Origin of the sequence: Bifidobacterium sp. MSK.17.10, from assembly GCF_019129655.1 — a bacterium.
In the GTDB taxonomy this organism is placed as follows: Bacteria; Actinomycetota; Actinomycetes; order Actinomycetales; family Bifidobacteriaceae; genus Bifidobacterium; species Bifidobacterium adolescentis.
This window is the reverse complement of the sequence record NZ_JAHOJD010000007.1, coordinates 57,672-115,342: the sequence shown is the minus strand read 5'-3', so window position 1 is coordinate 115,342 and position 57,671 is coordinate 57,672. Positions and strand designations below refer to the sequence as shown.

The following is a 57,671-nucleotide window of genomic DNA, read 5'->3' as shown; positions in this document are numbered from 1 at the left end:
GAACGGGCGAGCGCATCGTCGAAGCGGTACAGGTTGCTTGTCGCGAATGCGAGGCTCTTGTCGTCGAAACGCAGCTTCGTGTAGGTCAGGTCGTCGTCGTTCACCAGAATCAGCGACGGACGTGCCTTGCCGGCGGCAGCGTCGACGACCGTCAGTTCGCCGTCGACGTCCAGTTCGAAACGGTCGGTGCGCACGATCTTGCCGGTTTCCGGATCCTCGTTGTAGAAGCCGACGGCGAGACGGTGGGCGCGCAGCACGGGATGCTCGGCCGGAGCGGTCTGGCGCAGGGCGAGACGCTTGATGGTGCCGTCCTCGTTCTCTTCGACTTCGGTGGCGATGGTGTTGATGCCGGATTCCTCAAGCCACTGGGCGCTCCACGCCTTCAGGTCGCGGCCGGAAGTGAGTTCCAGTTCGGCGAGCAGGTCGGCGAGGGTGGCGTTGGAGTAGGCGTGCTTGTTGAGGTAGTTGTTGATGCCCTTGAAGAACTTCTCACGGCCCACGTAGTACACGAGCTGCTTCAGCACGGAGGCGCCCTTGGCGTAGGTGATGCCGTCGAAGTTGACGTAGGTGTCGTTGAGGTCGTTGATCGGGGCGACGATCGGGTGGGTGGTGCTCAGCTGGTCCTGACGCAGCGCCCAGCTCTTTTCGCCGGAGCTGAAGGTTGCCCAGGCGTCCTTCCATTCGGTGGCTTCGGCGGTGGCGAGGGTGGACGTGAACTCGGCGAAGGATTCGTTGAGCCACAGGTCGTTCCACCACTTCATGGTCACGTAGTCGCCGAACCACATGTGGGCGAGCTCGTGCAGCACGGTGACCACACGGCGTTCCGCGTAGGCGTCGGTGACCTTGGATTCGAACACGTACTGGTCGCGGATGGTGACCATGCCGATGTTCTCCATGGCGCCGGCGTTGTACTCCGGCACGTAGATCTGGTCGAACTTGGCGTACGGGTACGGCACGCCCCAGGTCTTGGCGTAGAAGGCGAAGCCTTTCTTGGTGATGTCGAACAGGTAGTCGACGTCCTTTTCGAAGGCTTTGGCGAGCGCCTGGCGGCAGTACATAGCCATCGGCACGGTGCGGCCGTCCTCATTGGCGTATTCGGTGTGCCATTCGGCGTACGGTCCGGCGCAGATGGCGGTGAGGTAGGAGCTCATGGTTGGGGTCGGCTCGAACACCCACAGCTTGGTGGTTTCGGCGGCGTGATCGCCGAGCGTGCCTTCCTCGGTGACGGTTTCGTTGTCGGTCACGGAGGAGGTGGGCATGTTGGACGTGACGATCCAGGATTTGGCGGCGAGCACGGAGAAGTCGAACACGGCCTTCAGATCGGGCTGGTCGAACACGGCGTAGACGCGACGGGCGTCCGGCACCTCGAACTGGGTGTACAGGTAGACGTTGCCGTCGGACGGGTCGACGCTGCGGTGCAGGCCTTCGCCGGTGTTGGAGTACTGGCACATCGCCTTGACGGTGACCTCGTTGTGCTCCTTGAGGTTCTTCAGTTCGATGCGGCTGTCGACGTACGCTTCAGCCGGGTCGAGGGTTTCGCCGTTGAGGGTGATTTCGCTGACTTCGTTGGCGATGAGGTCAAGGAAGCTTGACTCCCCCGGCTTCGCGTCGAAGGTGATGGTGGTTTCGGAGCCGAAATCCTTGGCTCCGCGGGTCAGGTCAAGCTTGACCGTGTAATGGATTGGCGCGGCGATGATGCTTTTGCGTTCTTCCGCTTCGATTCGGGTGAGGTTTGCTCCTGGCATGTCACTCCTTCTTTCTGGTAACAGAAGGCGGCGCGATCAGTTGTGCCGATCACGTCGCCTTGATTCAATTTATGGTAAATTTACGGCTTATTTCGCGGCGTTCAGTCCCATCGCGTCGTCCACGTCCTGCGCGATGTCGGCGACGACGGGGACGATCATCGGCTTGCGGTGCAGCTGTCGTGCCACCCAGCCGCCGAGCGTGCGTCGCATGATCTGCTGCAGCTTGTAGGTGTCGCGCGTGCCCTGCATCATCGCGTCCTGCAGCTGCTCGACAATCTGGTGACGGACCTTGTCGAACTCGCTTTCGTCTTCCGCGACCGCGTTGAGGTAGATCTTCGGGCCGGTGATGACATCCGCGGTTTCGGTGTCGACGACCACGAAGCTGGACACGAAGCCTTCGGTGCCGAGGATGCGGCGCTTCTCGAGTTCTTCGTCGGTCAGTTCGCCGACGGAATCGCCATCGACGTAGACGTAGCCGCACGGCACGGAGCCGACGACCGCGGCCTGGCCGTGGTACAGGTCGACGACGTCGCCGTCTTCGGCCAGCACGACGTTCTGCGGATCGACGCCGGTCTTGACGGCGATCATGCCGTTGGCCACCAAGTGGCGGTTTTCGCCGTGGATAGGCATGGCGCACTTCGGCTTGACGATGTTGTACATGTACAGCAGTTCGCCTTCGTTGCAGTGGCCGGAGACGTGCACGGCGGCGTTGTCTCGGTTGACCACGCGGGCTCCGAGCTGCACGAGCTTGTTGATGACCTTGTAGACGCCATGCTCGTTGCCTGGGATCAGGGAGCTGGCGAGGATCACCGTGTCGAACTCGTTGATGGTGATGTCGCGGTGGTTGCCGTCGGCGATGCGGCCGAGCGCGGCCATCGGCTCGCCCTGGGAGCCGGTGCACATGTAGACGAGCTTGTCGTCCTGCACGTCATGGGCCTGCTTCAGGTCGATGACGGTGTCCTCGGGCAGACGCAGGTAGCCCAGATCTGCTGCGATGGACATGTTGCGGACCATGGAACGTCCGACGAACACGACCTTGCGGCCGTACTTGTGGGCCGCGTCGACGACCTGCTGCACGCGGTGCACGTGGCTGGAGAAGCTGGCCACGATGATCTTGCGCGTGGCCTGTGCGAACGCCTGGTCGAGCGCCGGACCGATGGAGGTTTCCGGCTTGACGAAGCCCGGGACCTCGGCGTTGGTGGAGTCCATCATCAGGAGGTCCACGCCCTTTTCGCCAAGCTTGCCGAATTCCACCAGATCGGTGATGCGGTGGTCGAGCGGCAGCTGGTCGAGCTTGATGTCGCCGGTGTCGATAAGCGAGCCGGCGGGGGTCTGCACGAACACGGCGAGCGCGTCCGGAATGGAGTGCGTGACGTTCACGAATTCCAGGTTGAACGGGCCGACCTTGAGCTTGTCGCGTCCCTTGACCTCGACGAGCGTCGGGTTGATGCGGTGTTCCTTGCACTTGGCCTCAACGAAGGCGAGGGTGAGCTTGGAGCCGATCAGCGGAATGTCCGGGCGGAGCTTGAGCAGGTACGGCACGCCACCGATGTGGTCTTCGTGGCCGTGGGTGAGCACGAGCGCCTCGACCTTGTCGAGACGGTCCTTGATGTAGTGGAAGTCAGGCAGGATGAGGTCCACGCCCGGCTGTTCCTCTTCCGGGAAGAGCACGCCGCAGTCGATGAGCAGGATATGCCCGTTGTATTCGACCACGTTCATGTTGCGGCCGATCTCGCCCAGACCGCCGAGCGGCACGATGCGCATGGAGCCCTTGCGGTACTTCGGCGGGGCGATCAGCACTTCGTCCTGCTGCGGCGCGGTGGATTGCGGCGCGGAATGCGACGGGCGACGGTTCGAACCGTTGCCGCCACGGGATCCACGGGAGCCTCCGTTGCGCGAGCCACCGTTGCCACGGCTGCGGGTGGAGGACTTGGCCTTCTTGATGGCGGTCTTCTCGGACTTCGCGGCCTTGGTGGTCTTGGATGCCTTGACTGCGGTTTCAGTGCGCTTGGCAGCCTTGCTGCCGCGCTTGTGTGTTGTTGTCTTTGTGGTTTCTTCTGTAGCCATTTCCTAGTTGGATTTCTATTACTAATTGTCTCCGCCTATGCGGAAACGAGGAATTTGGGTGCCTGCCGGCGTTCATGCGCGACAGGCCAGTCGCATCATGCGATTCGGTTCACAGCAGTCCCGCGGCGCGCATGCCCTTTTCCGCGCGCACGAGTTCCGCTTCGCCCGGACCGACGTTCGGCAGGCGCATTTCGGTGGAGTCGAGGATTCCACGCACCTTCAGCGAGGCCTTGGCCATCACGGCCTGGAAGCCATTGCCGTTCATCGCTTCGACGAGCGGCGCCAGCTGCACGGAGATGCGCTGCGCTTCGTGGATATCGCCACGATCGAACGCGTTGGCGAGGTCACGCATCGGGCCGGCGGCGGCGTGCGCGATCACGGAGATGATGCCGACTGCGCCGACGGACAGGAACGGCAGGAACAGGCCGTCATCGCCCGAATACCAGGTCAGGCCGGTTTCCATACGCTTGCGTACCGCGCCGGCGATGTCTCCGGTGGCGTCCTTGACGGCCTTGACGTGGTCGAGCTCGGCCAGACGGCGGTAGGTCTCCAGCTGGATGTGCAGTCCGGTACGGCCCGGCACATCGTAGATGATGATCGGCTTGTCCGCGGAATCGTTGACCGCCTTGTAGTGGCGGAACACGCCTTCCTGCGACGGACGGGAGTAATACGGGGCGACCACGAGCACCGCGTCGGCGCCCGCCTCCTGGGTCTGCTCCACCATGCGCACGGTGTGCGCGGTGTCGTTGGAACCGGCGCCGGAAATGACCGGCACGTCCACGACTTCCTTGACGGCCTGAACCAGCTCGACCTTCTCCTCCATGTGGGTGGTCGGAGATTCGCCGGTGGTGCCGTTGACCACAAGACCGTCGGCACCATCCGCCACGAGCTGCCTCGCCAGCTGTTGCGCGGCTTCGAAATCTACGGCTCCGTCGGCCTTCATGGGGGTGACCATGGCCGGAAGGATACGTCCGAAGGGAGCAGGATCGAGCAGATGCATTGTACCGTCGTCAGTCTTAGGGCTTGTCATACGGCTAACGGTACTTCCCTCTGCGGACGCTTTCGATTTCGCGAGATGCGAAAAGTCACATTTTGGAAGGCCTGCCGACGATGACCGCGACGACGCACTGCAGGAAAGCGACGAACGTGAACACCATCAGCGGCACATGGTGGCCGCCGGTGGCCTGGACCAGCACGCCGAACATAAGCGGGCCGAGCGACGCGATCAGATAGCCGAACGACTGCGCGACGCCCGACAGCACCACGGTTTCGGCGCTGTCACGGCCGCGCAACGCGATCAATGCGAGCGCCACCACCAGGGACGCGCCTTGCGCGCAGCCGCCGACGAACGCCCATACCGGCATGAGATGCGGCAGCAGCAGCATGCCGAGGCCGGCGATGAACATGGGGGCGCTTGCGGTAAGCGCCGCGCAGACCTGGTTGCCGCGCACGTTCATGAGTTTCGGAATGAGCAGGCCGGAGAAAATGCCGATGCCTTGGAAGATGAACAGATGCACGCCGGCGGTGGAGGCGTCGTAGCCGATGGACGCCGAGATGGACGGCATCCAGTTGGACATGGTGTAGAAGGCGGACGATTGCAGTCCCATGAAGGCCGTCACGTACCACGTCATCGGACGGCGCAGAACACGGGCGAACACGCCACGCGACGATTGGGAACGTGCGGATTGGGCGGAAGGCGAGTTCCGTACGGCGGCCGACGCGACGACGATCTTGCGATTGTGCAGGATACGCAACGCCCACAGCACGGCGACGACCAGCGGCGGCACACTCCAGAAGGCGAGTGACGCGCGCCAACCGCCCCACATCTGCGCAAGCGGCGCGGACAGCAAACCTGCGGTGGCGCTGCCGGCGGTGATGCAACCGGAATAGACGCCGGTCGCCATCGCGACATGGCCGGCATAGTCACGTTTCGCGATCACCGGCACAAGAACGTTGCCGACGGCGATGGCGGAAGCGAACACCACCGTGCCCAGCCAGATGCCAACGCCGCCGCCGAACGAGCGGATGGCGTCGCCCGCCGCGATGCACAGCAGGGCCAGCAGAATCGACATGTCGATGCCGATGCGGCGTGCAAGGAACGTGACCAGCGGGCTGACCACGGCGAAGGCGATCAGCGGAATCGCCGTCAATACGCCCTGCACGCCCTCACCCCACGCAAGGTCGGTTCCCATTTGGGCGAGGACCGGCCCGACGGCGGCGATGGCGGGCCGCAGATTCAGCGATACGAGGAAAATCAAAGCCACCCACAATCCGGTGGAGGACCGGTCGTACGCCAGCATGTTTCGTTTTGAATTCATTCCGTTCCCATTCCCGCTTCCACTTCCGTTTACCGCCGTTCCAACGGGACGTGCCGCGCCTAGATTTTCCCTATCAATCTTCAAGCTCATTGAGCGCATCGAAGCAATCGTTGATGCCTTCGATACGCGCGTGCACCTCGTCTTCGGTATCGACGAGGCATTTTCCGACTTCGTCCACCATCAGGGCGATCAGGGCGAACGCCGCGGTGAAGCTCGTCAGCACGTGGGAGTTCAGCACCACTTTGAAGAAGGCGACGTTACGGCCGATGACGGCGTTGCGCGCCGAAATGTCGCCAATCACCACCACGGTCAGGCCGCGCTCAAGCATCACGTCGATGAGCCGTGAGAAGAAGGGAAGACGCCGGCCCACGCCGATGATGACGATTACGTCGCCTGCCGCATAATCAACCAGATCTTCGGCTATGGACTGGCCTGGATTCGGCAGAATATCAACGTTTCCGCGTAGCCGCATCAGCTGTTCGCGCATGTGCAGCGCCACGGGATAGCTGCTGCGGTACCCGACCACCGCCACATGCGGGGCCGTGGCCATGGCTTGGCATGCGGATGACAGTTGCGCGCGGTCGATGCCTTCAAACGTGCGTTTCAGGCTTTCCTCGTCACGGCGCAGATGGTCGGCGACCAAATCGTCGCACTGGGTGTGCCGTGAAAGCTCCGGAGAGCCAGGACGATGGACGCGACGCACGTCACGTCTGAATTCGCCCGCGTTCGCATAGCCGAGCTTGCGGTACAGGCGGCTGAGCGTCGGCTGCGAGATGCCGCTCAACTGCGACAATTCCACGGAATTGCAGACCAGCACGTCGGTCAGATGACCCAGAATGAACTGCGCAGCCTCACGTTCCGTCGCAGTCAGCGAATCGAAGGATTCCCGGATGCGCGCCACCAAGCCGAGGTCCGCGGCAGCATTGCCTTCCTCGTCCATGGCGTCCTTCGAAGCCCCCATATTGTCTGAAAGCATAATTCCAGAAGTCACGCTCATCGCCCTTCCCTGCAGTACATTCTCACGCGGCGCATCCGCTCTCCTGACGATGCTACCCCTTGCTTTCCGGGTTTCACCAGGTTTGGCCACCGACAACTGTTACGACGAATGAAGAATTTCAGATGCCGTAAGCACTGAAATGCATCCATCACAGGCAATGGCGGCGCCTCTTGGCAACGCGACCCACCATCAGGAGATGACCGACCATGGCAAAAACAGCTTACCCCACACAATCAACATCGCATATCGGGCGGATTCGGCATAGAAGAAACGGTGCCAAACCAGCGAAATGGGCGACTAACGCGGCAACAAAATCCCCGACTGCTGCGAACACTGTTGAACGCGTCATCGCGCCCGGCCGAATGCGAGGCGAACGCGGTGCGCAAGATCGTACGGCTGGTGGCACGCACCGGCTGCCGCACGCATATTCTGCACGTGTCCAGCGGTCTGAGCGTGGACGTGCTGCGGCGGGCGAAGGCCGAAGGACTGCCGGTCAGCGCGGAGACCTGTCCGCATTACCTCACGTTGGATTGCGACCATATTCCCGACAACGCCACCGCGGTCAAATGCTGTCCGCCGATTCGTGATCTGCATGAGCAGGACGCGCTATGGGCGGGGCTTGCCGACGGCACGTTGGATGGTGTCGTCACCGATCATTCCCCGGCCAGCGCGGATATGAAAGCCGGCACGCTCGCCACCGCGTGGGGTGGCGTTTCCAGTCTGCAGGTCGGATTCCGCGCGGTGTTGACGGGTGCGATGCGGCGCGGCTTGAGTTTGGCCGACGTCGTGCGGTGGATGTCGTGCAACACCGCACGGCTTGTGGGACTTGACGATCGTGGCGATATAACGCCGGTATTGCGGGCCGATTTGGCGATTATTCGCCCGTACGAACGGTTTGTTGTGGATGCTACCGCTTTGGAAAGCCGCAATCCGATCTGCGCCTGCGATGGCATGACGCTTAACGGCGTCGTCACGCGCACGTTTGTAGCGGGGCGGGACGCGCTCTCCGGAGTGCGGGAGGGGAATCTTATCGTTCGTCCGTGAATCGGAATCCGTAAATCAACCATTCAACAAAAATCCCCAACCCGCCGACGGCCGGATGTCATTCGATGTCGGCAGATTGGGGACGGACGAGAATCAGGTCTCAGCCCAGGTAGGCGGCCGGGTTCTGGGCGAACTTGTCGGCGCAACCGGGGTTGCAGAAGTAGTAGGTGACGCCGCCGTATTCGCGGGTCGCGGCCGCGGTGGCCGGATCGACGCTCATGCCGCAAACCGGGTCCTTCGCAACGTTCGCCGCGGAATCGCCCATATTCGAAGCCATGCCGTGGCCGTCATGACCGCCGCAGCAGTGTCCGGCGCCCATCGCGCCCATGTTCTCGGCTTCCTTCTTGGCCTTGTGATCGCTGAACAGTCCCATGATCGTTCCTTTCCGACTGTGCTGGTTGCCATTATTTTTGCTCGGATCGGGCTTGCGTACCCGATACGTCTTGTTTTTCGCCGCCTCCGCGTCCGGATCGAACAGGCGCAGCCGGCTTGCGTTCGTCACCACGCACAACGACGAGAACGCCATCGCGGCGCCGGCGATCATCGGATTCAGCAGCGTTCCGGTGAACGGATACAGCACGCCGGCCGCGATCGCGATGCCGATGCTGTTGTAGCCGAGTGCGAAGCCGAGGTTTTGCGCGATGTTGCGCATGGCGGCGTGCGTCAGGTCGAGCGCATGCACGAGCCCCATGAGCGAGCCGCGCATCAGTGTCACATCCGCGGATTGGATGGCCACGTCGGTGCCGGTGCCGATGGCGAAACCGACGTCGGCTCGGGCGAGGGCGGGCGCGTCGTTGATGCCGTCGCCGACCATCGCCACCGTATAGCCTTGCGATTGGAGTTTTGCGATTTCGTCGGCCTTGCGTTCCGGCCGCACGCCGGCGATCACATGACGTTCGTCGATACCGACCTGGCTTGCGATGGCGCGTGCGGTGGTCGGATTGTCTCCCGTGAGCATGACGGCTTCGACGCCACGTTTGCGGAGCAGTTCGATGGCTTGGCGCGAGTCGGCTTTCGGCACGTCGGCGACGGCGACGATGCCGGCGAGATGGCCGTCGATGGCCGCTAGGATCGGCGTTTTGCCTTGCTGTGACAGGAGTTCCATGTCGGCGATGATGGCGTCGAGGTTCGTATCGTGGATGGTCTCGGAGGCAATTTCGGAGGTATCGGACGTAATGTCGGGCATGTCGACGTCAAGGTCGTCGATCAGGTCGGTGTTGCCGACGGCGACGGTGTGCGGCAGACCGCGGAAGGTGACACGCGCGGTGACGCCACAGCCGGCAATCGCCTGAAAATCGGTGGTTTGCGCGAGTTCCGCAACGTCCGCGACGTCGGCTTTTTCCGCAGCTGCGGCAACGATCGCAGCAGCGAGCGGGTGTTCGGAATCGCGTTCGGCGGCGGCGACAATCGTCAGCAAATCATCGGGACGCCGATGCCACACGCCCAACGGCAGCACATCGGTAAGGGTGGGTTTGCCGGCGGTGATCGTGCCGGTCTTATCCAATACGACGGCATTGACTTTGCCGCATGTTTCCAACGCTTCGGCGGAACGGACCAGCACCCCCATGCGAGCCGCGCGGCCAGTCGAGACCGTCACCGACAACGGAGTCGCCAGACCGAGCGCGCACGGGCAGGCGACCAGCAGCACCGACACCGCGGCGACCAGCGCGTGCGTGACACGCGGGTCAGGGCCGAACGCGAACCACAATGCGCACGACCATACGGCGACGAGCACCACGATCGGCACGAATATGTCGGAAATGCGGTCCGCCAATCGCTGTACGGGAGCCTTCGAGCTTTGCGCGGCACGCACCATGCCGATGATCTGCGCGAGCACGGTGTCCTTGCCGACTTTCGTGGCGCGGTAGCGCAGCGAGCCGCCGCCGTTGATGGTGACGCCCGTCACTTCGCTGCCCTCGGTTTTGGCGACCGGCATGGCTTCGCCGGTGATCATCGACTCATCCACGGTGGAGGTGCCGGATATGACGATGCCGTCGACCGGCAGCTGCTCGCCGGGGCGGATGGCGATGATGTCGCCGACGCGCACGTCATCGATGGCGATGCTGGTTTCCTTGCCGTCTCGCACCACGCGGGCGGTTTTCGGTTGCAGACCCGCCAATGCGCGCATGGCTTCACCGGTGCCTTTGCGGGCGCGCGCTTCGAGCAGCTGGCCGACAAGCATAAGCGTGACGACCACACCGACCGCTTCGAAATACGGTTCGCGCGCGTTCTCGGGCAGGACGTTCGGTGCGAAGGTGACCACGCAGGAGTAGGCGAATGCGGCCAGCGCGCCGAGGCTGACGAGCGCGTTCATCTCCGGCGAACGGTGGGCGATCGCGGCGAAACCGCTGCGGAAAATCGGCAATGCCGCATAGCCGACGATTGGCAGCATCAGCAGGAACTGCAGCCAGTTCGGCATCGGATACAGCATGAGCATGGTGGAGCCGAATACCGGAATCGTGCAGACGGCCGCCACGATAAGACGGGTGATGAGGGCGCGAATTTCCGATTCCAATCCGCGCGATTTGCCCGAATCACCCGAACCGGACGTTTGGACGGCGCCTTTTTGCGCGCATTGCACGCCTGTTTCCGCGGAACCGGATGCGTGGGCACCGTCAGCAGTCGCGCGAATGTCCGAATTGCCGGAATCGGACATACTGGCGCCGACGGAACCAACCGCGGAACCGGCGGCGGCACCGACACTTGCATGCTTTCCCGGCAGTATGCGCAACGTGCCGTGCAGCATGTTCATACCGCATGCGAAGGGATACTCGCCCGGCTGGTCGGGATGAAGCGTCAGCGTGGTCGTGCGGAAGGCGGGCAACGCAAGATCGACCCCGAAATCGGAGAACACGACATGCGACGAGCATTCGCCGTCTTCCTTGCGATCGAAGATCAGCCGCAACGGCACGCCGGCTTCGGCTTCGATGACGGCCGGGCTGTACCCGCCTTTGACTTCGACGACCGCTTCCTGCACGCCGTCGCGCAACGGCGCACGATACGCTTTGCGCGGTGCGAAGAAGAACCACAGCACGCCCGCCGTGACGAGCAGCGCCATAATAAGCGCGATTGCGATGTGCATATTCCAGCCGCCTTCCGTCCGTGATTGGCCTTCGATTTCGGCAAACACCATCACAATATACCCCTATAGGGTATATTGGCAAGAGGGACGAGCAACCTTCAGCCGTAGATAAAATTTTCAGCGCAGCGAGGAGGACGATATGAACGTCACACAACACGGGTACGCAAGCGACCAGAAGAGGATCATCGCACGATTGAATCGCATCGAAGGGCAGGTGCGAGGCATTCGGCAGATGACGGAAAACGGCGAATACTGCATCGACATTCTGACGCAGATTTCCGCAGCGGACAGCGCGCTGAAGTCGGTGGCGCTACTGCTGCTCGACGACCATCTGCACCATTGCGTCGCCAAAGCCGCGGCGGAGGGCGGTACCGTTGCCGACGAAAAGCTGGCGGAAGTCAGCGCCGCCATCGCACGCCTTGCCAAGTAATCGGAACAGATCCGCCATAAAAAACTGCCGACGGAAGACACATGCACCCGTCGGCAGTTTGAAAAAAGAATTACGGTTACAGGTCGAGGAAGTGGTCGAGGCCGACAGTCAGACCCGGGTAGGTTCCGGTGGAGACCTTGCGCACGGCCAGCAGCACGCCCGGCATGAAGGAGATGCGGTCGAAGCTGTCGGCGCGGATGGTCAGCTGTTCGCCGGAGTTGCCGAACAGCACCTCCTCGTGGGCGTTGAGGCCGCGAAGACGCACGGCGTGCACGTGGATGCCGTCCACCACCTGGCCGCGGGAGCCGCCGTCGGTTTCGGTGGCGTCCGGAACCGGGCCGAGACCGGCCGCCTTGCGCGCTTCGGCGATGCCCTGCGCAGTGTGGAAAGCGGTGCCGGACGGAGCGTCCACCTTGGTCGGGTGGTGCAGTTCGATGACTTCCGCGGATTCGAAATACGGCGCCGCGACCTTTGCGAAATGGTCGGCGAGCACCGCGGAAATGGCGAAGTTCGGCGCGATGAACACGCTCTGGCCCTCACGCGGGGCCGCGGCGAGCGCGGCGCGCACCTGGTCGAGCTTCTCTTCGGTCCAGCCGGTGGTGCCGACCACCACGTCGACGCCCTGCTTGACGAGGGCGAGCACATTGCCCAGCGACACGCTCGGCACGGTGAACTCCACCACGACGTCGGTGTTTTCGGGGGTGATGGCGGTCAGGTCGTCACCTGCGTCGAGCGCGAGCGCGAGTTCGGTGTCGGCGGCGGCATTGACGGCGTCGACCACGTGCGAGCCCATACGGCCTTTGGCGCCGACTACGGAAACCTTGATCATTGCAGCTCCTTGATGTTTTCGCGGGCGCGCGCATGCCGTGCGCGCTTGCCGCGCGCATAATCGCATGCGTTTTCACACATGTTTTTGAATCACGCGCCCACGTCCATAACGTGTTCCACTTACGAATCTAAAGAGACGCTTCGACGCGCCAGCAGCCAGCCAATCAGCGCGAACGGAATCGAACAGCCCACGAACACGGCGGGCAGGCTCAATCCCACGCTTGGATTGAAATGGTCGAGCACGATGCCGGTGATCATGGAGCCGAACGACGCGCCCATTGTGCCGGCGGTGCTCACCCAGGACAGGCCTTCGGTGAGCGATTCCTCGGGCACGGTCTCCTTGACGAGGAGGTTGCCGGAGGCGAATACCGGCGAAATGGTCAGGCCGGTGAGGATCTCCACCAGTCCCATCACGATCAGGTTGCCCTGGCACAGGTGGATCACCACGAAGCCGACGGTCATCAAGGCGAGGAACATGATCATGTGACGCCAGCGGGAGCCTTTGAGCTCGCGCGAGCCGAAGACCAGCGCGCCCATGCAGGAGCCGACGGCCAGCATGGCCAGCTGCACGCCCAGCACGGAGTCGAGGTGCAGCGATTTCATGACGGCGGTCATGGACGTGTCGAACGCGGTGAACGCCATGTTGAACACGATGAACACGGCGAGGAGCGGCAGCACACCCGCATAGGTGAGCACGTTGCGTTTCCTGCGGTCGCGATCGCCCGTCTTGAGCCGATCCAAATCGAAACGGTCCGCGGAAACCGCGGCACCAGCGGCACCGCCGGCCGCCAATCGCACGTCAGCATCGTCCGTACCGGCCGCGACGACCGTGATTTCGCGCAATACCGGCGGTTGAGTGTCACGCAATGCGAAGAACACGGCACCGCCGAATGCGCAGGCGAGGGTCGGCACGAACAGCTGTGATACGGGATGCACGGACGCGGCCAGGAAAGCCGCCAGAATCGGCCCGAAGATGAACACGATCTCGTCGATGGCGGATTCGAGCGCATACGCGGTGTTGAGCAGGTCCTCCTTGTCGGCGCGGTCGAGCACGTACGCCCAACGGGTGCGCACAAGCGCGCCGAACGAGAACTGCGTCATGCCCATGACCACGGCAAGCACGAACAGCAGCGGAATCGGCACGCGCATCAGCGCGGCGAACGCGAAGCCCAGCATGACGATGATCTGCACCGTCAGGATCACCGGACCGACCTTGCGCTGGCCGAACCGGTCGAACAGGCGCGCGTACAGCGGCGTGACCGCGGCGGTGGCGAGCACGTACGCGGCGCTCATCACGCCGGCGATCGTCCAATTGTCGTACATGTGGTTGAGCGCGAGCACGATACCGAGGCCCATCATGGACATCGGCAGTCGCGCGATGGCTCCGGACACGCAGAACGCCTTCGTGCCGGGAATGCGGAAAAGCTGCGCGTATGGCGATTGCGTTTTCTGCGATTCGTGCGGTTCGTGCAATTGCGATTGCGGTTTCGCGCCCGTCACGCCGTCACCTTTCCCCGGTAGATGAACATGTCGTCGAACAGTGGCGGCACTTCGCCGTCGGCGCTGCCGCCGAGCCGGGCGACCGTCTCGCTTGCCGTGCGGTGCGCGATGCAGTCCAACCCCTTGTGGTCGTAGAAGCTCACGTCGCAGTCGGAATCGGTGTGCAGGTAGAATGCGGGCACGTCCCATGCGGCGAAATGCTCCTGCATGCGTCTCCAAAGCTGCCCGCCCACACCGTGGCCGCGCACGTCGGGATTGACGATGAACAGTTCCAGCTCGCCCATGGTGGTTTCGTTGGCGCGCCCTTCGCGTTCCAGATCGAGTTCCACCGAGAAGCCGGATTTCAGCGCCGCCATATGCTTGGCGGCCTCCGGATCGGCGTCGATGCGGCGTTCCAAGGCCTTCATTTCCTCGCCGACTTCGATTTCGTCGAGCTGCGGCGCCTCGCCGGCGACGCGGATGAACGTGACGCCCGCGAGTGTGCCGTCGGCGGCGAACGCGCCGTTGGCGAACGTGGTCGGCAGCAGGTAGTGCAGCACGAAATATCGGGAGATCAGCCGCGACATGTCCGCGCCGACCTTGTCCACATCCTGCGGCCAGGTACGGTCGAACAGGTCGACCACCGCGTCCAGATCGCCCCAGCCGATGGGACGGAAGACGATTGCCGATGCGTTGTTTGTTCCGGCACCCATGCCGGCGTTCGGGATTGCGGTTGCGCTGTTCGCAGCCATATCAAACACTCCTTAACTGTCGTTGCGTCCGGCATGTGCGCCCGCCCACACATGCTGCACGAGGGTAGCGGCGTTCCTCCACAACGCTGCCTGCATAGCGGTTTCTCCCGCAGGCAGGCCGGAAAGCGCCGCTCCCCCGCTTTCTTCGGTCAAGGAGCCATTGCGCACCGGCACTAGTCGTTGTCGGATTGCTGCGGAATTCCGTAGCTCAACTCGGCAAGGATCTCTTCTTCTGTTTTGTCGAGGGCGTCAAGCTCCCGATCGGCCTCGTGAGGCTCACTCACATAGTAGAGACAGGCGTCGATTGCATCCAACGGCACCCCTTCCATCGCCGCGAGCAGCAGGCGGTACAGGTCGAGCTGTGCGAGCTTCTCCTTGATTTCGTCCGGTTTGCGTGGTTTTACGCCGGTTTTCCAATCGACCACGGTGTAGCGTTTCATCTCGTCCGTTTCGTCGAGACCGCCGAAGAACACCGCGTCGAGTTTGCCGTTGACGATGGTGCCGAGCTGGGACATGTCGACGACGAGCTGGCGTTCCGCCCATGCTGGACGTCGTTTTGCCCACGGCGAAGCGACGAGACGACGCTGCCAAGCGGCCAGTTTCCGTTCGTCTCGCAATTGGGCGTCCTGCGATGGTGCGTCCTGCGATTGCACGCCGCCGTTGTCCGCATCGACTTGCGTATCACCTATCAATGCGATCAGTTCCGCACGCGACTGCGCGGCCATACCGGCAGCACCTTCCGTACCACCGATGCCGTCGACGTCCGCATCCGCCATGATGAAACGCTCAGCCCATGCGTGGAACCGCGTGCCGAGCTGTGCCGCCGGCGAGGCGACGTGCGGAATCGGACGGACCAGACCACGCCAGTAGGCGCGGGAGTCACGCTCGCCCATGGAGCCGGCGCGCGCTTGCAGCGAGGTGACGTTTTGGCGGCCGGCAGCAAGGATACGTTCGCCTTTGGCACGCACGGCCTCGTCGAAGGCGTCCTGCGATTCGCCTGCGTCAGCCACGTCCGGTTCCGGCATGAGATGTTCGTCGGCGACGAGCAGTTTGGCGAGACGCAGCAGTGAGTTTCCGGTTTCCGGCGATGGCGTGGCGGATTCATCGGCAACGTCGCCCTGCGTTCCCGTGGATTCAGCGATATTCGGTTCGTCGGATTCGACGGCACGTACCTGTTCGGCCGCGGCACGCAGCCTGTCGGCGACATCGGCGCTCAGATCGCACGGCCAAGGCAAAGTATGGTCGTCCGAGACCGGTTCGAGCGGCGTGTTCCACGCATCGCCCACCACGGCATTCTCGAAATCGCGGGCGTGTTCGCCTACGAAATAGCCGTCGGGCAGGTCAAGTCCCAGCGTGTTCGGGGAGCCGTCCACATCGTCGGACAGGCTGTCCGGTTCGCGTACCGCGGTGACGATTCCGTTCATCGAATCGCGCGTCTCCAGCCAGAAATTCGACGGCGCGGCGCTTTTCTTTCCCTCCGCCAGGCGGGAGTCGCGGCTCGTCTCGTTGCATCCGCTGTATACGAGCAGCGCCTCGTAGCGGGCGCGCGTCAACGCCACGTAGGCGAGACGGCGTTCGTCGGCGTGCAGTCGGCGGCCGTATTCCTCCTGTTGCGTCAGGTACAGGCTTGCCGGATCCATTCCTTCCATATCGTCGACGGCCATGGTTCGCAAGGTGCCGAACACCTCGTCGTCGATCACTTCCGCATCGTCCAATCCGTCGAGCGATTCCACGGGATTGCCCCCGATGGGCGCGTCGTGCGGGAATCGTGGCAGGATATCCGCGTCGGCGCGCACCGGAACCGGCACCGCGGACGGGTCTTCCAGCCAAGTGTGGGCTTTTTCGAAGTATTCCGGCGGCTCCCATACGCCGTCGCGCCGACCGCCCGGATGGTCTTCGTCCGTTTTGACGCTCAGGTGGTCGCCTTGACTGGACGGGAAGGTGCCGTCGCGCATGCCGACCACGGCCACGGCGTCCCATTCCAGGCCTTTCGACTGGTGCACGGTCATGAGCACCACATCGACGGGGGTATCTGGTGCGGTGGCGTTGTCGTCGGACACGTCACGCAGCGAATCCACCCACGAGATGAACGCGCGCAGGCTTGGCGTGCCCTGCGCGGCGATTTCCTGCAAGTAGGTGTCCACCAGAGACAGCATCGCGTCGAGTGACGAAGCGGCATGCGATGTGGCACGATTGCCGGCATCCGGATGCCGCATCCGTTCGGCGAGCAGCAGGTCGATGTCCAGTCCGAGCGCGGTGATGGCCGTGCGTACCACTTCCGGCAACGGATGGCCGGCCGTGCGCTGCACCTGTTGGATGACGCGACCGGCGTGGATGACGCTCGCGGCTCCCGTACGGCTCAATACGCCGTCGACGAGGTGCCGCAGATCGCCGCGCAGCAGCACGTCGATCAGGAAGACGGCGTTGGGCACTTGGTCGCGGTAGGCGCGCACGGTGGCGCGGATGTCGGCGTCGGACGGATTCGCATCCGCCTCCACGATGCCGGCCGACACGAGCGCGCGGTAGCGTTGCGCGGTGTTGAGCCGTTCGGCGATGCCGGCGAGCGCCTGCAGATCGTCGGCGGACAGGCCGAATCGTGGCGTGGCGAGCAGCCGCATGAGCGCGGCGCTGTCGGTGTGGTCGCATACGACGTGCAGCAGGGCGAGGATGTCTTTGATTTCGGGACGTTCCAGGAGTGCGGCCTGGCCGACGACGAGTGTGGTGAGGCCGGCTTGTTCCAGTGCGTCCTCGTAGGCTGGCATCTGCGTTTTGGAGCGGAACAGGAGCGCCACGTGCGGACGGTTGTCTTTGGCTCCGTCGGCGAGCTCGTTTTCGGTTGGCGTGTGCAGTGCGATCGCTTGTTTGGCGAAGCGTACGATGGCGTCGATTTCCTGGCCGAATGTGGCGTAGCCGAGCACGCCGAGCGTACCTTCGGGGGCGTTGTCGATATTGGCGAGCGGGGGCACGTCCACTTCGCGCATAAGCGAACTGCCGCGACGTCTGGCGGGCAGGCGCAATGGTTTCGTCAGATTGTTGGCCGCTTCGAGCACCATGCGCGAGTTACGTCGGGTGACGGTCAGCGTGTAGGGCTTGTCGGTGGCGTCGTGGCCGAAGTCGTGTTGCAGCATGCGGAATGCGCCGGGGCTGGCTCCTCGCCATGCGTAGATCGATTGGAAGGGGTCGCCGACGGCGTTCACCGCGCTGCGATGGGTGGAATCGGCGTGGAACAGTGCGGTCAGGAGGGCCGCCTGCGTGGTGGAGGTGTCTTGGTATTCGTCGAGCAGCACGTGCGTGTAGCGTTTGCGGTAGGTGGCTCCGATGGAGGGGAATCGGGTGACGAGTTGGAATGCGGCGATGGTGAAGTCGCTGAATTCGGCCATGTTGAGGGCGCGTTTTTCGGCGTGGTAGTCGGCCACGAGGTCGAGTAGCAGGTCGCGTTTGCGGGCCGTGCCGGCCAATTGCGCGGTCTTGCAGACGCAGAGTTGGTGGCATTGGGCGCGGTATTCGCGCATGCGGGTTTCGAAGGCGGTGTCGGATTCCTTTTTCTTCTGTTTCGGAGCCTTGCCCACTTTCGGCTCGTCATCGGGAACGTCCTCGTCTTCAAGCGCTTTGGCCACTTGCGCCACGAACGCCTTATCCCATGCGCGCACGCGTTCCACGGCTTCGTCGAAGCTGGTGCAGTCGCTGCCGATCATGGCTCCTGCGATGGCGTTGGATAGGGTGAACACGTTGCCGGCGATGGTGGAGAATTTGCCGAGTTCGTCGCCGCCTTGGTCGAAGGCCATGAGCTGGTCCATGTGCTTGTCGAGCACGGTGTGGATGAGCTGCAGCGCTCCGGCTTCGCTCAATGGCTGCGTGTTTTGGTCGAAGCCGACGAGCAGGCCGTATTGGCGCACGATGGTTTGGAAGAACGCGTCATAGGTGGAGACTTCCGGTTTGAGGAAGGCGACGCGTGTACCGCGTCCGGCTTGGTTGCGTGTCACGGCAGCGGAGACGCGCGAAAGCAGTTCGGAGGCGGCTTTGCGTGTGAAGGTCAGGCCCAGAATCTTCTCGGGACTGATGCCCTGGTCGATGAGGGTGATGATGCGGCGGGTCATGGTGTAGGTTTTGCCGGAGCCGGCGCCCGCCACCACGACCACGTCCTCGTATGAGGGGGCTTGGATGACGGCGGCCTGTTCCGGACTGTCGGTGAATTTCGGCGTGGCGGCCGGCACAGTGCCCATCGCATCGCCCTTTGCTGTGGCCCCGTTCGTTGACATGCTTCCGTTCATACCGTTACTCCCGTTCATGCCACGGTCCTTTCGAATACGGTGTTCTGCTCGCCTTGGCAGGCCGGGCAGACCCCACTGCCGTACGTTCTGCAGTATCCGACATGTTCCGCGGTCGGACGCGCGGTGATGCGGGTGGCCCGGCTCGCCGCGGCCGCATAGAAGACGCGGGCGATCATGGTCAGCGACCATACCGTCATCTTCGACCGCGATTCCAGAAGTTGCTTCCAATGTTCTTCGCTGACCTGCGCCGGCCGTTCGACGTCGTCGAGGCCGCTGGTGAAGACGCTGGCCATTTTGGGCACGTATTTGCGGGGTATGAAATCGCCCGCGTTGATGCTTCCGCCGGCGAACAGCGCCTGCTGGTGGTACGCTTCGTCGCCTTGCCCTTTGCGTGGCGCGGGGGCCGCGTATTCCATGACGTGGAACAGGGCGCTTTGGGTGATGTCCGGCATGGTTGCGATCGCCTGCGCGCCGCGTTTTCCGCCGTGTTCCGGGAAGGCGAGGCCCAGCTGGTAGCAGACGAGCTGCAGGTCGCTGAACAGGGAGCGTCCGTTCGGCACTTTGCCGGTTTTGTAGTCGATCAGCCGTACCTGTTCGCGGCCGTCGGCGGTACGGCGGTGTTCAAGACGGTCGATTCTGCCCGACAGGCGTACGGTGAGCCGGTCGCTCATGCCGGTTTCCGGCCAGCCGCCGACGAGCGCGCCCATGATGGCGATGAGTTCGTCGCGGGAGATCGGAGCGTTGCCGTCGATGGCGTTGTAGGCGTCGAGGATGTCATCGAAGTCGAATCGCGCGGCGAACTGCCGTTCCGCTTCGGCATGGTCCAACGTTCCCACGGTGATGGTTTCGGTGTTGTTCGACGGGTATCCCGTACGGTTCGACTTGACGAAATATGTGGCGATGTTGCGCAATGCGACCGACGCCTTCGCGTCCTTGCCGAGCGCCTTGTACCGTTCCTCGGGGTCGTCGATGGCGTTGAGGTCGCCACGTAGGGTCTTGTATCGGCCGATCATCCATTGGGTGATTTCGTCGATGTTGTCCCCGTCGCTTACCGCGGTGTGGTTTTGGGGCAGGTCGAGGCCGGCTTCGGTGGCCTGTTGCGCGACGGCGTGGATGAGCGAGCCGAAGCTGGTGGCCGCGCTGCCCATGCGTGGGCCGGCGAAACGGTTCTCCAGCATCCAGCACACCGGGCACGCCCACAAACTGTCCACGGCGGATGGAGAAAGGGTGACCACGTCGGATTGGCCGTCCGTTTTTTCGATGGATTCCGGTTGTTCGATAAGCTTCGCCTTGTCGGCATGCTCCGTTTTCCCGTCAGATTCCATCTTGCCGTCGATTTCCGTCATATCGTCGGCTCCCGCATGTTCCGTAAGGAACGCCCAATTGTCGGGATTCGCGGCGGCGATGCCATGCGATGCCAACAACGCCAAGGCTTGCGCGGCATCGCGCGCTTGGGGGGAATCGGCCGGCGCATGGGCCAGCACGCTTCGCGCGGCGGCGACCAGGCCACGCGGGTCGGCCTCCAGTCCCGCGTATTCGCCGGCCTCGCCGACCGCCGTGTACACGCGTGTTTCCGCATCGGCATCCCGGTCGCGGTCGAACCATTCCGGCAGGTAGCCGTAGAGGAAGTCGGACGGCACATGGTCTTCGTTGAGGACCGCGCTTACCGTCACGCGCTCATCGGCGCGGGTGAGCGCCACAAGGAGGCTTTTCTGTTCGGAGGCGAGCACCGCGGCGAGCTGCGCGTTTTCGCGGCCTGCGGAAGTGACGATGTCGTCGGACAGTCGTCCATGCAGCATGATGTCGGCGAGCTCCTCCCCGCCAAACAGGGTGTTGCGCGGCGCGAGGTTCGGCCATTGGCCTTGTTGAAGCGCAGGCATGAACACGAGTTTCCAATGCTTTCCAGCCGCTCCGGCGGGCGTGGTGAGCGTCACGGCCTGATCGATCGGCGCGGTGTGTGCCAGGGAGTCGGCTTCGATGGCGAGCGCGCGGACCTGTTCGATGAACGCGTCGATGGTGTGCGCTGCCGTCACGCCGTTCGATTCGCCGCCGGACGCGTAGCTGAACAGGCGCATCGCGGTGTCGAGCCGGTCGTTGGCCGCGCGGCCTTCGGCGTTGTTGCGCAACGCCGTTTTCTGCCAGATTTCGGCTTTGCCGAACGCCTGCCATGCACAGTCGAGCACGTATTGCGGTTCGTGGGATGTCAGGCGTGCCTCCGACCGCAGGGTATCGTCGAGCGTTTTCCACAGGTGCGCGAAGGCTTGCGCTTGGGGGTCTTTGCGGCCCAGTACGGAGGCGATCGCGTCGAGCACGCGGTCGGTGTCGCCTTCCAATAGCAGGATGTACAGCGCGTTCATGCCGAAGGATGGTTCGTCCGCGTCCTCAGCGGCACGCTCTCCCGTCATCAGCCGGTCGTCGGTGTCGATTGCCGGCAGGCCCATGTCGGCAGCGTTTTCCGCGTCCGACGCCGATGCCGCCGCGCGTGCGGTGCGGAAGGTTTCGACGTAATCGTTCCAATCGTCGATCAGCTGTGACAGCAGCGCGCGTCCGGACGTGTCGGACGTGGTCGGATCGGCTGTATCGTCATGCAAAGCCGTGGCCAGCGAGCCGAGCGCGTTCATCGCCGATTCGACCACGCACAGCCGAGCCGGACGTTCGCCGGGGGTGGTGATCAACGGCGAGTTCATGATTGATGCGACGCGTGAGCGCACGTATGCGCCGGCCGTGTCGAGGTTCATGGACGAGGTGGCGATGCCTTGCCGTTTCAGTTCGGCCAGTTCGATCATGGAGAACAGGCCCTGCACGAACGGCTCGTCCTTGAGGGGGCGGGTCACGCTCGAATAGCGTACGGGCACGCCGTCGGCGCGTAGCCGTTCGCCGAACGTGCGCACGGTGGCGTTGTCGTGGGCGATCACGGCCATGTCGTTCCAGTCGCGGCCGTGTTCGAGATGTTCGGTTTTGATTTTCCACACCACGTCGTCGAGTTCTTCGACGGTGGAACGGTACATCGCGGCTTCAAGACTGCCGTCGTGCGTCTCCGGTATGGCGATGGCCGGCATTTTGCCGGGGCGGTTCGCCAGCGCGTCGTCGGTCGATTCCGTGCTGGCGATGGTCAGGCTCACGCGGCTCGCCACCGCGGCCAGGTCCGTGCCTTCGGCCATATGGGACGGTTCCAGCCGTACCAGTCGCGCGCCCAATCGCGATTGCGCCATGTTGAACAGATATTCAGGGTACGATCCGCGGAACGTCTGCACCGCCTCGTCGGGGTTGCCGACGAGCAGCAGACGCACGCCACGGTTGCGCAATGCGGTGAGAAAGTCGAAGCCGGCGAGTGTGGCGTCCTGGAAATCGTCGACGATGACGAGTTTCGGCAGGTCGGACGTTTCGGCTTCGCTCACGGCGGCCGCGGCGTCGATCATGAGCTGCGAGGCGTCGAGACGGTATTGGTCCAGATATGCCTCGTTGATGGCCTGGTTGTATTCGGCACGCAGCGCGAAGGCGAGCCGCCATTGCACGCGCAGTCGTTCGCGTCGTTCGTCGAGCGTGCCGTGCTCGTCGGCAGCGCGGGCGATCAGCATGTCTTCGAGTTCCGGTTTCGCGCCGATCTCGTTCATGCGGGCAAGCATGTCGCGCAGCTGGTTGGCGAAGGCGTCGGTGGCGTCGTCCACCACCATGCCCGACCAGTCGGCGACCACGAAGTAGGTGCGCAATAGCGCGCAGGTGGAGCATTCGTCGCCGTGCTCGGCATGTTCGGCATGCCTGGCGAGCACACGGCGGATGACCACGTCCTGTTCGGCCCCGTTGAGCAGTTTCGGCAGGGGTTGTCCGGCATGCGATCGCACGGCGGTCATGATGCGGAACGCGACGGCTGGCAGGGTGGTGACGGGGCGTGCCTGCGAGATCGCGGACAGTTCGCGGATCACGGTGTCGCCGAGCCGGTCGGCCACCTGTCTGCCGGAGACCGTCATCACGGCGTACGCGTCGCCATGCCGCTTCATCGCAGCGACCAGCATGTCCAGCGCGAACCGGGTCTTGCCGCTGCGGGGTGCCCCCGCAACCAATGTCGCGCCATCGAGATCGTCCACATCCATCATGTCTCCCCAGCTTAGCCGAACGGTCCGGCCACGAATCGCATATCATCGTCCGAAGCCGTCCTGAAAACGTCATCGTGGACACCGCCATCTTTATATATGGACATCGATACCCTCTACAAAGTTTTTCGGACACCGCCACCAATAAGATTGACTAGCGGCGCAGCCCGGGAAGGTTCAACAGCGAACAGACGGCCTGCCCATGACGACGAGTACGGTCGAAGCATAGACGCAACGCACGGAACCGGGCAGGAACTACAGGAAAGAGGAAGCATGGAAGCCTCAAGGAGCATTCCCCCTCAGATTCCCGGCTACACACTGATCAAACGGCTGGGCTCCGGTTCCGAAGCCGACGTGTACCTGTACCAGCAGCTTTCCCCGGCCCGTCAGGTGGCCATCAAAATCAGCAAGAACACGCTCGACCCACGTGCCGCGGTCCGCTTCCGTTCCGAAGCGAATTTCATGGGGCAGATCTCCACACACCCCTACATTCTTTCCGTCTATGAGAACGGCGTGACCGTCAACGGGCGCGGCTACACCGTGTTCGAATACGCTCCGGGCGGCAATTACAAGACGTTCCTCGAGCATGGCCGTCTCACCGCCGACCAGATGCTCACCGTCGGTATCGATCTGGCGAGCGCGCTGTTCACCGCGCATCGCAAAGGCATCATCCATCGAGACATCAAGCCCAGCAATATTCTCATCAACGCGCACAATATGCCCATGCTCGCCGATTTCGGCATCGCCGGGTCCGTCTATGGGCGTCCGGGTGTCGGCTTCACCATCGCGTGGGCCGCGCCGGAGGTGCTTGCCCAAGGCGGTGGCGGCAATGAATCGTCCGATATCTATTCGCTTGGCGCCACGCTGTTCGCCATGCTGATCGGCCAATCGCCGTACGAGTATTTCTACGCCGATGTGCTGGGCGATTCCCAACGGCAGGTGCGGGCCGAACGGCTCAAGTCCGTCATTCTCAACAATCCGCTGCCCAAGCTCAACCGTCCCGACGTGCCGGCCGAAGTGGAACGGGTGTTGCGTAAGGCCTTGAGCCGTACGCCCGAGGATCGTTACTATTCCGCGTTGGAGTTCGCGCGCGACATGCAGCGCGTGCAACAGGCCTTGTATGGCCGTGCCGTGCAGACCACCGTCGAGGGTGTGCCGGATTATCCGCAGAACATGTACGCGCAGACTTCCGCATTCGACCAGTCCGCCCCGGTTGCGAAACAGCATGCCCGGTGGGCGAAGCCGTTGGCCGTCACGGTTGCTGCGGCGGCCGCCGTGGTCGTGATGGCGTTGGCGTTCGTCACCGTCGTCATGCCGAATATGGATGCGTCCTCCGACAACAGCAAGGTGCAGGTGCAGAACCATGGCGCCCAGAACCATGCCGAGGACGATCCCGATTCGGCGATCACGTCGGGCAGTGTGCCGAGCGTGCAGGATCTTACGGGCGAATACACCGCCGACGGCAAAGTGCGGTTCACATGGGTCAATCCTTCGCCGAAGGATGGCGATTCGTACGCGTGGTCGCTGGTCGGCGATTCGGGAACCGACCCGAACGCGCAGGGCACCACCACGGAGTCGACGAGTATCGAAATCGATCCGGCCGACGGCGCGCAGACGTGCGTGCAGGTGAGTCTGGTTCGCGCGGACCGGCAGATGTCCGAGAATCCCATGATCGCGTGCGCGGCCAAGCCGTGAGTTTGCGGCCGGATGCGGGTGACATGAACCGATACGAACCAATACAGCCCGGCATGCATGCGGGCAAACAGGTAGGCGCATGCGGTCGGATGCGCGGTCAAGCAAAGTTTGGGCACAATCAGGGAAGAGCCAGTCGATGAGCAAGCATAGGAACGCCGAGAACCAGTCGGCGCAATCGTACGAACGGCAGTTGCGATTCGGGTCGATGCTGCGCAAGCTGCTGCCTTCCGGCAGTCGCCGGTGGATCACGCCGATCGTCATGCTGCTGCTGTTGCTGGGCATCGTCGCCGGAGCCGTCATCGTCAGTTCGGTGACGCAACGTCACGTGCAGCTCGACGATGGCACCGTGTGGGTCACTTCGCTCAAAGACCGCAAGGCCGCCCGTTTCAACGTGCGCAACCGGGACGCCGACGCGGGCGTCGCCTCCACTGCGGCCCGGTTCGACGTGGCCCAGCATGATGGCTCCACCGTGATCTCCGAAGGTACGAAGGCCAGCAACATCGAGGCCTCCACCGTCAGCGAAAGCGGCAACACCACCATCAAATCGGATATGCGGACCGTCGTCGGAGGCAACACCGCGGCGTTCATCAACGTCAAGACGGGCAATGTGTGGGTCGGGTCCGCCGATGATGTGAAATCCATGAATCCGACCACCGATTCGCCGAAGATGAAGCTGGGGTCGGGTGGCCGTATCGCGGTGACGCATGACGGTGTCGTCTACGGCTACCGCACGTCCGACGGCGCGGTGCTCAGTGTCGACGGACCTCAGGGAACGCCCGGCAAGGATGCGACGATCAAGGGCGCCACGAATGTCGAATCGTTCACCGTGGTCGGCAAGACGCCGGTCGTAGCCGGTGCCGGCAAGGCGTTCTGGCCGAAGGGCAGCGCGGATATCGGCCTGCAGGGTCAGGCGACGTTGCAGGCGCCATCCACGGATGGCAGGCAGACTGGCTGGGTGGCGGTTTCCACGCCGCGGGGCATCGCCATGGTCGATTTGGGTAGTAAAAAGGTCACGCAGCTGCCGAATGCCGGCAAGGGCGATGCCGCGCAGCCGGTGTCCACCAATGGCTGCGTGTTCGCCGCGTGGTCGCAGAAGGCCAACAATTACATCAGGGTGTGCGCGGCGAACGACAAGGACGCACAGTTTTCCTCGTTGGAAGATGTCAATCCCACCTCGCAGCTCGTGTTCCGCACCAACCATCGTCTGGTGGTGCTCAACGACGTGGTCAACGGCAATGTGTGGAATCCGCAGGAGTCCACCAAGGTCATCAAAATCCAGTGGAACAAGGTGGAGACCAAGCAGTCGAAGCAACAGCAGCAGAACAACGACAGCGCCAACAACCAGCATAATTTCAGCAAGAACTGTTCGGCGCAGTCGGGGCAGATCAAGGCCGTGGACGATTCGTTCGGCGCGCGCGTGGGATCGCAGCAGATTCTCGACGTGTTGCGCAACGACGAGCAGACCGACTGTTCTGTGCTGCGCATCACGTCGGTGAGCGCTCCGGATGGCGCGAACATCACCGTCTCCCCCGTGTATGACGGCCGGTATCTGCAGCTCGACGCCTCCGGTGCCGCCGCGGGCAACGTGTCCTTCAGCTATGAGATTTCCGACGGGCGCGGGCAGACGTCCAGCGCCACCGTGTCGCTCACGCTGGCCGGCGGCGACGACCATGCGCCGCTGCAGAGCGACACTCCGCCGGAAATCGACGTGGAGCAGGGTGCTTCGTACACCGCGAACGCGTTGGGCAGCTTCTCCGACCCCGACGGCGATCCGCTGACCTTGGTGTCGGCATCGCCGCAGAACACCGATCAGGTGACGGTGTCCACGCGAGCCGACGGACAATTGGTCTTCAACGCCGGTTCGATGTCGTCCGGCAGGGCGGGCATCGAGGTCACGGTGTCCGACGGCCAGCAGACCGGCACCGGCATGATCTACTTCTCCGTGAAACCGGCGAACACGCTGGGCGCGGTCATCGACCCCGTGGTCAAACAGACCACGCCCGACACCCGCACTACCATCGCGCTCAAACCGTACGTGCACGGCACGTCCGTCGAACCGGCCGAATTGACCGCGGTGGAGACGCCGTCCGGCGCGGCCACCACCATGAACGCCACCGACATGTCGATCACGTTCACCGCCTCCAATCCCGGCACCTACTATGTGCCGTACACCATCACGCAGGGTTCCATTCCGTCGACCGGTCTGGCTCGTGTAGAGGTGCAGGCGGTGGCCGGAGACGCCGCCAAGCCGATCGCGGCGAACGATGTGGCGCTGCTCGGCGCGGACAATACCGCGATCGTGGAGCCGCTTGCCAACGACGTCGACCCGATGGGCGGCGTGCTGTCGGTGACCAGCGTCACCGCGGACGCGCAAAGCGGCATCAAAACCGGTGTGGTGAGCAACAAGCGCGTCTATATCACCGCGCGTCAGGTGCCTACCGAGCCGGTGCGGATCTCCTACACCGTGGCCAACGCGGCCGGATCGTCGACCGGCGTCATCGTCCTGCAGCCGCCGGCGCTGACCACGTCGAATTCCGTGCCGAAGGCCGAGAACATCACCACACAGGTGCGCACCGAAGGCATCGTGTCCGTGGACGTGCTCGACCATGTCACGTATTCCGACGGCACCACGGTGAGCCTGCAGAACGACTTGCAGTATGACAAGAACACGTTCAAGGGTCTGGTGTTCGTGTCCGGCGACACCGTGCGCTATCAGGCCACCAGACAAACCGGCTCCTTCCCCGTCACCTACACGGTGAAGGACAATCTCGGCAACGCGGCCTCGGCCACCATCACCATCAACGTGCATCAGAAGGACGCGTCCAACAAGGCGGCTCCGACACCGTCCGACGTCGAGGCGCAGGTGGCGGCCGGTCAGAAGGTGCAGATTCCGATCACGCTCACCGGCATCGACGCTGACGGCGATGACGTGCAGCTGCTCGGCTTGGGCAACAAAGCGCCGAAACTGGGCCGTATCAGCGAGGTGGGCGCCACGTATCTGGTGTATGAGGCGTATGCCGATTCGTCCGGAACGGACACCTTCTCCTACGCCGTGGAGGATTGGACCGGTCAGAGGGCCACCGCGCAGGTGCGTGTGGGCGTGTTCAAATCCGGAGCCGATTCGGGTGTGTACGCGCGCGACGACGAGATCACGCTGCGTCCGAACACCGCGGCCACCGTGCCGGTGGCGCAGAACGACATTTCCGGGGACAATACTGATCTGACCGTGTCCAAGGACGTGGAATCGCAAGGCATCGGCGGCATTCAGGTCGTTGACAACATGCTGTCGTTCACCACGCCGAAGCAGGCGGGCACGTATTACGTGGTCTACACCGTCAAGGACAAGGCTGGCCTGTCCGATTCGGCGACGTTGACGGTGAATGTCGACGAGAACGCCGCCATCGACCCGCCGACCGCGTACGATTACCGTGTTCCGGCCGCCGCCACGATCGACAAGAAATCCGTGGACGTGGACGTTTCGCAGTGGATTGCCAATCCGTCCGGCACCGCCGACGAGCTTCAGGTGGGCGTGGATCCTTCCGCGACCGACCATGCGCATGTCAAGGGCGGCAAGGATTCCACCATCATCACCGTTGATCTGACCGATGAGGCGCGCGCGGTGCCGTACACCGTCACGAACACGACGTACGGCATCACGTCCACCGCGTTCATCCAAGTGCCCGCATATGGCGTGTTTCCGCCGGTTCTGCGTCCGAAGGCGCCGGCGTTGAAGGTCAATGCGCGTGAGACCATCACCATCAACATCGCCGACTACGTGCGTGTGGGCGCGGGCAAGACCGCGTATGTGGACGGCGCCGATTCGGTGAGCGCCACGAAGGCCGCGGACGGCGACCTGTACGTCAACGACCAGACGTTGAGGTTCACCGCGCCGAAGGATTACGCGGGTCCCGCGTCCATCACCTTCACCGCGGTGGACGGCAAGCGAGACAAGAACGACAAGGTGAAGATCGTCAATTCGGCGGTGCTCACGCTTCCGATCACGGTGATCGGACGTGAGGTTCCGCCGCCGACGTTCTCATCCTCCACCGTCGATGTGGTGGCCGGCGAGAAGGCCACTACCATCGATCTGACGGCGCTGACCCATTCGGCGTCGGGCCTGTACGAGGATGAGAAGCAGTACTCGTATTCCGGCGGCGTGAATTCCGGCAGTGTGGATGCCAGAGTGTCTCCCTCCGGCACGTTGACCGTGTCCGCGGACAAGACGGCCACGCCGGGCACCACAGTGAGCGTGCCCGTCTCGATCAAATATGCGAAGGGTACGGTGAGCGCCGGTATGACCGTGCGCGTCACCGCGTCCAACAGGCCACTCGCCCGTGTCACCGAGAAGACCGTGAAAATCAAGGCCGGTTCCAGCGAGCAGGTGAATCTGCTGTCCGACGCGTACAATCCGTTCCCCGACACTCCGCTGACGGTGACCGGATGCACGTCCGATGGCGCGTCGAAGCTGACGGTGGATTGCCCGTCCAACGGCGTGGTGTCCATCAGGGCGGCTTCCGACATCGGCGCGAACACCAACAAGGTGGTCGTCACCGTGCGCGACGCCACCAAAACAAAAGAACGTGAGGTGACCGGCACCATCAGCGTTTCGGTGATGGACAAACCTGATGCGCCGCTGCTTTCCGCGGTGTCCGGCGACCCGCAGGATGGCGCCGTGAATCTGAGCTGGACGGCCGGTTCGGCCAACGGCAGCCCGATCACCGAATACAAGGTGATGTGGGGCGGAGACGCGTCCGGCGAGCGCTCGTGCGGGCAGAAGACCTCCTGTCTCATCGACGGGTTGAAGAACGGCAAGACCTACTCGTTCAAGGTGCAGGCCAGGAACGAGGTCGGCTGGTCCAAGGATTCCAACGCCGTCGAGGGCACGCCGGACAAGCTGCCTGACGCGCCGACGGATGTGACGGCCAGTGTGAAGGGCAACACGGTGAGCGTCACGTGGAAGGCTCCGGACGGCAATTTCTCGTCGGCGGACAATTACGAGGTGACTTTGTCCGGCAGGAACGCGCCGTCCAAGCAGACGACAAATTCCACCGGAATCGATTTTGTTTTCGATAACAACGCGATTTCCGACGGCGACTCGTACACGGCTACGGTACGCGCCCACAACAAGGTGAATTGGAGCCAACCGTCCAAGGCGTCCGACGCGGTCAAGCCGTGGGGCAAGCCCGATGCGCCGAAGATCTCCGTGACGAACGACGACACCACGGGAACCGTCACCGTCGAATCCGTGGGCAACACCCGCAACGCGGGATGCAAGGCCGTCGAGATTTCCGGAGATGTCAGCGCAAGCATCGACGGATGTTCCGGATCCTACGATTTCAAGATTCCGGACCATGATCTCAACACCAGGGAATACACCATCAAGGCGGCGGTGGTCGGCAAGGAGAAAACGACCAGCGACGATTCGACCGTGCGTTTCACACCGAAATACGCGGTGAAGGCGCCCGAATCGGTCAGCGTCAAGGGGCATGACGACGTGTGCGTAGTCAGTTGGAAGGAGAACGGCCACGCCGACGGGTTCACGGTGAGCGCGGACGGACTCGGCTCCTACCATGCCGGCGCTTCCGAACGATCGCACGATTTCCCGCTCAAGGAATGGCAGTCCTGTTCCTCGGGTTCCGTCACGCAGCATTTCAATGGCGCGGCAAGCACCTCCAAGTCCGGCAGGGCCGATCCGGCATACGTCCGCAAGGTGAAGGCCGCCGTCAAGGCGCCGATGCTGACGTGGGACGCCAATGATCCGAACATCATCAAGGTCAGCGGCGGATCGGTGAACATGTACGGCCAGCCCGGCAAAACCGTGATCACCTTCACCGCGGACGGCAAATCCTATGACGTCGCCTGGGCATTGGGCTCCGACAAACTGAACGTCAAGGATGTGCTGCCGACCGGAGCCGATTACACGTGGAAGGCGAAGGTGGTGGGCACCGACACCGCGCTCAACAACGAGGACAATGGCGGCACACTGCTGGACCATGACAGGTACAAGGCTCCCACGCCGAAACCCGAACCGTCGGAACCTTCAGAACCATCAAAACCGTCGGAGCCATCGGATTCTGACGCGTCCACGGAAGGCGAAGCGGCCACGCGGAATGACCGGCCTGTGGCATCCTCCGTCGCCCTGTCCACCGTCGACGGCGCATCCAAGCCTTGGATCCGCGGCCTGGCCTACTACGCCAGATGGTGAAACGGACAATCACAGCAATCGCAAACACAACGAACCATCCACACGAGCAACACAACAAGCAAGGAGCAACCCATGAGCAACGATTTCGATGACGCCACCCAGCTGGGTTCCATCGGCCATAATCCAAGCGTTCCCAGCCAACCCGGCCAGCAGCAGCCGGCGTTCCACACGCCGAATCTGCCGGAGCAGCCGCAAGCCGATGAGGATCCGGAGGGCACGCTGCTGAGCGCGCACGGCACCACCCAACCGGCGTTGCCGCAACAGTCCGCCCCGGCAACGCCGAACCAGCCGCGGTTCCGTCAGCCGATGCCGCAGAACCTTCGCCAACCGGCCGCCAATCCGGCAGTCGCAATGCCCGCGCAGCAGCCCGTCCAGCCAACCCAACCCGTCCAACCCAGCCAGCCTGTACAGCCCGTCAAACAATCCCAGCCGGTCGTCGACACGTCCATGATGACCGCACCCAGCAAAGACATCACCGAATTCCATGAGAAGTTCGCCAAGCTCGTAGACAACGTCTCCCAGGTCGTGGTCGGCAAGGAAGCACCCATCCGCCAATGCGCCACAGCCATGGTGGTCGGCGGGCACATCCTGCTCGAAGACAACCCGGGCACCGGCAAAACCCAGCTGGCGCGAGGCCTTGCCAACTCCATCGACATGTCGTTCAAACGTATCCAGTTCACCCCGGACCTGCTGCCGTCCGACGTGGTCGGCGTCACCTACTACGACCAGAAGCGCGGCGAATTCGAATACCGCGAAGGCCCGATCTTCGCGTCCATCGTGCTCGCCGACGAAATCAACCGCGCCTCGCCGAAAACACAGTCCGCACTGCTCGAAGTCATGGAAGAGCAGAAGGTCACCGTCGACGGCGTCACCCACCCGGTGCTGCAGCCGTTCATGGTCATCGCCACCCAGAACCCGATCGAACAGCTCGGCACCTACAAGCTGCCGGAAGCGCAGATGGACCGTTTCCTCATCAAAACCACCATCGGCTATCCAAGCCACGACGTGAGCGTCAACATCCTGAAGCAGGTCAACGTCACCGACCGCGCCGCCACCGTGCATCCGGTGCTCACCGGCGAAGACGTGCTGCGCATGCGCAACATCAGCGAAACCGTGCATCTCGACGACGCGATCCTCGAATACATCGTGCGACTGGTGGAAGCCACCCGCCACAACGAACGCATCCAAGTCGGCTCCTCCATGCGAGGCGCGCTCGCCTTGACCCGCTGCGCGCGCGTATGGGCCGCCTCCGACAACCGCGGCTACGTAGTGCCCGACGACGTCAAAAACCTCGCCGTACCCGTGCTCGCGCACCGCATCACCCTCACCGCCGAAGCCACCTTCGCCGGAAACACCCCCGAACAGATGATCGGCCAGATCCTCGAAGACGTGCCGGCCCCGACCCTGGGCGCCAACGCCTGAAACACAATCCGCCCCCGGCATACACACCACACAATCCGAAAGGTCAAGGAATGCGGCATTCGCACACAGTGCAACGCAGACGGACCATCCAACGATCCCTACGCCGCCTCAAACATCGCATCAAGCGACTGGCCACCTCATACGTGTCGCCGCTTGGCTGGGCGGTGACGGCGCTCGCCGTCGCCTCGCTGGTGGCGTTCGTCCTGCTGGGGTGGCATGAGCTGCTGGCCATGGCGGTAGTGTTCGCGGTCATGCTGGCCGCGGCGGTCATGCTTTCCCTTGGCAACACCTCGTTCCAAGCCACCATCGACGTGTCCAGCAGACGCGTCACGGTGTCAGACACGGTGAAAGTCGACGTCTGCGTGGACAATCCAGGCCGCACCCCCACCACGTCGGCGCGCGGCGACCTGCCCATCGGAGACAACCACGAACGGTTCGCCATTCCCATGCTCGCCGCAGGACAGTCACGCCAGACGACTGTGGAATTCACCGCCGTCAGCCGCGCGGTGCTGCCCATCGGCCCGCTATCCATCCGCAAAGGCGACCCGTTCGGTCTGATCCGCCACGAAAAGAAACTCGTGGACCAGATCAACGTGTTCATCCACCCGCAGACCGTGCTGCTCAACGCCCTGAACGCCGGCATTCCACGCGATCTGGAAGGCCAGCCAAGCGGCGAAATCGTCGACGACGACCTCGACTTCTACGGCCTGCGCGAATACGAGCCCGGCGATGACGTGCGCAACGTGCATTGGCTCAGCTCCGCGAAAACCGGATCGCTTATGATCCGCCAATACGAAGCCACCCGCCGTACCGACACCGCTCTGACCATCAGCGTGAACCCGGATGATTACATCGATTCCCAGGAATTCGAACTGGCCGTATCCGTCCACGCCTCCATCGGCGTGCAATGCCTGCAGCAGAACCGGCCAGTCACCGCGCATGCCGGTTCCACGCACGCCATTCCGCGCAACGCCACGGAATTTCTCGATAGCTGCAGCGGCATCGACCCTGACATCGACGACAATCCCAACCTCGCGCAAACCACTCTCGAACATGCCCCCGACGCATCCTTCTACTTCTTCACCGTCGGCAGGCTCAAAACCATCGACGACATCAAACACATGGTCCTCGCACTCCCCCGCTCCGCAACCTGCGTGGTGCTTCAAGCCGCAACCGGCCAACCGCGCGCCATCAAACGCTACTCCGACTTCACCTTGGCAACCGTGGGAGACCTCAACGACCTCCCCATGATCATGGGGGTGCTGGCATGAGCACCACATTCACCAACACCGGCAATTTCACCGGCAACCTCACCGGCACAGGCACCAACTCCGCCAACACCAACACTGGCATGGCAACCGGCACAGGCACCGGCTCATGGGCGAACTCCACCCACTCCGTCATCTGGATGTCCCGCAGCGGCAAGTCCCCAGCCATGCCCAACACCAACCAGCCACACGCCGCGCAATACGCAAGCCTCACGGTCGCCGCCCTGCTGACCATCGCCGCAGCCAGCAACCTCATCGACGTATACGGCTCCGCCCTGTCTTGGACGAGCGCCGCAATCCCCGCCACCATCATCGGCTCGCTCGTGGCGCTTGCCGGTCTCGTTCCCGCGTTGCGCCTGTGGTGGCAGATGCTGTTCATGGCGTGTGCGCAGCTGGTGGTCGGCCCGGTCATCTTCCTGAATGGCACCACCATCGCCCATGTCATTCCCACATTGCGCACGTTGACGCAGGGGTGGATGCGGATGCTCGGCTCGTTCAAATACCTGCTGGCCATCGACCCGCCGACCGGCACCGGCGACGGCTCGCTGCTCGCCGTGTGGACGATCTGCCTGTGGGCCGCGCTGCTGGCCGGTATCTTCGCGGTTGCGGAGGATGGCCGGCTTACGATGGTCGCGGTCGTTCCCGTCGTGGCGAATCTTGCGATCTGCGCGCTGCTTGGCACGTCGAACGGCTTCTACCGTATGGCGATCGGCACGATTATGGCGGTCGTGCTGGTGGTTTGGGTCAGCGCGCGTTGGAAACTGTTGGAATTGGGCCGTTGGCTCAGTTCCGTAGTCATCGTGCTGCTGGCTTCGGCTGTGGCGATCGGCGGATGCTTGGTGGTCGGGCAAAACCGCACCATTCTGCGCGACCATTATGATCCGCCGCTGAGCCCGTACGATTACACCAGCCCGTTGAGCGGCATGCGTTCGTATATCAAGAACCATAAGGACGATGTGCTGCTGACCGTCGACGATCTGCCGGCCGGTTCCACGGTGCGTTTGGCGGTTATGGACCGTTTCGACGGCAATGTGTGGAACCTGTCCGATTCCACCATGGCTTCGGATTCCTCCAACTACCATCGTGTGGGCGATTCCATCACAAACAACGCCACCGGCAAGCGGTTCACCGCGAAATTCACGGTCGATGACGGTTTGAGCGACTATTGGCTGCCGATGGCCGGCGCGGCTTCCAGCGTGAAGTTCGCCACATCGTCGGACGCCGATTCGTTCTACTACAACACCGACACCATGTCGGCGATCTACCCTTCGCGCACCTCTCCGGGATTGTCCTATACGGAAACCGGCGTCATTCCACGGACGCCGACGGATAAGGAGATCGCCAAGGCGAATGCTTCCTCCATCAGCCAGCCCAAGGCGGAGGATGTGCCCGATTGCGTGGATAAGCTGGCCACCGCGATTGCGGGCGGCCAGTCCAAGGGCGGCGAGGCCGCGCAGTCTCTTGCCGACAAGCTCAGGGAATCCGGCTGGTTCTCCCATGGTTTGAATGGCGATTACCCATCCAGAGCCGGTCACGGCAACTATCGTATCGACCAGCTGCTCGCCGGCAGTGCGATGGTTGGAGACAGCGAGCAATACGCTTCCGCGATGGCGCTTATGGCCCGCAGTCTCGGCTTGCCGAGCCGCGTGGTGCTGGGCTTCCTGCCGAAGAACGACAAGGGCGAGATCAGTGACAGCCGCACCGAGAAGCATGGCAAAACCACCACCACGAAATTCACCGGCAACGATGTGACCGCTTGGGTGGAGATCAAGCTGGACGGTTACGGATGGGTGGCGTTCTACCCGACACCGAAGGAAACGAAGGTTCCCGACGAGAACCAGAATCTCACTCCGCCCAATCCGCAGACCTTGGTGCGTCAGCCTCCGGTGCCGCTTACCGATCCGCTGCGTGACGACAACCAAGCCAAGGGCAAAACGTCGCTTGGCGGCAGCATGGCCGACGAGACGCCGACGAGCCTGTTCTGGCAGCGTTTCGGCAGAATCGTCAGAAAAGTCGCCATCTACGGCAGCCCTCTGTGGACGGTGCTCATCGTCTGCGGCCTGCTGCTCGCCATCAAGGCGATCGCCCTGGCTCGGGCTCGCAGGCATGGCAGCGCATCGCAACGCGTCGCTGCCGGATGGCAGGCGGTCGCGGCGCTTGCCCGGCAAAGCGGCCTTGACGTCCAAGGCACCAGAAACGAGCAGGCGCAGGCCATCGCCGAACAGATGGGCTTCGAAGCCGATACACTGCTCGCGCTGGGCAGGGAGGCTGATTACGCGGCCTTCTCCGGAGGCGATGTCACGCAGGAGCATGCGGAACGCTACTGGCATGACATCGCCGAAGAACGAAAGTTCATGCTCAGCTCGCTGCCGACGTTCCGCAGGTGGCGGGCGAAACTATCGCTTGCGGACGTGTTCCACTTCCGGAAAATCCGTTTGCGGAAAATCGGTGTGAAAGGGCGGGACTCATGAACGTCAAACATATTGAGGTCGGTCTGAACAGCAATATCGGCTTGCGTAGGAAAGACAACCAGGACAGCGCCTGCGCAAGCCACGGCGTGTATGTGGTGTGCGACGGCATGGGTGGCGGCAAGGGCGGCAAGCAGGCCAGTTCCGATGTTGCGGAACGGTTCGCGCGTTTGGCCGAACTGCCGACGCGCGATCTTGACGCGATTGACGAAACGCTGATCCTTGCCCAGCAGGAGGTGCTCCGTCTGGGTGAGCAGCTCGGCGGCGTTGCGGGCACTACCATCAGCGGCGTGCTGCTGCCGACGCGTGTCGGCGATGACGCGATATGTTCCGATGAACGGTGTTACATCGTCAATGTGGGCGATTCCCGCACGTACCATATGCGCGCCGACGGCAATGGCGCGTGGCTGGCGGATTCGCTGACGTGCATCACCCGCGACCATTCGGAACGGCAGAACGCCATCGATTCGGGGCAGATGCTGCCCGATGAGGCGAGCCGTTGCATTCCGCGCAACATCATCACGCAATGTGTCGGCGCGCCTGCCGGCATCCAGCCTGACTGGTACGCCGCGCGTGCGGACGGACGGTTCATCATCTGTTCCGATGGGCTGCATGCGCAGATCGGCCGTGAGCAGCTTGCCGAGATCGCGGCGGCGTACGCTGACCCGCAGATGGCCGCGGACATGCTGGTACGCGCCGCGCTGAACGCCGGTGGCCGCGACAACATCACCGTCATCGTGGTGGATATGCGTTCCGATATGCCGTGCGACGAGGATTGGAACGTCAGCAAGATCGGCGATGACGAGGATATCGACGATGTGCTGGACGGTACGTTGCAAACGTTACGAGTCATTCAATAAGATGGTTACAGACCACGAGACAAGGAGATCATGATGGTCGATTTCGATGCCGCGGTGGCGGCCGTGCAGGATCCGAACGCCGATCCCGTGTTCCTGGCGAAAATCGCGTACGAGAATCCGGAATTCGGTGCGAATGTCGTTGCCAATCCGCGAGCGTACCCGGGTCTGAAGCGTTGGGTCGCCGAATTCGGCGATGAGCGCGCCCGTCAGCAGCTGGTGGCGATGGGCTGGCCGGTTCCGCAAAATGGCGTGCAGCCGCAGCCGATTGCCGAACCGACGGCCCAGCCAATGGCCGAACCGGTTGCCGAACAGGTCCAGCCGGAACAGCAGTATCAGCCGGCAGTGGCGGAACAGTTCCAGCAGGAGCAGCAGTATCAGCCGGAACAGCCGGTGAACCAGCAATACGGTCAGGACGCTGCCTATGCGGCGTCTAACGAGGCTTCGACCGAGTATGTCGACCCATACATGAATCCCGCCGATTTGTCCGAAGTGGCCGATTATTCATCGAGCCAGCCGCAGAACGAACCGGAACAGCAGTATGCCGAACAGCAGTATGCCGCGGCCCAGGAATCGCCGGCAGACGCGGGGTTCACCGCGGAACTGGCCATGACCACCACCGATCAGATGTTGATGGCCCGTATCGCCAGCGAAGCGCCGGAGCTTCGTCCGTGTCTTGCGCGCAATCCGTACATCTATCCGGAATTGCTTGCCTGGCTTGGCCAGTTGAACGATTCGGCCATCAACGCGGCCATTCGTCTGCGCCAGCAGTGAGCTAACGCCGATTATCAGACCATTTGAAACATAAGGGGTTGTCGCGGGAATCTCCGTGACAACCCCTTATCGTCTTACCGCTAACCGTCCGCGCCGACGCTGTCAACACAAATCGTCAACGCAGTCCGTCAGCGTAATCGTGTCTTCACTGACAAACGCCCTCACTGTTTGCGGAATTGGAAGAACTGGTCGCCGATACGCACCGTGCATGGCGCCTCCAGCTGCATCGGCTTGTGTTCCACTTTGGTTTCGACATCGTCTTGGATGATGTACGTGCCGTTGAGCGAACCGTAATCCTCTATCCACAGCGTGCCATCCTGGTCGAAGCTGATCGCCGCATGGTTGCGTGAGATTGTGCGCGTCGGATCCTCCAGCTTGACCGATTTGGCGCCGGCGGGCACTTCGGCCGAAGGCTTGCGGCCAAGGAGCACGCCCATATCCACGATCACCTGCTGTCCGGTCTGCTCGTTGTCCAGCACGTACGTGTGCTTCGGCTGCTTCATGGTGAAGGCTTCGGAAAGCACGGTGCCGTCCCAGTCGATATCGTCCTCGTCCGAAACGGCAGCGTCGCCCTTCGCAACGGAAACATCCTGCATATCGTGGTCGTCCGATTCGTTCTGTGCGGCGAGCCGTTCGCGTGTTTCCAAGGAATCGGCGGCATTGTCGACGGGTTCGGCTGTGGGTTGCGCCATCACCGTGACGTCATCGTCATACCACCCTGGTTCGGGCGGCGGCGGGTAAGGTAGAAAACTCATATTCCCATTGTAGGAAGGTGACGTCCATGCCGTCTGACGATACTCATTCTGCAATACGATGCTCGCATATTCCGTCTCAAAATATTATGCTGTAACTCGTCAAAAGAGACGGACACGTCGATGTTTCCCTCCGTGTTCACGGATTCGACATTCAAAAAAAAGGAAAAAGGATAAGAAGGACTTTTCACATGGCGAACACTCCTCCGTATGGTCAACCGCAGAATGGGCAACCGCAGTATAACCAGCCTCCGCAGCCGCAGGCGCCAAACTACAGTCAGCCACAGCCGGGCGGGCCTCAATACGGACAGCCGCAACCCATGCCATACGGCCAGCCGCAGCAATACGGACAACCGCAACCTTATGGACAGCCTCAGCCGCCGATGCCGCAGTATGGTCAGCCGCGGCCGATGCCGTACGGTCAGCCCGCCATGCCCCAGCCCACCGCGTCTCAACCGGCGGTTCCACAGCCTGCGATGCCACAATATGCCCAATCGCAACAATACGGTCAGCCGCAACCGCCAATGCCCGGCAACTTTCCTTCCCAGCAAGCCGGCGCCGCGGCCAAAAATAAGCCGCCGGTCGCCATTATCATCGGCGCGGTGGCCGCAGTCGTCGTCATCGCGCTGGCAGCGGTGTTCTTCCTTACGAATCGCGTCAGCCGTTCCGATTACGAGGAAGCGCTGGTCCAAACGCAGGCGTTGGAAAGCAGCTATACAGCCATCAATGAGGAATTCAGCTCGGCGGCGAGCGCAACGGACAACGATTCATCCTCCGCTTATGACGAGGGCAAGAAGAAGTTGAAGACCTTCAAGCAGGACAGCGACAAGCTGGCTGCCATGAAGGCCGTGAAGAAAGACAAGGACGTCAAGGAGAAGTACGAGACGTTCGAGCGGGACCGTGTGAAATACGAGAGGTACATGAACGATCTGGCCCAGACCATGCCCGCGCTCATGAAGATGACGCATACCTGCACGAAGCTGCCGAAATTCGACTCCGCCGACATGTCTTCGTACTATCGCGATCTTTCCAAGGCGCTCGAAAGCTGTGCCGCCGACGCCGGCGATCTGGCCAAGGTTCCCGTCAAGTCCTATGCCGAGTATGGCGCGGATATGCAGGAAAGCGTCAGCAAGAAGAAGGACATTGTGGATCAGATGGCCGATCTGAATCTCAACGATATCGAGTATGGGTCCGCCGATTACGAAAAGCTTCAGGATCTTCATTCGAAGATGTCCGACATCGATTCGCCGACCCTGGATCAGTCCGATTTGCAAAAGGCCGCGAAGGAGGCCGATCTCAGCGGTTCGTTGAAGGATCTGGAAACCACGCTTTCGGAGAAGATCAAGTAACGTCAAAAGACGACTGCGAAACCCTCCCCCGCGATTAATCCACAACCTCGCAATCCCACGACATATAGATATAGCGAAAGGCGGAACCGACCGGTATTGGTCGCTTCCGCCTTTTGCTATGTCAGATGATTCGTCTGTCGACTATCGTGAGGGGAATCTCACAGGGTGTCGCCCAGATCGGTCTGGCCGCCGTTGTCGTCCAGGAAGTCATCCGGGTTGAAGTCATCGCCCAGCTTCAGGTCGCCGAAGTCGATGTTGGAGAAGTCCACATCGGACAGGTCGGTGTCGCCGAAGGAGCTGTCGGTGCCTTCGCCGCCCAAACCGAAGTTCGGGTAGATGGTGTCGCGGATGGCCTTGTCGGGCTCCACCGTGGCGTTGCGGTAACGGGCGAGGCCGGTACCTGCCGGGATGAGCTTACCGATGATGACGTTCTCCTTGAGGCCCTTCAGGTCATCGACCTTCTGGTTCAGGGCGGCTTCGGTGAGCACGCGGGTGGTCTCCTGGAAGGAGGCCGCGGACAGCCAGGAATCGGTGGCCAGCGAAGCCTTGGTGATGCCCATCAGCTCCGGACGGCCGGCGGCCGGCTTGCCACCGTTCTTCACGGCTTCCATGTTGGCGGCCTTGAAGCGTGCCTTGTCCACGAGTTCGCCCGGCAGCAGGTCGGTGTCGCCGGAGTCGATCACGGTGATGCGACGCAGCATCTGGTGCACGATGACCTCGATGTGCTTGTCGTGGATATCCACGCCCTGGGAGCGGTACACGGTGTGCACTTCCTCCACGATGTTCACCTGTGCGGCGCGCGGGCCGAGGATGCGCAGGATCTTCTTCGGGTCGACGGAGCCTTCGATGAGCTGGGTGCCGGCTTCGACATGGTCGCCGTCCTTGACCAGCATCGGCGCACGACGGGTCACCGGGTAGACGATCGGCTCGACGGAGTCGTCGTCCGGCTTCAGGGTGACCTGACGGCCGCGCTCGGTGTCTTCCACCTTGACCACGCCGGCGAACTCCGCGATCGGAGCCTCGCCCTTCGGGGTACGGGCTTCGAAAAGCTCGGTGACACGCGGAAGACCCTGGGTGATATCGGAAGCGGAAGCGACGCCGCCGGAGTGGAAGGAACGCAGCGTCAGCTGGGTACCAGGCTCACCGATGGACTGTGCTGCCACGATGCCGACGGCCTCGCCGACGTCCACCAGCTTGTTGGTGGCCAGGGACCAGCCGTAGCACTTGGCGCACACGCCACGCTTGGATTCGCAGGTCAGCACGGAACGGGCCTTGACCTCTTCCACACCGTGGGCAACGAGATCGTTGAGCACGTCCATGGACAGGGCGTCGCCGGCCTTGTACAGCACGGTCTCGCCGTCGGCCGGGTCGATGACGTCGGCCGCGAGCAGACGGGAGTACGGGCCACCGTCGGCGGCCTTGACCAGGTGCAGGTTGCCTTCGGCATCGCGTTCGCCGACCTTCATGGTCAGGCCGCGCTTGGTGCCGCAGTCCTCCTCACGCACGATCACGTCCTGGGAGACGTCCACCAGACGACGGGTCAGGTAGCCAGACTCTGCGGTACGCAGTGCGGTATCGGCCAGACCCTTACGCGCGCCGTGCTGGGAGATGAAGTATTCCAGCACGGACAGGCCCTTACGGTAGTTGGACTTGACCGGTCGAGGAATGATCTCGCCCTTCGGGTTTGCCACCAAGCCTCGCATACCTGCGATCTGGTTGATCTGCATCATGTTTCCTCGTGCACCGGACTGCACGATGATGGCCAGGTTGTTCTTGGAATCGAAGTGTTCCTCAACCGCCTCGGAGACCTCGCTGGTGCACTTGGTCCACAGGTCGACCAGTTCCTGACGACGCTCCTCTTCGGTGAGCATACCGATTTCGTAGTTCTCGTTAACCTTGTCGGCTTCGCCTTCGTACTTTTCGATGTACTCGTCCAGTTCCGGCGGCTGGATAACGTCGGAGAACGCGAAGGACACGCCGGACCACGGTGCGCGGGTGAAGCCCAGATCCTTCAGGGCGTCCAGCGTCACGGCCACCTGAGCGGTGGAGTAACGGGTCGCGATGTCGTCGACGATCTTGCTCAGACGCTTCTTCGGCGCCTGCTCGTTGACGAACGGGTAGTCGACCGGCAAGGTGCCGTTGAACAGGATACGGCCGTAGGAGGTGGCGAACAGGACGGAGCCGTCATGGAAACGCTCCTCCTTGACCACGTCCGGGCTGCCCGGTTCCGGATCGACGACCTTGACCTCGCCCGGCTCCCAGTCCTTCGGCAGCACGAAGTCCCGCGGAAGGCGGATGAGCACCTTGGCCTGCATGTCGATCTCGTGCTTGTCGAGCGCCATTTCGGCCTCTTCCAGCGAGGAGAACACGCGGCCCTGGCCCTTGGCGCCGTCGATGACGGTGGTCAGGTAATACAGACCGAGGATCATGTCCTGGCTCGGCATGGTCACGGTGTGGCCGTCTGCCGGCTTCAGGATGTTGTCGGAAGCCATCATCAGGGAACGGGCCTCAGCCTGGGCTTCGGCGGACAGCGGCAGGTGGACTGCCATCTGATCGCCATCGAAGTCGGCGTTGAATGCGGCGCAGGCAAGCGGCGGCAGGTGGATGGCCTTGCCTTCCACCAGGATCGGCTCGAATGCCTGGATGCCCAGACGGTGCAGCGTAGGTGCACGGTTCAGGAGCACCGGATGCTCGGAGATGACCTCTTCGAGCACGCCCCACACTTCGGAGTCGGCGCGGTCCACGAGGCGCTTGGCGCTCTTCATGTTCTGCGCGAAGCCCTGGTCCACGAGGCGCTTGATGACGAACGGCTTGAACAGCTCGAGGGCCATCGGCTTCGGCAGACCGCACTGGTGCATGCGCAGGGACGGGCCGACCACGATCACGGAACGGCCAGAGTAATCCACACGCTTACCGAGCAGGTTCTGACGGAAACGGCCCTGCTTGCCCTTGAGCATGTCGCTCAGGGACTTGAGCGGACGGTTCGAAGCGCCGGTGACCGGACGGCCACGACGGCCGTTGTCGAACAGGGAGTCGACGGCTTCCTGGAGCATGCGCTTCTCGTTGTTGAGCATGATCTCCGGGGCGCCGAGCTCGATGAGGCGCTTCAGACGGTTGTTACGGTTGATCACACGACGGTAGAGGTCGTTGAGGTCGGAGGTGGCGAAACGGCCACCGTCGAGCTGCACCATCGGGCGCAGGTCCGGCGGGATGACCGGGATCACGTCGAGCACCATGGCCTCCGGCTTGTTGCCGGTGGTCAGGAACGCGTTGACGACCTTCAGACGCTTCAGGGCGCGGGCCTTGCGCTGGCCGGTGCCCGTGTCGATCTCTTCGCGCAGCTGCTTGGAGGCTGCCTCGAGGTCGAAGTCCTGCAGACGCTTCTTGATGGCTTCGGCGCCCATGCAGCCTTCGAAGTAATCGCCGTAGCGGTCTTCCATCTCACGCCACAGGTCGACGTCGCCTTCCATGTCTCCCGGCTTCAGGGTCTTGAAGCGGTCGAACACGGCGCTCAGACGCTGGATCTGCTCGTCGTAGCGGGTACGGATGGCGGCCATTTCACGCTCGGCGCTGTTGCGCAGCTTGGCGCGTGCGGAGCCCTTGGCTTCGCCTTCGGCTTCGAGCTCGGCCAAATCGGCTTCGACCTTCTTGGCGCGCTCCTCGATTTCGGCGTTGCGGCGCTTCTCGAGGTTGGCGATCTCGTTGTCGAACTCCTGCTGCAGGTCCGGCAGGTCCTGATGACGCTGCTCTTCGTCCACCTTGGTGACCATGTAGGCCGCGAAGTAGATGACCTTCTCGAGGTCCTTCGGCGCGATGTCCAGCAGGTAGCCCAGTCGGGACGGCACACCCTTGAAGAACCAGATGTGGGTCACCGGAGCGGCGAGCTCGATGTGGCCCATGCGCTCACGACGCACACGGCTCTTGGTGACTTCCACGCCGCAGCGTTCGCAGACGATGCCCTTGAAGCGCACGCGCTTGTACTTGCCGCAGGCGCATTCCCAGTCGCGGGTAGGTCCGAAGATCTGCTCGCCGAACAGGCCGTCTTTCTCCGGCTTCAGGGTACGGTAGTTGATGGTCTCCGGCTTCTTGACCTCGCCGTAGCTCCAGTTACGGATGTCGTCGGCGGTGGCCAGTCCGATCCTCAGTTTGTCAAATTCGTTGACGTCCAGCACTCTATTGTCCTGTCTATCGATTCTTAATGCTTATCACGTTGTTCGGGGATTGGCCGCGCTGCACGCTGTGCTGCAGCGCGGCCAATCCTTTCAATCACTGGAATTCGGGCTCCTCGGCAACCTGGTCTTCCTTGGCGGCGGCGTCAGGACGCGCACCGATGTTGAAGCCGAGGTCATCGGAGGAAGTGGACGGATCGTCATCCTCGTCCTTCATGTCGATGGCCACGCCTTCGGCGTTGAGCACTTCGACATTCAGGGACAGGGACTGCATTTCCTTAAGCAGCACCTTGAAGGACTCCGGGATGCCTGCCGGCGGCAGGTTCTCGCCCTTCACGATGGCGCCGTAGACGCGCACGCGGCCGTCGACGTCATCGGACTTGGTGGTCATCATTTCGTGCAGCGTGTAGGCGGCACCGTAGGCCTCGAGGGCCCACACTTCCATCTCGCCGAAGCGCTGGCCACCGAACTGAGCCTTGCCGCCCAGCGGCTGCTGGGTGATCATGGAGTACGGGCCGGTGGAGCGGGCGTGGATCTTGTCGTCGACCAGGTGGTGCAGCTTCAGCATGTACATGTAGCCCACGGAGATCGGCTTCGGGAACGGTTCGCCGGTACGGCCGTCGAACAGGGTCGCCTTGCCGTCGGGGCCGACGAGCTTGTTGCCGTCGCGGTCCGGAAGGGTGCAGCTGAGCAGGCCCTTGATGGTTTCCGGACGGACGCCGTCGAACACCGGGGTGGCCACCGGAGTGCCCGGAGCGCCCTTTTCGGCGCCCTGCGGCACGTACTTCTTCCAAGCGGCCTCGGCATCCGGGTCGAGGGAGATGTCCCAGCCGGCGTGCGCGATCCAGCCGAGGTGCAGTTCCAGCACCTGGCCAAGGTTCATTCGAGAAGGCACGCCCAGCGGGTTCAGCATGATGTCGACCGGAGTACCGTCGGCGAGGAACGGCATGTCCTCTTCCGGCAGGATGCGGGAGATGACGCCCTTGTTGCCGTGACGGCCGGAGAGCTTGTCGCCCTGGGTGATCTTACGGTGCTGTGCGATGTAGACGCGAATCATCTGGTTCACGCCGTTCGGCAGTTCGTCGCCGTCTTCCTCGGCGTCTTCGCGGGTGATTTCCTTGACCGCGATGACGGTGCCGGTCTCGCCGTGAGGCACGCGCAGCGAGGTGTCACGCACCTCGCGGCTCTTCTCACCGAAGATGGCGCGCAGCAGACGCTCTTCCGGAGTCAGCTCGGTCTCGCCCTTCGGGGTGACCTTGCCGACCAGAATGTCGCCGGCTTCGACTTCGGCGCCGATGCGGATGATGCCACGCTCGTCGAGGTTGGCCACCGCGTCCTCGCCGACGTTCGGCAGGTCGCGGGTGATCTCTTCGGCACCCAGCTTGGTTTCGCGGGCGTCGATCTCGTACTCCTCGATGTGGATGGAGCTCAGGGTGTCGTCCTGCACGAGGCGCTGGGAGATGATCACAGCATCCTCGTAGTTGTAGCCGTTCCACGGCATGAAGGCGATGAGCAGGTTCTTGCCCAGTGCCATCTCGCCCTTCTGGGTTGCCGGACCATCGGCCAGCACGGTGCCGGCTTCCACGCGTTCGCCGTCGTGGATGAGCGGGACCTGGTTGTAGCAGGTGGTCTGGTTGGAGCGCTGGAACTTGGCCAGCTTGTAAGAGCTGGTGGTGCCATCGTCGTTCATGGTACGGATGATGTCGGCGGACACGTAGGTCACCACGCCCGGCTTCTCGGCCAGGATGACGTCGCCGGAATCGACGGCGGCGCGCCATTCGGCGCCGGTGCCCACGAGCGGACGCTCGGATTCGATCAGCGGCACGGCCTGACGCTGCATGTTGGTGCCCATCAGCGCTCGGTGTCCCTCATCGTGCTCCAGGAACGGAATCAGGGAGGCGCCGACGGAAACCATCTGACGCGGGGAGACGTCCATGTAATCGACGGAGCTGACCGGCACATCGACCGCTTCCTCTTCGCCGACTCGGGCAAGGGCCTGCTTCTTGACGAAGTTGCCGTTCTCGTCGAGCTCCTGGTTGGCCTGGGCGATGACGTGCTCGGCATCGCGGTCTGCGGTCATGTACTCGACTTCGTCGGTGACGTGGCCGTTGACGACCTTGCGGTACGGGGTCTCGATGAAACCGAACGGGTTGATGCGTCCGAAGGTTGCCAAGGAGCCGATCAGACCGATGTTCGGGCCTTCAGGAGACTCGATCGGGCACATACGGCCGAAATGGGACGGGTGCACGTCTCGCACTTCCATGGAGGCGCGGTCGCGGGACAGGCCGCCGGGGCCCAGAGCGGACAGACGACGCTTGTTGGTCACGCCAGCCAGCGGGTTGTTCTGGTCCATGAACTGGGACAGCTGGGAGGTTCCGAAGAACTCCTTGATGGTGGCGTTCACCGGACGGATGTTGATCAGGGACTGCGGGGTGATGGCCTCGGGATCCTGGGTGGTCATACGTTCGCGGACCACACGCTCCATACGGCTCAGACCGGTGCGCAGCTGGTTCTGGATCAGCTCGCCGACCTGGCGGATACGACGGTTGCCGAAGTGGTCGATATCGTCGACGTCCACGCGCAGGTCAACGTCCTGGCCGTCGCGCTTGCCCGGGAACTTGGTCTCGCCCGCATGCAGGGTGACCAAGTACTTGATGGTGGCGATGATGTCCTCGCGGGACAGGCTGCGGTCGTTGACGTCCTTTTCCAGACCAAGCTTGCGGTTGATCTTGTAACGGCCGACGCGGGCCAGATCGTAACGCTTGGTGTTGAAGTAGAAGGAGTCCAGCAGGTTCTTGCCGGCTTCCGGAGTCGGGGTGTCGGCCGGACGGATCTTGCGGTACAGGTCGGTCAGGGCCTCGTCCTGGGTCTGCACGGTCTCCTTGGCGAGAGCGTCCATGACCAGCGGGTAGTCCTTGAAGGCGTCGGCAATTTCATCCTTGGTCATGCCGATGGCCATGAGGAACACGATGGCGGACTGCTTGCGCTTACGGTCCACGCGCACGCCGAGGACGTCGCGCTTGTCGATCTCGAACTCGAGCCATGCGCCACGGCTCGGGATGATCTTCGCGCCGAAGACTTCCTTATCGGAGGTACGGTCCTGGGAACGGTCGAAGTACACGCCCGGGGAACGCACGAGCTGGGACACGATCACTCGCTCGGTACCACCGATGATGAAGGTGCCGTGCGGGGTCTGCAGCGGGAAATCGCCCATGAACACGGTCTGGGACTTGATTTCGCCGGTGTCGCCGTTCTCGAATTCGGCGTTCACGTACAGCGGCGCGGAGTAGGTGTAATCCTTCTCCTTGCATTCCTGCACGGTGTGGCGCGGTTCTTCGAAGTACGGATCGGAGAAGGTCAGGCTCATGGTCTGAGCGAAGTTCTCGATCGGGGAGATCTCCTGGAAGACCTCGTCAAGACCGGAGGTGTGGGGCACGGTGTTGGTGCCGTTCTCCAGATCCTCCTGGACTCGCTTCTGCCAGCGCTCGTTGCCGATGAGCCAGTCAAAGCTGTCAGTCTGTACACCCAACAGGTAGGGTACATCAATGGGCTCGCGGATGGAGCCGAAATTCACACGGTCCGACGCCTTGTGCAGATCAATATCATGCTGGTCGGCGCGTGCGATGATGGTGGTGGTGTTCGTCGTAGCCTCAGCCAATGGACGTTCCTTATCGCTCGCTAATCGTATCGATATGTTTCCCCGGAAGCGCTCTCATTGGCCACCATATGCCTAATACGCGGGCGCTTCTTCCTTGTCAGCGTGCCCGCTATATGACACGCATCTACGCAAAGTCATAAGAATAGCATAACCTGTAGATTTTCACTCAACCGTGATACCGACCGGTTCCGACTTGGTTTTCGCATGTCCTTCGACCGACAGTTGGGCCGAATACACGCCACGGTCCACGTTCGGCAGGTCCGCCGCGTCGGCGCATTCGCTGCCGGAACGCACGCCCGGCCAAGCGATCGTCTGCTTGACCTCGTCGCCCTTGGCTATCAGCCGGTAATCCGTGTCCACGGGGCATACGTTCGATTTCCAGACCACGTCCTTGCCCGACTTGATCGTCAGCACCATGCCCGCCTGGGACACGTCGATCAGACAGCCAGCCTTGCCGGAACCGTTGTATTTCACGGAAGCGGTGAAGTCCATCGTGCCGCCCACACCGAAGCTCGATGCGGCCGGAGTAAGCGACAGCGCGACGTTGGATGCGTCGCAATCGGGGACGCTGCTTTTCTGCTGTTGGGTCGGCGACGGCACCTCCTTGCGGGAGATCGCGTAAACATCGGCATGGTGGATTTCGCGGTTGACAGCGACGACGCCCTGCGTCAGCGAATACAGGCAGAATACGATGAAGCTCAGCACCAGCACCGTCGCGATACCGAAAACGATGCGGCGGCGGCGATACATCGCCTGCTGTTGTTTCGTACGTTTCTTACCGGTCCGCGGGGAGGTCTTGTAAGCCATGGCTCCCAGTCTAGCGTGTCATCCTCCGTGCGGCACCGCGGCCGCACGCACCACGCATGCCGTGTACGTTACACCGGCAGCCGCACCCCTCCCCCGGGCAGGATTTCGATCAGACCGTCCTCGTCAAGCGACGCGATGCATTTGTCCAGCTGCACGTGGTCTTTCCACAGCCGTTCGGCGCTCTTGCGATCAAGCACCGTCTCGCCATCCGGCAGGCCGCGCAGCGCGTTCAGCACCAGCCCGCGCACCTGCCGGTCCGTACCTTGGAATCGTTGGCGTGGTCGCGTACGCCGCTGCCCCAATCCCGGTCTTCCGTTGCGTAGGAACGCGCATTTTCCGGCGATCGGACAGGCTTCGCATAATGGCGATTTCGCAGTGCACACCGTCGCGCCGAGTTCCATGACGGCCTGGTTCCACACGACGGACGGGCGATCGAAACGACGGCATTTCGCGGAATCATCGTCCGGCAACAGCCGTTTCGCCAGCGCGCGTTCCGCGGGACTTGCGCTGCCGCCGAGCGATTCGACGCCGACGAACGCACGTGACAGCACACGGCGGATGTTCGTGTCGACCACCGCGATACGTTCGCCGAAAGCGAACGACAGCACCGCGCTTGCCGTGTAATCACCGATGCCGGGCAGAGCAAGCAATTCGTCGTACGTATGCGGCAGCTCGTCGGCGTAATCGTATGCGATGACGTGCGCGCATTCCTGCAATCGCAGGGCGCGCCGCGGATAGCCAAGCCGCCCCCATGCGGTGATCACGTCGGATTTCGGCGCGTCGGCGAGCGCGGCTGCGTCCGGCCATCGGTCCATCCATGCGGTCCAATACGGCACGACGCGGCCCATCTGCGTCTGCTGGCTCATCACTTCGGAAACGAGCACGCCCCACGGTGTGGTGCGGCCGAATCGCCATGGCAGGTCGCGCGCGTTGGTCTGCCACCATTGCGCGAGCGTCGTTGCGATTTCGTCAGCATCGGAAGCATCGGAGGTGACGGCGGTGGCGGAATCGGCAAAGTCGTCAAAGTCGGCGTCACGTACGGCGGTGTCGTATGTGGTGTTCGTGTCGTTCATCGTTCCTATTCTTAGCATTTATGACGAACGAAGAACATACCGATAACACGCAGGGCGCAACGCGCGACGCCGAGACGCAGGCGGCCGAAGCCAAGGTCGAGAAGATGTTCGAATACGGGTACCGCAAGTCCAATTACGGCCCGGACGAACTGGTGACCGACGCGCACGGCAATCCGATTTCCGTGGTGGACGCGATGCTGAGCGCGAAGGACGCGGCGAAGGCGGAGACCTCCACCCCGCACCTGTGCTACTACTCCCCGCGTATTCCGGGCAACACGGGTTCCGCGATCCGCCTGTGCGCCGTGACGGGAACGATTCTGCACCTGGTGGAACCTTTGGGTTTCAATCTGCGGGATACCAAGCTGCGCCGTGCGGGGCTCGACTACCATGACATGGCGCATGTGGTGCTGCACCCGAATTTCGAGGATCTGGTGGAATCGATGCCGGATTCGCGCATCATCGCCTTCACCGCGCACGCCACCAAGCTGTACACCGACATCGAATACAGGCCGACCGACATCCTGCTGTTCGGTCCGGAACCGGGCAATATCCCCGATCCGATGGACATCATGGCCGGCCCGCATGTGGCCGAGCAGGTGCGTCTGCCGATGCGTCCTTCGCTGCGTAGCCTGAATCTCACCAACTGCGCCTCCATCGCCATCTACGAAGCCTGGCGACAGTTGAACTTTGCCGGCGGTAAGTAAAAACAGTTTTACAAACGCAAAAGAGCCCGGCCCTCCGTGCAGGAAGGTCGGGTTCTTTCGTAAGAACGTCAGTTCTTGAAGGAGTGGATCGGCGCCGGAATGCGGCCGCCACGGGTCACGAAGGCCTCGCAGCTGGTCTGGTTCACCGGAATGATCGGCGCGTAGCCCATGAGGCCGCCGAAGTTGGCCATCTCGCCCACGCCCTTGCCTTCCACCGGGATTACACGCACGGCGGTGGTCTTCTGGTTGACCATGCCAATGGCGGCCTCGTCGGCGATGATGCCGGAGATGGTGGACGCGGTGGTGTCGCCCGGAATGGCAATCATGTCAAGGCCGACGGAGCATACGCAGGTCATAGCCTCGAGCTTTTCGATCTTCAGGCAGCCGTTGGTGGCTGCATCGATCATGTTCTTGTCTTCGGAGACAGGGATGAACGCGCCGGAAAGTCCGCCGACGTAGGAGGACGCCATGATGCCGCCCTTCTTCACCTGGTCGTTGAGCATGGCGAGCGCCGCGGTGGTGCCCGGTGCGCCAACCTGTTCGAGGCCGATCTTTTCAAGCACTTCGCCGACGGAATCGCCTACGGCCGGGGTTGGCGCAAGGGAAAGGTCGATGATGCCGAATGGAATGCCGAGGCGACGGGAAGCCTCCTGGGCCACCAGCTGGCCGACGCGCGTGATCTTGAACGCGGTGCGCTTGATGGTTTCGCACAAGAACTCGAAATCCTTGCCCTTGGCCTCGTCCAATGCACGGGAGACCACACCCGGGCCGGAAACGCCGACGTTGATGACCGCGTCGCCTTCGGTCACGCCATGGAAGCCGCCGGCCATGAACGGGTTGTCGTCCGGGGCGTTGCAGAATGCCACGAACTTCACGCAACCGTAGGAATCATTGTCTGCGGTGGCGTGCGCGATGTCCTTGACGATGTGGCCGAGCAGTTCGACGGAGTTCATGTCGATGCCGGTTTTGGTGGAGCCCACGTTCACGGAGGAGCACACGATGTCGGTTTCGGAAAGCGCCTGCGGCAGGGAACGGATAAGCATCTCCTCGGCCGGGGTCATGGACTTGGATACGAGTGCGGAGTAGCCGCCGATCAGGTCGACGCCGACCTTCTTGGCAGCACGGTCGAGCGCGTGCGCGATTTTGACGAAGTCCTCGGAGCTCTTGCAGGAGCTTGCGCCCACCAGCGAGATCGGAGTGACGGTGATACGCTTATTGACGATCGGGATGCCGTAGTCGCGTTCGATGGCCTGGCCGGTGGATACGAGATCCTTGGCATACGTGGTGATCTTGTTGTAGATGTTCTCGCAGACCTCGTCGACGCTGTCGGCGGCGCAGTCCAGCAGGCTGATGCCCATGGTGATGGTGCGCACGTCGAGCTTCTCCTGCTCGATCATCTTGTTGGTCTCGTGGACCTCCATGATATTCAGCATGGTTTTTCCTTACGGTTGCTCGGATTCGAAGATTCGGTTACTTGCCTGACCAGCAGCTCAGACGCGGTGCATCTTGGTGAAGATCTCTTCGCGCTGGCAGCGGATGCGCACGCCGATCTCCTCGCCGAGCTTGTCGAGGTCGTCGACGACTGTGCCGAATTCCTCGTCCGCGTTGGAATAATCCACAATCATCATCATGTTGAAGAAACCGTCGATGATGGTCTGGGAGATGTCGAGCACGTTGACCTGGTGCGCGGAAAGATAGGTGCAGACGCGGGCGATGATGCCGACAGTATCCTGACCGACGACGGTGATGATTGCCTTGTTCATGGAACTCCCTAAACGTGAGGTGTGAATATCCAGTTGCCGCCTCGGCGAATTGCCGGACGTGCCCTCAAGTATAGGAAAGGCACGTGCCAAAACACCCCTCTCCCCCGCTTTTCGCATTACATGGTGAGACGCCACACGCGCATGTCAGTAGTCAAACGTTTACCTAGGTCGTCACCGCCCACGGATTCACCCGCGCTGTGTCGCAACATAGCATGACATGCAACATCCGCCGGCAAATTACAACGCAGCGCACATATCGTGCCCATATCTCGCACATATCGTGTACATACCCCTGCACATACGGCAGCGGCCCCGCACCCGCCGTGTCACAAGGAACACGCAGGAACGGGGCCGCCGGATACGGCTCTACGTCTTAGCGCCAAATACCGTTCAATGCACGCGCATCAACCGCATCGATCTTGCCGGACGACGCGATGCGAAGCTCACCGTCGCCATCAGCGCCTTGGAACAGCATGCTTCCTGCCGCCTGACCGCCATTGAGGAACACTTCGACAACATTGCGGTCGAAGAACACCTCCACCTGGCGAACATCGGTGATGCCGCTGTCGAAGTCGACATCCTCCACCGCAGTGCCCTTGGCCACCAGGCGGGTCACGCCATCAGTGCGCTGCAGCAGCAGTTCGGTCGGCCTGCCGTCCTGCGGGTTGACGCCCTTCGCCAGCACCATGATGGCATCGGCATCATCCGCCAGATGCACGTTCGCATAGTATGCGTTGCCGGGAGCCGTAACGACCATATCCCCGCCATCGCCGTGCACGGCAAGACGCTCGCCGAGCAGCTCGCGGTACACTTCGCTCACCGGCTTGCTGTACAGCCTGCCGTCACGCACATGCAATTCGCGCGGCAGCGACATCATGCCGTTGGCCAGGCATGGCTGTTCGACACGCATCTCCGGAAAATCGGTGAACCAGCCGAATACGATGCGACGGCCGTTATCGTCGACGAAGCTTTGCGTGGCGTAATATCCGGTGCCGAAATCGCACCAGTCGCTGGCCTTGACATCCAGTTTCGGACCATTATCGGTATTCACCAAGTCGCCGGCATACCAGCGCACCTGCTGGAAACGTCCCTGCTTGTCGCGGTAATGCATCAGCGCGCCCACGGCAACGGTCACGCCGTCGACCTGGAACAGGTCAGGGCATTCGTAGGTGCGTGCGATCTGATGACCGAAATCGGCGAGCACCGGCCCTTCGTAGCGCCATGTCACATTGCGCTTGAGCGGTTTCTTCGCGGAGAACAATGTCATGGCGGGAACGGTGGCGTTGTTCGGCTGGTCGACCCCCGGCTTGCCCTGAGGAGAATAAGTGAACCAGCCGCCGGTGTTCTGGGTGCTGATGCCGGGAACCGCACTATCGGCGGCGTCTGCGCCAAATTCCGATACCGGCAGATTGGTGGCGGTTACCATATAGGCACGATCCGGGTCGAGCGCCTCGCCGACCATGCCGCATTCAACCTTCGGATCACGGAAGTCATAGCCAAAATCGTCATTCGCACGCAGCGCCACCGGCGATTCCACGCGAACATGCACGCCGTCCTCGCACAGGCAGGTGGTCTGGTATTCGGTGACGGAGGATTCGTCGCCGCGGGTTTCCAGATGACGGGTCAGGTACAGGCGGATGGCGTTTGCCTCGTTGCCGGCGACCGGATTGTCATGCTCGTCCACGGTCACGGCCGAACCGGAGAACGCGCCGCCGACGATACGCTCGTCGGTGTGCAGTTCGGGCTGCGGTTCCAGGAAGACTGGCAGATGAGTCCAATGCACCAGATCACGGCTTACCGCGTGCCCCCAATGCATATTGTCCCAGCCGAAACCATACGGGTTGAGCTGGAAGAACAGGTGGTAGCGCCCTTGGAACTGGCACAGGCCGTTCGGATCGTTCATCCAACGTGCGAACGGTTCGAAATGCGCGCCCGAACGCCCGAAACGGTTGTAGATCTGTTCCAGCGTGGGCTGTGCAGGCCAATCGGTGTCGCTTGGATTCATGTTCACGTAGCGAACGCCGTTGTCAAGCAGGTCATCGCATTCGGAAAGGTAGCCGAAGCGTACAACCAGGCCGCTTGCCGCCACGGTGACGGTGGATTTCTGCGGCACCGCAATGGAGAAATGATGCCTGCGTTCGGCGATGGGCATGGTGTGCGCCGCGATTGCGACGCCGTTGCCGTCCGCAACGGTGACGACGGCGTTCCCCTCGCCACAGCGTTCGGCGAACAGATCGAGCTGCCGGTAGCCGCCGGTTTCGACGGAGATGGAATAGGTATTCGACATAGTAGACCCCTCTACACGTGTGAAATGAATATGGAAAATGGATGGAAATACTCAAAGACGCAGTGCCGTCAGGAAACGATCGAATCGCGTTCGATGATGCGGCATCGCAACGGTGTCATCGGGCCGTTCTCCAAACGCCTGATCGAATCCTCACTGCGTGCAAGGCTTTCCGTGGCGGCTTCATCGTCGATCATGGCGACCAGCTGATGCACCGCTTCGAAGCCCATTTCGTAGTGAGGAAGCTCCAAGGTGGTCAACGCGGGCTTGAGCACGTCCGTAATGAGCGGCTGGTTGTCGATGCTGATCACGGAAACGTCTGTGCCGATGCCGACCGACCGCTCTCTGGCCGCCTCGTAGATGAAGGTCGCGCGCACATCGTTGAAGCAGAAGATGCCGTCCGGCTTGATCTCGTCGAACACGCGACCGGCTTCCGAAGCGGCGTTTGTGGCCTCTTCCACGTTGACGACCAACTGCTCGTCGAAGGGGATGCCCGCGTCCGCGAGCGCTCGGCGATACCCGGCGAACCGCTCCCCCTGGGCGATAATGGTGATTGAGGAACCGTAGTAAACGATGCGTTTGCAGCCGGCCTGAATCAGCCGATTGGTGGCATCGTACCCTGCCATTTCGTCGTCGGGGTAGATCGAGGGAATCTTGCGATTCTCGTCTTCGCTGTCGACGACGACCGTGGGGCTGCCTTCGAGTTCGGCGGGGATCTCCACAACACGGTGGTACATCATGGCATACAGGAAACCGTCCACGCGGTACTGCCGCAGGGCCGCGATCTCCTGGTTCTCCAGTTCCCGATCGTTTCCCGTGTTGACGGTGAGCAGAATATAGCCGAGTTTGCGCGCTGCCTCCTGCGCTCCCACCAGTACGCGCCCGGCATGTGGCGAGGTGGCGATCTCATCGGTGATAAAGCCGAGGACATACGACCTGCTGGTGCGCAATGTACGCGCCACGGAGTTCGGCTTGTATCCCATTGATTGGGCCGTTCCGCGCACTCGTTGCGCCACCGCCTTGCTGACGCGATTGCGGTCCTTGTTGTTCATGACCAATGACACGGTGCAACTGGAGACGCCGGCCTCTTTTGCGATGTCTTTGATCGATACCAATGGTTTTGCCTTGTCTGCTTGGCGGCTTTGTGAAGCGGATTCCATTGTATGCCCGCCTTTCTTTGGCGACACTCTGCCGTTCAGCTTTTCGCGTATCGGATGCCCGGCTGCTCCCGGTCATGGATGTCCATTCCCGGAATCCGGCCGAACGAGTACACGATCCACGCAGTGCAGAACATCGGCAGCGACATGCCGAACACCATGAGCAGACCCGGCCATTGCGCCCAGGCAAGGATCGCCAGCAGTGCGAGTCCGATCTGCAGCAGGGTGCACAGCGGACGGGCCACGATCATGGTCAGTGTTGTGCGGACGATCCACAGCGGACGTTCGTCATAGTTCGCGCGCACCACCCAGACCAGCATGGTGAAGGCCAGCAATACCAGTGCCAGCACGAACAGTACGCCGGAAACCGCCACGTCGAACGTTCCGCGTGCATGCCAGTTCATCATGTAGTAGTCGATGGCGAGCACCACCCAGCATACGGCCAACGGCCAGCCGAAGAGATTCGCCTGCTTGAGCTCGTTTTTCCATGCGCCGTGGAAGATGCCCCATACTTCCTTGGCACGCATCGACCGATCCTCAGCACGCAGCCACGTGCGGAACGTGGTTTGCGCGGCGGCGCAGGATGGGAAGAATCCCAGCACCACGGCACCCAGCAGTGTGTGCACGAGCATGGCGATGTTCACCACGAAGATCGTGAGCAGCAGACGGCAGAACCGTTCATAGGCCACGGAAAAACGAGCGAGCATGGCGAATCCCTTTCAATCAGCCCTTGACGGCGCCGAGCATGACGCCCTTGTTGAAGTACTTCTGCAGGAACGGGTACAGCACCAGCAGAGGCAGGGTGGAGACGATGATGATGCCGAACTTGATCTGGTCGGCCGCCTGCTGTTGGGCCGCGGCGTTGACGTTCGTACCGGTGCCTTGTGCCACCAGCAGCAACTGCTGCAAGACCACCTGCAACGGCTGCTTTGTGTCGTCGGTGATGTAGATCAAGCCTGTCATGAAGTCGTTCCAGTGGCCGACGAAGTAGTACAGGCCGATGACGGCGAGGATGGCGGAGCTTAACGGCAGCACGATCTTGAAGAAGTAGCCGAAGTAGCTCAGGCCGTCGATCTGCGCAGCATCATGCAGTTCCTCCGGAATGGAGGTTTCGAAGAAGGAGCGCGCCACGATCACGTTGTATACGGAGACAGCGCCGGGCAGGATGAACACCCACATGGTGTTGTTGATGCCGAGGGCTTTGTACAGCAAATAGTTCGGAATCAGGCCGCCGCTGATGAACATGGTGACGGTGAACAGGAACATGATGACGCGGCGCGGCTTGAATTCGCGACGGGACAGCGCGAAGGCGCAGGGGATGGTCACGGCCATGTTGACCGCGGTGCCGACCACCGAGTAGATGATCGTGTTGAGATAGCCCTGCCAGATGCGATGGTTGGCGAACACCTTCGCATACCCGACGAAGGTCACGCCTTTGGGCAGCAGGGTCACTTCGCCGCCGGCCACGGCATTCGGGTCGGAGAACGATGCGATGACCACGAACCACAGGGGGTAGAGCACTGCGACCACGGTGAACACCAGAAGCAGCACGATGACAAAGTCGACGGCCAGATCACCTGGCGTTTTCTTCTGACGTACATGCTTGTTCCAGGGAATATCGTTCTTGCTTTGGGCAACGGCCCCGGTTGTTGTTGCAGACATGATGACTGCCTCCTAGAAAATGCTCGTATCGGAAACGCGCTTGGCGATCGCGTTCGCGGTGATCAGGAAGACGAAGTTGACCAAGGTATTGAACAGGCCGATGGCGGTCGAATACGAATACTGGCCGTTAATAATACCGATCTTGTAGGTGTAGGTCGCGATGACCTCGGTGGCCGGCATATTCAGCGAATTCTGCATCAGGTAGATCTTGTCGAAACCCACGTTGAGCACGGAACCCATGTTCATGATGAGCAGGATCGCGCAGGTCGGCATGATCGCCGGCAGGTCGACGTAACGGATCAGTTGCAGACGGCCGGCGCCATCGATCTTCGCGGCCTCGTACAGCGAGGTGTCCACGCCGGCGAGCGCGGCCAGGTAGATGATGGAGTTCCAGCCGACGTGCTGCCAGACTTCGGAGATCCAGTAGACGGCGGTGATGGCGCTGGTGGAGCCCATCAGCGATTCGTCGCCGAAGAAGCGGCCCAGGATGCCGGAGCCCG

Annotated in this window: 35 protein-coding genes (2 of these 35 cut by a window edge); 11 read left to right on the top strand and 24 right to left on the bottom strand. The window is 62.4% G+C overall.

Annotated elements, in window-relative coordinates; all coding sequences use genetic code 11:
- From pepN to KSX58_RS07800, 5 genes are all read right to left on the bottom strand, one after another.
- A protein-coding gene (gene pepN / locus KSX58_RS07820; RefSeq protein ID WP_217752060.1) for an aminopeptidase N crosses the window boundary here: on the bottom strand, nucleotides 1-1,745 show its 5' portion. 865 nt of this gene lie to the left of the window's left edge; the window shows 1,745 of its 2,610 coding nt (coding positions 1-1,745); it begins with the start codon at nucleotides 1,743-1,745; the stop codon falls past the left edge of the window.
- Nucleotides 1,746-1,832: 87 nt separating this feature from the next.
- Nucleotides 1,833-3,812: a ribonuclease J gene (locus tag KSX58_RS07815; protein WP_003806700.1), complete on the bottom strand. Its 1,980-nt coding sequence runs from the start codon at nucleotides 3,810-3,812 to the stop codon at nucleotides 1,833-1,835.
- Between the two features lie 109 nt (nucleotides 3,813-3,921).
- Nucleotides 3,922-4,812, bottom strand: coding sequence for a 4-hydroxy-tetrahydrodipicolinate synthase (gene dapA, locus KSX58_RS07810; RefSeq protein WP_033500005.1), 891 nt, complete (start codon nucleotides 4,810-4,812; stop codon nucleotides 3,922-3,924).
- Between the two features lie 85 nt (nucleotides 4,813-4,897).
- Complete coding sequence (locus KSX58_RS07805) at nucleotides 4,898-6,130, bottom strand: MFS transporter (protein WP_237976472.1); 1,233 nt, start codon at nucleotides 6,128-6,130, stop codon at nucleotides 4,898-4,900.
- Between the two features lie 73 nt (nucleotides 6,131-6,203).
- The gene (locus KSX58_RS07800; RefSeq protein ID WP_236836830.1) at nucleotides 6,204-7,121 is read right to left on the bottom strand and encodes a MurR/RpiR family transcriptional regulator; all 918 of its coding nucleotides are present in this window, start codon (nucleotides 7,119-7,121) and stop codon (nucleotides 6,204-6,206) included.
- A gap of 384 nt (nucleotides 7,122-7,505) precedes the next feature.
- Between KSX58_RS07800 and KSX58_RS07795 the strand changes: the two genes are divergently transcribed.
- Entirely contained in the window at nucleotides 7,506-8,171 is a 666-nt protein-coding gene (locus KSX58_RS07795; protein ID WP_021913168.1) for a dihydroorotase family protein, read from the top strand.
- A 100-nt stretch (nucleotides 8,172-8,271) separates the two neighbouring features.
- On the opposite strand, the gene KSX58_RS07790 is transcribed toward KSX58_RS07795, so the two are convergent.
- Nucleotides 8,272-11,253 (bottom strand): heavy metal translocating P-type ATPase, encoded by a 2,982-nt coding sequence (locus KSX58_RS07790; RefSeq protein WP_217736143.1) that lies wholly within the window; start codon nucleotides 11,251-11,253, stop codon nucleotides 8,272-8,274.
- 139 nt (nucleotides 11,254-11,392) lie between these two features.
- Here KSX58_RS07790 and KSX58_RS07785 point away from each other — a divergent pair, with 139 nt between their 5' ends.
- Nucleotides 11,393-11,683 carry a metal-sensitive transcriptional regulator gene (locus tag KSX58_RS07785; protein WP_117762723.1) on the top strand — a complete coding sequence of 97 codons (291 nt, stop codon included), beginning with the start codon at nucleotides 11,393-11,395 and terminating at the stop codon, nucleotides 11,681-11,683.
- A 76-nt stretch (nucleotides 11,684-11,759) separates the two neighbouring features.
- Here the strand turns inward: KSX58_RS07785 and dapB are convergent, their stop codons facing one another.
- The 6 genes from dapB to KSX58_RS07755 form a co-directional block, all read right to left on the bottom strand.
- Complete coding sequence (gene dapB / locus KSX58_RS07780) at nucleotides 11,760-12,512, bottom strand: 4-hydroxy-tetrahydrodipicolinate reductase (protein ID WP_107646423.1); 753 nt, start codon at nucleotides 12,510-12,512, stop codon at nucleotides 11,760-11,762.
- A 119-nt stretch (nucleotides 12,513-12,631) separates the two neighbouring features.
- On the bottom strand, nucleotides 12,632-14,011 hold the full coding sequence (locus KSX58_RS07775; protein WP_217736144.1) for an MFS transporter: 1,380 nt from the start codon (nucleotides 14,009-14,011) through the stop codon (nucleotides 12,632-12,634).
- Nucleotides 14,008-14,742, bottom strand: a complete 735-nt coding sequence (locus KSX58_RS07770; protein ID WP_035011370.1) for a GNAT family N-acetyltransferase — start codon at nucleotides 14,740-14,742, stop codon at nucleotides 14,008-14,010. The genes KSX58_RS07775 and KSX58_RS07770 overlap by 4 nt, the downstream gene beginning before the upstream one ends.
- Before the next feature lie 12 nt (nucleotides 14,743-14,754).
- Nucleotides 14,755-14,895 carry a hypothetical protein gene (locus KSX58_RS07765; protein ID WP_195229052.1) on the bottom strand — a complete coding sequence of 47 codons (141 nt, stop codon included), beginning with the start codon at nucleotides 14,893-14,895 and terminating at the stop codon, nucleotides 14,755-14,757.
- A 20-nt stretch (nucleotides 14,896-14,915) separates the two neighbouring features.
- Complete coding sequence (locus KSX58_RS07760) at nucleotides 14,916-18,965, bottom strand: ATP-dependent DNA helicase (RefSeq protein ID WP_217736152.1); 4,050 nt, start codon at nucleotides 18,963-18,965, stop codon at nucleotides 14,916-14,918.
- A 62-nt stretch (nucleotides 18,966-19,027) separates the two neighbouring features.
- Complete coding sequence (locus KSX58_RS07755) at nucleotides 19,028-23,107, bottom strand: PD-(D/E)XK nuclease family protein (protein ID WP_217736145.1); 4,080 nt, start codon at nucleotides 23,105-23,107, stop codon at nucleotides 19,028-19,030.
- Between the two features lie 270 nt (nucleotides 23,108-23,377).
- Here KSX58_RS07755 and KSX58_RS07750 point away from each other — a divergent pair, with 270 nt between their 5' ends.
- From KSX58_RS07750 to KSX58_RS07720, 7 genes are all read left to right on the top strand, one after another.
- Nucleotides 23,378-24,799, top strand: coding sequence for a serine/threonine-protein kinase (locus KSX58_RS07750; protein WP_038444944.1), 1,422 nt, complete (start codon nucleotides 23,378-23,380; stop codon nucleotides 24,797-24,799).
- A 136-nt stretch (nucleotides 24,800-24,935) separates the two neighbouring features.
- Nucleotides 24,936-31,004, top strand: coding sequence for an Ig-like domain-containing protein (locus tag KSX58_RS07745; RefSeq protein ID WP_085408573.1), 6,069 nt, complete (start codon nucleotides 24,936-24,938; stop codon nucleotides 31,002-31,004).
- Nucleotides 31,005-31,076: 72 nt separating this feature from the next.
- Nucleotides 31,077-32,426, top strand: coding sequence for a MoxR family ATPase (locus KSX58_RS07740; protein WP_085408574.1), 1,350 nt, complete (start codon nucleotides 31,077-31,079; stop codon nucleotides 32,424-32,426).
- Between the two features lie 50 nt (nucleotides 32,427-32,476).
- Nucleotides 32,477-33,697, top strand: a complete 1,221-nt coding sequence (locus tag KSX58_RS07735; protein ID WP_085408575.1) for a DUF58 domain-containing protein — start codon at nucleotides 32,477-32,479, stop codon at nucleotides 33,695-33,697.
- A complete protein-coding gene (locus tag KSX58_RS07730) occupies nucleotides 33,694-36,165 on the top strand; it encodes a transglutaminase domain-containing protein (RefSeq protein ID WP_085408576.1) in 2,472 nt (823 codons plus the stop codon). The genes KSX58_RS07735 and KSX58_RS07730 overlap by 4 nt, the downstream gene beginning before the upstream one ends.
- The gene (locus tag KSX58_RS07725; RefSeq protein ID WP_021913553.1) at nucleotides 36,162-37,022 is read left to right on the top strand and encodes a PP2C family serine/threonine-protein phosphatase; all 861 of its coding nucleotides are present in this window, start codon (nucleotides 36,162-36,164) and stop codon (nucleotides 37,020-37,022) included. The genes KSX58_RS07730 and KSX58_RS07725 overlap by 4 nt, the downstream gene beginning before the upstream one ends.
- A 30-nt stretch (nucleotides 37,023-37,052) precedes the next feature.
- On the top strand, nucleotides 37,053-37,793 hold the full coding sequence (locus tag KSX58_RS07720) for a hypothetical protein (RefSeq protein WP_085380493.1): 741 nt from the start codon (nucleotides 37,053-37,055) through the stop codon (nucleotides 37,791-37,793).
- A gap of 161 nt (nucleotides 37,794-37,954) precedes the next feature.
- Here the strand turns inward: KSX58_RS07720 and KSX58_RS07715 are convergent, their stop codons facing one another.
- A complete protein-coding gene (locus tag KSX58_RS07715; RefSeq protein WP_033500017.1) occupies nucleotides 37,955-38,548 on the bottom strand; it encodes an FHA domain-containing protein in 594 nt (197 codons plus the stop codon).
- 188 nt (nucleotides 38,549-38,736) lie between these two features.
- On the opposite strand from KSX58_RS07715, the gene KSX58_RS07710 reads away from it, so the two are divergent.
- Nucleotides 38,737-39,894, top strand: a complete 1,158-nt coding sequence (locus KSX58_RS07710) for a hypothetical protein (protein WP_179140375.1) — start codon at nucleotides 38,737-38,739, stop codon at nucleotides 39,892-39,894.
- 158 nt (nucleotides 39,895-40,052) lie between these two features.
- On the opposite strand, the gene KSX58_RS07705 is transcribed toward KSX58_RS07710, so the two are convergent.
- From KSX58_RS07705 to KSX58_RS07690, 4 genes are all read right to left on the bottom strand, one after another.
- Entirely contained in the window at nucleotides 40,053-44,066 is a 4,014-nt protein-coding gene (locus KSX58_RS07705; protein WP_038444924.1) for a DNA-directed RNA polymerase subunit beta', read from the bottom strand.
- A gap of 94 nt (nucleotides 44,067-44,160) precedes the next feature.
- The gene (gene rpoB / locus KSX58_RS07700; RefSeq protein ID WP_003806733.1) at nucleotides 44,161-47,721 is read right to left on the bottom strand and encodes a DNA-directed RNA polymerase subunit beta; all 3,561 of its coding nucleotides are present in this window, start codon (nucleotides 47,719-47,721) and stop codon (nucleotides 44,161-44,163) included.
- 162 nt (nucleotides 47,722-47,883) lie between these two features.
- Complete coding sequence (locus KSX58_RS07695; RefSeq protein WP_003806734.1) at nucleotides 47,884-48,528, bottom strand: hypothetical protein; 645 nt, start codon at nucleotides 48,526-48,528, stop codon at nucleotides 47,884-47,886.
- Nucleotides 48,529-48,596: 68 nt separating this feature from the next.
- Entirely contained in the window at nucleotides 48,597-49,619 is a 1,023-nt protein-coding gene (locus KSX58_RS07690) for an A/G-specific adenine glycosylase (protein WP_237976473.1), read from the bottom strand.
- An 86-nt stretch (nucleotides 49,620-49,705) separates the two neighbouring features.
- On the opposite strand from KSX58_RS07690, the gene KSX58_RS07685 reads away from it, so the two are divergent.
- Nucleotides 49,706-50,305, top strand: a complete 600-nt coding sequence (locus tag KSX58_RS07685; protein WP_236838149.1) for a tRNA (cytidine(34)-2'-O)-methyltransferase — start codon at nucleotides 49,706-49,708, stop codon at nucleotides 50,303-50,305.
- Nucleotides 50,306-50,373: 68 nt separating this feature from the next.
- On the opposite strand, the gene KSX58_RS07680 is transcribed toward KSX58_RS07685, so the two are convergent.
- The 7 genes from KSX58_RS07680 to KSX58_RS07650 form a co-directional block, all read right to left on the bottom strand.
- A complete protein-coding gene (locus KSX58_RS07680) occupies nucleotides 50,374-51,738 on the bottom strand; it encodes a PFL family protein (protein ID WP_085393426.1) in 1,365 nt (454 codons plus the stop codon).
- A 57-nt stretch (nucleotides 51,739-51,795) separates the two neighbouring features.
- On the bottom strand, nucleotides 51,796-52,068 hold the full coding sequence (locus KSX58_RS07675; RefSeq protein ID WP_003806738.1) for an ACT domain-containing protein: 273 nt from the start codon (nucleotides 52,066-52,068) through the stop codon (nucleotides 51,796-51,798).
- A gap of 373 nt (nucleotides 52,069-52,441) precedes the next feature.
- Nucleotides 52,442-54,355: a glycoside hydrolase family 32 protein gene (locus KSX58_RS07670; protein WP_217736146.1), complete on the bottom strand. Its 1,914-nt coding sequence runs from the start codon at nucleotides 54,353-54,355 to the stop codon at nucleotides 52,442-52,444.
- A 68-nt stretch (nucleotides 54,356-54,423) separates the two neighbouring features.
- Nucleotides 54,424-55,512, bottom strand: a complete 1,089-nt coding sequence (locus tag KSX58_RS07665) for a LacI family DNA-binding transcriptional regulator (protein ID WP_011743643.1) — start codon at nucleotides 55,510-55,512, stop codon at nucleotides 54,424-54,426.
- A gap of 35 nt (nucleotides 55,513-55,547) precedes the next feature.
- Nucleotides 55,548-56,216, bottom strand: coding sequence for a YesL family protein (locus KSX58_RS07660; RefSeq protein ID WP_011743644.1), 669 nt, complete (start codon nucleotides 56,214-56,216; stop codon nucleotides 55,548-55,550).
- 16 nt (nucleotides 56,217-56,232) lie between these two features.
- On the bottom strand, nucleotides 56,233-57,171 hold the full coding sequence (locus KSX58_RS07655; protein WP_038444913.1) for a carbohydrate ABC transporter permease: 939 nt from the start codon (nucleotides 57,169-57,171) through the stop codon (nucleotides 56,233-56,235).
- Between the two features lie 12 nt (nucleotides 57,172-57,183).
- On the bottom strand, nucleotides 57,184-57,671 hold the 3' portion of the coding sequence (locus tag KSX58_RS07650; RefSeq protein WP_038444910.1) for a sugar ABC transporter permease. Its footprint extends 484 nt past the window's final position; the window shows 488 of its 972 coding nt (coding positions 485-972); its start codon lies off the right edge, out of view; its stop codon occupies nucleotides 57,184-57,186.

Bases quoted from the DNA above. Each gene is read 5' to 3' on its own strand.
- KSX58_RS07665 (WP_011743643.1), bottom strand. From the start codon at position 55,512: ATGGAATCCGCTTCACAAAGCCGCCAAGCAGACAAGGCAAAACCATTG.
- KSX58_RS07690 (WP_237976473.1), bottom strand. From the start codon at position 49,619: ATGCTAAGAATAGGAACGATGAACGACACGAACACCACATACGACACC.
- KSX58_RS07805 (WP_237976472.1), bottom strand. From the start codon at position 6,130: ATGAATTCAAAACGAAACATGCTGGCGTACGACCGGTCCTCCACCGGA.
- KSX58_RS07725 (WP_021913553.1), top strand. From the start codon at position 36,162: ATGAACGTCAAACATATTGAGGTCGGTCTGAACAGCAATATCGGCTTG.
- KSX58_RS07745 (WP_085408573.1), top strand. From the start codon at position 24,936: ATGAGCAAGCATAGGAACGCCGAGAACCAGTCGGCGCAATCGTACGAA.
- KSX58_RS07660 (WP_011743644.1), bottom strand. From the start codon at position 56,216: ATGCTCGCTCGTTTTTCCGTGGCCTATGAACGGTTCTGCCGTCTGCTG.
- KSX58_RS07715 (WP_033500017.1), bottom strand. From the start codon at position 38,548: ATGAGTTTTCTACCTTACCCGCCGCCGCCCGAACCAGGGTGGTATGAC.
- KSX58_RS07760 (WP_217736152.1), bottom strand. From the start codon at position 18,965: ATGGGCACTGTGCCGGCCGCCACGCCGAAATTCACCGACAGTCCGGAA.
- KSX58_RS07785 (WP_117762723.1), top strand. From the start codon at position 11,393: ATGAACGTCACACAACACGGGTACGCAAGCGACCAGAAGAGGATCATC.
- KSX58_RS07750 (WP_038444944.1), top strand. From the start codon at position 23,378: ATGGAAGCCTCAAGGAGCATTCCCCCTCAGATTCCCGGCTACACACTG.
- KSX58_RS07755 (WP_217736145.1), bottom strand. From the start codon at position 23,107: ATGATGGATGTGGACGATCTCGATGGCGCGACATTGGTTGCGGGGGCA.
- KSX58_RS07740 (WP_085408574.1), top strand. From the start codon at position 31,077: ATGAGCAACGATTTCGATGACGCCACCCAGCTGGGTTCCATCGGCCAT.
- KSX58_RS07695 (WP_003806734.1), bottom strand. From the start codon at position 48,528: ATGGCTTACAAGACCTCCCCGCGGACCGGTAAGAAACGTACGAAACAA.
- KSX58_RS07720 (WP_085380493.1), top strand. From the start codon at position 37,053: ATGATGGTCGATTTCGATGCCGCGGTGGCGGCCGTGCAGGATCCGAAC.
- KSX58_RS07710 (WP_179140375.1), top strand. From the start codon at position 38,737: ATGGCGAACACTCCTCCGTATGGTCAACCGCAGAATGGGCAACCGCAG.
- KSX58_RS07675 (WP_003806738.1), bottom strand. From the start codon at position 52,068: ATGAACAAGGCAATCATCACCGTCGTCGGTCAGGATACTGTCGGCATC.
- dapA (WP_033500005.1), bottom strand. From the start codon at position 4,812: ATGCATCTGCTCGATCCTGCTCCCTTCGGACGTATCCTTCCGGCCATG.
- KSX58_RS07815 (WP_003806700.1), bottom strand. From the start codon at position 3,812: ATGGCTACAGAAGAAACCACAAAGACAACAACACACAAGCGCGGCAGC.
- KSX58_RS07680 (WP_085393426.1), bottom strand. From the start codon at position 51,738: ATGCTGAATATCATGGAGGTCCACGAGACCAACAAGATGATCGAGCAG.
- KSX58_RS07730 (WP_085408576.1), top strand. From the start codon at position 33,694: ATGAGCACCACATTCACCAACACCGGCAATTTCACCGGCAACCTCACC.
- KSX58_RS07735 (WP_085408575.1), top strand. From the start codon at position 32,477: ATGCGGCATTCGCACACAGTGCAACGCAGACGGACCATCCAACGATCC.
- KSX58_RS07685 (WP_236838149.1), top strand. From the start codon at position 49,706: ATGTTCGAATACGGGTACCGCAAGTCCAATTACGGCCCGGACGAACTG.
- KSX58_RS07790 (WP_217736143.1), bottom strand. From the start codon at position 11,253: ATGCACATCGCAATCGCGCTTATTATGGCGCTGCTCGTCACGGCGGGC.
- KSX58_RS07670 (WP_217736146.1), bottom strand. From the start codon at position 54,355: ATGTCGAATACCTATTCCATCTCCGTCGAAACCGGCGGCTACCGGCAG.
- KSX58_RS07655 (WP_038444913.1), bottom strand. From the start codon at position 57,171: ATGTCTGCAACAACAACCGGGGCCGTTGCCCAAAGCAAGAACGATATT.
- KSX58_RS07770 (WP_035011370.1), bottom strand. From the start codon at position 14,742: ATGGCTGCGAACAGCGCAACCGCAATCCCGAACGCCGGCATGGGTGCC.
- dapB (WP_107646423.1), bottom strand. From the start codon at position 12,512: ATGATCAAGGTTTCCGTAGTCGGCGCCAAAGGCCGTATGGGCTCGCAC.